55 protein-coding genes, 7 pseudogenes and 1 other annotated feature (2 of these 63 running past the window's edge) are annotated in these 55,089 nt (G+C 65.9%); of the genes and pseudogenes, 34 read left to right on the top strand and 28 right to left on the bottom strand.

The features are described 5' to 3' along the window. Window positions 1–428: the 3' portion of a zinc-binding dehydrogenase gene (locus G6N13_RS00595; RefSeq protein WP_235677891.1), read on the top strand. It extends 292 nt beyond the left edge of the window; only the last 428 of its 720 coding nucleotides appear in the window; its start codon lies off the left edge, out of view; its stop codon occupies window positions 426–428. Window positions 429–816: 388 nt separating this feature from the next. Continuing rightward, window positions 817–1,083, top strand: a pseudogene (locus G6N13_RS00590) (trypsin); the annotation flags it as partial. 10 nt (window positions 1,084–1,093) lie between these two features. On the opposite strand, the gene G6N13_RS00585 reads toward G6N13_RS00590, so the two are convergent. Both G6N13_RS00585 and G6N13_RS25780 read right to left on the bottom strand, forming a co-directional pair. Then, entirely contained in the window at window positions 1,094–1,579 is a 486-nt protein-coding gene (locus tag G6N13_RS00585; protein WP_163694386.1) for a CAP domain-containing protein, read from the bottom strand. Between the two features lie 12 nt (window positions 1,580–1,591). Continuing rightward, a complete protein-coding gene (locus G6N13_RS25780) occupies window positions 1,592–1,792 on the bottom strand; it encodes a DUF732 domain-containing protein (protein ID WP_322789335.1) in 201 nt (66 codons plus the stop codon). A 263-nt stretch (window positions 1,793–2,055) separates the two neighbouring features. Between G6N13_RS25780 and G6N13_RS00575 the strand changes: the two genes are divergently transcribed. Continuing rightward, window positions 2,056–2,442 (top strand): hypothetical protein, encoded by a 387-nt coding sequence (locus G6N13_RS00575; protein WP_163694385.1) that lies wholly within the window; start codon window positions 2,056–2,058, stop codon window positions 2,440–2,442. 7 nt (window positions 2,443–2,449) lie between these two features. Beyond that, window positions 2,450–2,842, top strand: a complete 393-nt coding sequence (locus tag G6N13_RS00570; RefSeq protein ID WP_163694384.1) for a DUF4267 domain-containing protein — start codon at window positions 2,450–2,452, stop codon at window positions 2,840–2,842. 308 nt (window positions 2,843–3,150) lie between these two features. Here G6N13_RS00570 and G6N13_RS00565 read toward each other — a convergent pair whose 3' ends face one another. Further along, window positions 3,151–3,774 carry a TetR/AcrR family transcriptional regulator gene (locus G6N13_RS00565; RefSeq protein ID WP_163694383.1) on the bottom strand — a complete coding sequence of 208 codons (624 nt, stop codon included), beginning with the start codon at window positions 3,772–3,774 and terminating at the stop codon, window positions 3,151–3,153. 90 nt (window positions 3,775–3,864) lie between these two features. Here G6N13_RS00565 and G6N13_RS00560 point away from each other — a divergent pair, with 90 nt between their 5' ends. The 3 genes from G6N13_RS00560 to G6N13_RS00550 all read left to right on the top strand — a co-directional run bounded on the left by G6N13_RS00560 (window position 3,865) and on the right by G6N13_RS00550 (window position 6,756). After that, complete coding sequence (locus G6N13_RS00560) at window positions 3,865–5,391, top strand: flavin-containing monooxygenase (protein WP_163694382.1); 1,527 nt, start codon at window positions 3,865–3,867, stop codon at window positions 5,389–5,391. Beyond that, window positions 5,388–6,236 carry an alpha/beta fold hydrolase gene (locus tag G6N13_RS00555; RefSeq protein WP_163694381.1) on the top strand — a complete coding sequence of 283 codons (849 nt, stop codon included), beginning with the start codon at window positions 5,388–5,390 and terminating at the stop codon, window positions 6,234–6,236. Before G6N13_RS00560 ends, G6N13_RS00555 begins: the two co-directional genes overlap by 4 nt. A 226-nt stretch (window positions 6,237–6,462) precedes the next feature. Continuing rightward, window positions 6,463–6,756 carry a hypothetical protein gene (locus G6N13_RS00550; RefSeq protein ID WP_163694380.1) on the top strand — a complete coding sequence of 98 codons (294 nt, stop codon included), beginning with the start codon at window positions 6,463–6,465 and terminating at the stop codon, window positions 6,754–6,756. Here G6N13_RS00550 and G6N13_RS00545 read toward each other — a convergent pair. After that, the gene (locus G6N13_RS00545; RefSeq protein ID WP_235677890.1) at window positions 6,746–7,420 is read right to left on the bottom strand and encodes a M15 family metallopeptidase; all 675 of its coding nucleotides are present in this window, start codon (window positions 7,418–7,420) and stop codon (window positions 6,746–6,748) included. The two genes, G6N13_RS00550 and G6N13_RS00545, sit on opposite strands and share 11 nt — an antisense overlap. Then, window positions 7,401–8,087 carry a PAS and ANTAR domain-containing protein gene (locus G6N13_RS00540; RefSeq protein WP_163694379.1) on the bottom strand — a complete coding sequence of 229 codons (687 nt, stop codon included), beginning with the start codon at window positions 8,085–8,087 and terminating at the stop codon, window positions 7,401–7,403. Before G6N13_RS00540 ends, G6N13_RS00545 begins: the two co-directional genes overlap by 20 nt. Before the next feature lie 328 nt (window positions 8,088–8,415). Here G6N13_RS00540 and G6N13_RS00535 point away from each other — a divergent pair, with 328 nt between their 5' ends. Next, window positions 8,416–8,862, top strand: a complete 447-nt coding sequence (locus G6N13_RS00535; RefSeq protein ID WP_235677889.1) for a dopamine receptor D4 — start codon at window positions 8,416–8,418, stop codon at window positions 8,860–8,862. 214 nt (window positions 8,863–9,076) lie between these two features. Here the strand turns inward: G6N13_RS00535 and G6N13_RS00530 are convergent, their stop codons facing one another. Then, window positions 9,077–9,730, bottom strand: a complete 654-nt coding sequence (locus G6N13_RS00530; RefSeq protein WP_163694378.1) for an SOUL family heme-binding protein — start codon at window positions 9,728–9,730, stop codon at window positions 9,077–9,079. 119 nt (window positions 9,731–9,849) lie between these two features. Here G6N13_RS00530 and G6N13_RS00525 point away from each other — a divergent pair, with 119 nt between their 5' ends. After that, window positions 9,850–10,686, top strand: a complete 837-nt coding sequence (locus G6N13_RS00525; protein ID WP_163694377.1) for an SDR family oxidoreductase — start codon at window positions 9,850–9,852, stop codon at window positions 10,684–10,686. On the opposite strand, the gene G6N13_RS00520 is transcribed toward G6N13_RS00525, so the two are convergent. From G6N13_RS00520 to G6N13_RS00510, 3 genes are all read right to left on the bottom strand, one after another. Next, on the bottom strand, window positions 10,683–11,801 hold the full coding sequence (locus G6N13_RS00520; protein ID WP_163694376.1) for an acyl-CoA dehydrogenase family protein: 1,119 nt from the start codon (window positions 11,799–11,801) through the stop codon (window positions 10,683–10,685). The two genes, G6N13_RS00525 and G6N13_RS00520, sit on opposite strands and share 4 nt — an antisense overlap. Beyond that, entirely contained in the window at window positions 11,801–13,033 is a 1,233-nt protein-coding gene (locus G6N13_RS00515) for an acyl-CoA dehydrogenase family protein (RefSeq protein WP_163694375.1), read from the bottom strand. The genes G6N13_RS00520 and G6N13_RS00515 overlap by 1 nt, the downstream gene beginning before the upstream one ends. Before the next feature lie 95 nt (window positions 13,034–13,128). Next, window positions 13,129–13,287: a hypothetical protein gene (locus tag G6N13_RS00510; RefSeq protein ID WP_179965050.1), complete on the bottom strand. Its 159-nt coding sequence runs from the start codon at window positions 13,285–13,287 to the stop codon at window positions 13,129–13,131. A gap of 190 nt (window positions 13,288–13,477) precedes the next feature. On the opposite strand from G6N13_RS00510, the gene G6N13_RS00505 reads away from it, so the two are divergent. After that, window positions 13,478–13,621 (top strand): hypothetical protein, encoded by a 144-nt coding sequence (locus G6N13_RS00505; RefSeq protein ID WP_163694374.1) that lies wholly within the window; start codon window positions 13,478–13,480, stop codon window positions 13,619–13,621. Here G6N13_RS00505 and G6N13_RS00500 read toward each other — a convergent pair. Beyond that, the gene (locus tag G6N13_RS00500; RefSeq protein WP_407663852.1) at window positions 13,618–13,755 is read right to left on the bottom strand and encodes a YbdD/YjiX family protein; all 138 of its coding nucleotides are present in this window, start codon (window positions 13,753–13,755) and stop codon (window positions 13,618–13,620) included. The genes G6N13_RS00505 and G6N13_RS00500 overlap by 4 nt on opposite strands. Continuing rightward, window positions 13,755–16,049 (bottom strand): carbon starvation CstA family protein, encoded by a 2,295-nt coding sequence (locus G6N13_RS00495; protein ID WP_163694372.1) that lies wholly within the window; start codon window positions 16,047–16,049, stop codon window positions 13,755–13,757. The genes G6N13_RS00500 and G6N13_RS00495 overlap by 1 nt, the downstream gene beginning before the upstream one ends. Window positions 16,050–16,238: 189 nt before the next feature. On the opposite strand from G6N13_RS00495, the gene G6N13_RS24645 reads away from it, so the two are divergent. Genes G6N13_RS24645 through G6N13_RS00485 form a run of 3 tightly spaced genes read left to right on the top strand, consistent with a single transcriptional unit; the run spans window position 16,239 to window position 18,439 of the window. Continuing rightward, window positions 16,239–16,589: a hypothetical protein gene (locus G6N13_RS24645; protein WP_235677888.1), complete on the top strand. Its 351-nt coding sequence runs from the start codon at window positions 16,239–16,241 to the stop codon at window positions 16,587–16,589. Continuing rightward, complete coding sequence (locus G6N13_RS00490) at window positions 16,532–17,749, top strand: nuclear transport factor 2 family protein (RefSeq protein ID WP_235677887.1); 1,218 nt, start codon at window positions 16,532–16,534, stop codon at window positions 17,747–17,749. Before G6N13_RS24645 ends, G6N13_RS00490 begins: the two co-directional genes overlap by 58 nt. Window positions 17,750–17,764: 15 nt before the next feature. Next, window positions 17,765–18,439: a maleylpyruvate isomerase family mycothiol-dependent enzyme gene (locus G6N13_RS00485; RefSeq protein WP_163694371.1), complete on the top strand. Its 675-nt coding sequence runs from the start codon at window positions 17,765–17,767 to the stop codon at window positions 18,437–18,439. Here G6N13_RS00485 and G6N13_RS00480 read toward each other — a convergent pair. Together G6N13_RS00480 and G6N13_RS00475 are read right to left on the bottom strand one after the other, a co-directional pair. Continuing rightward, on the bottom strand, window positions 18,436–19,971 hold the full coding sequence (locus G6N13_RS00480) for an ATP-dependent DNA ligase (RefSeq protein ID WP_163694370.1): 1,536 nt from the start codon (window positions 19,969–19,971) through the stop codon (window positions 18,436–18,438). The two genes, G6N13_RS00485 and G6N13_RS00480, sit on opposite strands and share 4 nt — an antisense overlap. A 39-nt stretch (window positions 19,972–20,010) precedes the next feature. Beyond that, complete coding sequence (locus tag G6N13_RS00475; RefSeq protein ID WP_163694369.1) at window positions 20,011–21,552, bottom strand: molybdopterin-dependent oxidoreductase; 1,542 nt, start codon at window positions 21,550–21,552, stop codon at window positions 20,011–20,013. Between the two features lie 160 nt (window positions 21,553–21,712). Between G6N13_RS00475 and G6N13_RS00470 the strand changes: the two genes are divergently transcribed. After that, entirely contained in the window at window positions 21,713–22,471 is a 759-nt protein-coding gene (locus G6N13_RS00470; protein ID WP_163694368.1) for an SDR family NAD(P)-dependent oxidoreductase, read from the top strand. Between the two features lie 55 nt (window positions 22,472–22,526). Next, a complete protein-coding gene (locus tag G6N13_RS00465; RefSeq protein ID WP_163694367.1) occupies window positions 22,527–24,692 on the top strand; it encodes an acyl-CoA dehydrogenase family protein in 2,166 nt (721 codons plus the stop codon). Between the two features lies 1 nt (window position 24,693). Here the strand turns inward: G6N13_RS00465 and G6N13_RS24640 are convergent, their stop codons facing one another. Next, the gene (locus tag G6N13_RS24640) at window positions 24,694–25,104 is read right to left on the bottom strand and encodes a hypothetical protein (protein ID WP_235677886.1); all 411 of its coding nucleotides are present in this window, start codon (window positions 25,102–25,104) and stop codon (window positions 24,694–24,696) included. Between the two features lie 10 nt (window positions 25,105–25,114). On the opposite strand from G6N13_RS24640, the gene G6N13_RS00460 reads away from it, so the two are divergent. Beyond that, window positions 25,115–25,843: a neutral zinc metallopeptidase gene (locus G6N13_RS00460; RefSeq protein ID WP_235677885.1), complete on the top strand. Its 729-nt coding sequence runs from the start codon at window positions 25,115–25,117 to the stop codon at window positions 25,841–25,843. A gap of 23 nt (window positions 25,844–25,866) precedes the next feature. Here the strand turns inward: G6N13_RS00460 and G6N13_RS00455 are convergent, their stop codons facing one another. Beyond that, window positions 25,867–26,283: a hypothetical protein gene (locus G6N13_RS00455; RefSeq protein ID WP_163694366.1), complete on the bottom strand. Its 417-nt coding sequence runs from the start codon at window positions 26,281–26,283 to the stop codon at window positions 25,867–25,869. A gap of 71 nt (window positions 26,284–26,354) precedes the next feature. Here G6N13_RS00455 and G6N13_RS00450 point away from each other — a divergent pair, with 71 nt between their 5' ends. The 4 genes from G6N13_RS00450 (at window position 26,355) to G6N13_RS00435 (ending at window position 31,473) form a co-directional block, all read left to right on the top strand. After that, window positions 26,355–27,353, top strand: coding sequence for an NAD-dependent epimerase/dehydratase family protein (locus tag G6N13_RS00450; RefSeq protein WP_235677884.1), 999 nt, complete (start codon window positions 26,355–26,357; stop codon window positions 27,351–27,353). A 102-nt stretch (window positions 27,354–27,455) separates the two neighbouring features. After that, on the top strand, window positions 27,456–29,612 hold the full coding sequence (locus tag G6N13_RS00445) for a PP2C family protein-serine/threonine phosphatase (protein ID WP_163694364.1): 2,157 nt from the start codon (window positions 27,456–27,458) through the stop codon (window positions 29,610–29,612). Further along, a complete protein-coding gene (locus G6N13_RS00440; RefSeq protein WP_163694363.1) occupies window positions 29,609–30,652 on the top strand; it encodes a phosphotransferase family protein in 1,044 nt (347 codons plus the stop codon). The genes G6N13_RS00445 and G6N13_RS00440 overlap by 4 nt, the downstream gene beginning before the upstream one ends. Before the next feature lie 353 nt (window positions 30,653–31,005). Continuing rightward, window positions 31,006–31,473 carry a 2-isopropylmalate synthase gene (locus G6N13_RS00435; RefSeq protein WP_163694362.1) on the top strand — a complete coding sequence of 156 codons (468 nt, stop codon included), beginning with the start codon at window positions 31,006–31,008 and terminating at the stop codon, window positions 31,471–31,473. A gap of 5 nt (window positions 31,474–31,478) precedes the next feature. On the opposite strand, the gene G6N13_RS00430 is transcribed toward G6N13_RS00435, so the two are convergent. Continuing rightward, the gene (locus G6N13_RS00430) at window positions 31,479–32,963 is read right to left on the bottom strand and encodes a cytochrome P450 (protein WP_163694361.1); all 1,485 of its coding nucleotides are present in this window, start codon (window positions 32,961–32,963) and stop codon (window positions 31,479–31,481) included. Window positions 32,964–33,094: 131 nt separating this feature from the next. Between G6N13_RS00430 and G6N13_RS00425 the strand changes: the two genes are divergently transcribed. Continuing rightward, entirely contained in the window at window positions 33,095–33,733 is a 639-nt protein-coding gene (locus G6N13_RS00425) for a TetR/AcrR family transcriptional regulator (protein WP_163694360.1), read from the top strand. 3 nt (window positions 33,734–33,736) lie between these two features. Further along, window positions 33,737–34,606 (top strand): SDR family oxidoreductase, encoded by an 870-nt coding sequence (locus tag G6N13_RS00420; RefSeq protein ID WP_163694359.1) that lies wholly within the window; start codon window positions 33,737–33,739, stop codon window positions 34,604–34,606. A gap of 4 nt (window positions 34,607–34,610) precedes the next feature. Here the strand turns inward: G6N13_RS00420 and G6N13_RS00415 are convergent. Continuing rightward, a pseudogene (locus G6N13_RS00415) lies at window positions 34,611–35,052 on the bottom strand (Y-family DNA polymerase). Next, window positions 35,049–35,648 carry a TetR/AcrR family transcriptional regulator gene (locus tag G6N13_RS00410; RefSeq protein ID WP_163694358.1) on the bottom strand — a complete coding sequence of 200 codons (600 nt, stop codon included), beginning with the start codon at window positions 35,646–35,648 and terminating at the stop codon, window positions 35,049–35,051. The pseudogene G6N13_RS00415 and the gene G6N13_RS00410 overlap by 4 nt, the downstream one beginning before the upstream one ends. A gap of 87 nt (window positions 35,649–35,735) precedes the next feature. Between G6N13_RS00410 and G6N13_RS00405 the strand changes: the two genes are divergently transcribed. From G6N13_RS00405 to G6N13_RS24635, 5 genes are all read left to right on the top strand, one after another. Further along, the gene (locus G6N13_RS00405) at window positions 35,736–36,278 is read left to right on the top strand and encodes an NAD(P)H-dependent oxidoreductase (protein WP_163694357.1); all 543 of its coding nucleotides are present in this window, start codon (window positions 35,736–35,738) and stop codon (window positions 36,276–36,278) included. 455 nt (window positions 36,279–36,733) lie between these two features. Then, the gene (locus G6N13_RS00400; protein WP_163694356.1) at window positions 36,734–36,973 is read left to right on the top strand and encodes a redoxin NrdH; all 240 of its coding nucleotides are present in this window, start codon (window positions 36,734–36,736) and stop codon (window positions 36,971–36,973) included. Window positions 36,974–37,001: 28 nt separating this feature from the next. Beyond that, on the top strand, window positions 37,002–37,478 hold the full coding sequence (gene nrdI / locus G6N13_RS00395; protein ID WP_163694355.1) for a class Ib ribonucleoside-diphosphate reductase assembly flavoprotein NrdI: 477 nt from the start codon (window positions 37,002–37,004) through the stop codon (window positions 37,476–37,478). A 17-nt stretch (window positions 37,479–37,495) separates the two neighbouring features. Continuing rightward, window positions 37,496–39,613 carry a class 1b ribonucleoside-diphosphate reductase subunit alpha gene (gene nrdE, locus G6N13_RS00390; RefSeq protein WP_179965049.1) on the top strand — a complete coding sequence of 706 codons (2,118 nt, stop codon included), beginning with the start codon at window positions 37,496–37,498 and terminating at the stop codon, window positions 39,611–39,613. Between the two features lie 511 nt (window positions 39,614–40,124). Beyond that, window positions 40,125–40,331: a nucleotidyltransferase domain-containing protein gene (locus tag G6N13_RS24635; protein WP_235677883.1), complete on the top strand. Its 207-nt coding sequence runs from the start codon at window positions 40,125–40,127 to the stop codon at window positions 40,329–40,331. A 470-nt stretch (window positions 40,332–40,801) separates the two neighbouring features. Here the strand turns inward: G6N13_RS24635 and G6N13_RS00375 are convergent, their stop codons facing one another. Further along, the gene (locus G6N13_RS00375; protein ID WP_163694353.1) at window positions 40,802–41,188 is read right to left on the bottom strand and encodes a DUF5997 family protein; all 387 of its coding nucleotides are present in this window, start codon (window positions 41,186–41,188) and stop codon (window positions 40,802–40,804) included. A 42-nt stretch (window positions 41,189–41,230) separates the two neighbouring features. Between G6N13_RS00375 and G6N13_RS00370 the strand changes: the two genes are divergently transcribed. The 3 genes from G6N13_RS00370 to ygiD are packed head-to-tail and all read left to right on the top strand — an operon-like array spanning window position 41,231 to window position 43,598. Further along, window positions 41,231–41,944 carry a LysR family substrate-binding domain-containing protein gene (locus G6N13_RS00370; RefSeq protein ID WP_163694352.1) on the top strand — a complete coding sequence of 238 codons (714 nt, stop codon included), beginning with the start codon at window positions 41,231–41,233 and terminating at the stop codon, window positions 41,942–41,944. Window positions 41,945–42,000: 56 nt separating this feature from the next. Continuing rightward, the gene (locus G6N13_RS00365; protein WP_163694351.1) at window positions 42,001–42,789 is read left to right on the top strand and encodes a phytanoyl-CoA dioxygenase family protein; all 789 of its coding nucleotides are present in this window, start codon (window positions 42,001–42,003) and stop codon (window positions 42,787–42,789) included. A gap of 53 nt (window positions 42,790–42,842) precedes the next feature. Next, entirely contained in the window at window positions 42,843–43,598 is a 756-nt protein-coding gene (ygiD, locus tag G6N13_RS00360; RefSeq protein WP_163701463.1) for a 4,5-DOPA-extradiol-dioxygenase, read from the top strand. On the opposite strand, the gene G6N13_RS00355 is transcribed toward ygiD, so the two are convergent. Further along, on the bottom strand, window positions 43,529–44,041 hold the full coding sequence (locus G6N13_RS00355) for an SMI1/KNR4 family protein (protein WP_163694350.1): 513 nt from the start codon (window positions 44,039–44,041) through the stop codon (window positions 43,529–43,531). The genes ygiD and G6N13_RS00355 overlap by 70 nt on opposite strands. Window positions 44,042–44,050: 9 nt before the next feature. Next, window positions 44,051–45,229, bottom strand: a complete 1,179-nt coding sequence (locus G6N13_RS00350; RefSeq protein WP_163694349.1) for an NAD(P)/FAD-dependent oxidoreductase — start codon at window positions 45,227–45,229, stop codon at window positions 44,051–44,053. A 130-nt stretch (window positions 45,230–45,359) separates the two neighbouring features. Here G6N13_RS00350 and G6N13_RS00345 point away from each other — a divergent pair, with 130 nt between their 5' ends. Continuing rightward, window positions 45,360–46,097 carry a TetR/AcrR family transcriptional regulator gene (locus G6N13_RS00345; RefSeq protein WP_163694348.1) on the top strand — a complete coding sequence of 246 codons (738 nt, stop codon included), beginning with the start codon at window positions 45,360–45,362 and terminating at the stop codon, window positions 46,095–46,097. A gap of 57 nt (window positions 46,098–46,154) precedes the next feature. Here G6N13_RS00345 and G6N13_RS00340 read toward each other — a convergent pair whose 3' ends face one another. Beyond that, a complete protein-coding gene (locus tag G6N13_RS00340; protein ID WP_163694347.1) occupies window positions 46,155–46,433 on the bottom strand; it encodes a hypothetical protein in 279 nt (92 codons plus the stop codon). Between the two features lie 165 nt (window positions 46,434–46,598). On the opposite strand from G6N13_RS00340, the gene G6N13_RS00335 reads away from it, so the two are divergent. The 3 genes and pseudogenes from G6N13_RS00335 to G6N13_RS24520 all read left to right on the top strand — a co-directional run. Continuing rightward, complete coding sequence (locus tag G6N13_RS00335; RefSeq protein WP_163694346.1) at window positions 46,599–48,110, top strand: flavin-containing monooxygenase; 1,512 nt, start codon at window positions 46,599–46,601, stop codon at window positions 48,108–48,110. Between the two features lie 163 nt (window positions 48,111–48,273). After that, the gene (gene nrdF / locus G6N13_RS00330; RefSeq protein ID WP_163694345.1) at window positions 48,274–49,248 is read left to right on the top strand and encodes a class 1b ribonucleoside-diphosphate reductase subunit beta; all 975 of its coding nucleotides are present in this window, start codon (window positions 48,274–48,276) and stop codon (window positions 49,246–49,248) included. Window positions 49,249–49,373: 125 nt separating this feature from the next. Beyond that, window positions 49,374–49,520, top strand: a pseudogene (locus G6N13_RS24520) (Arm DNA-binding domain-containing protein); the annotation flags it as partial. Here G6N13_RS24520 and G6N13_RS00325 read toward each other — a convergent pair. The 6 genes and pseudogenes from G6N13_RS00325 to G6N13_RS00300 form a co-directional block, all read right to left on the bottom strand. Beyond that, window positions 49,498–49,842, bottom strand: a pseudogene (locus G6N13_RS00325) (HsdM family class I SAM-dependent methyltransferase); the annotation flags it as partial. The pseudogenes G6N13_RS24520 and G6N13_RS00325 sit on opposite strands and share 23 nt — an antisense overlap. Window positions 49,843–49,886: 44 nt before the next feature. Then, window positions 49,887–51,353: pseudogene (locus G6N13_RS00320) on the bottom strand (IS1634 family transposase); the annotation flags it as partial. Between the two features lie 74 nt (window positions 51,354–51,427). Beyond that, window positions 51,428–52,200, bottom strand: a pseudogene (locus G6N13_RS00315) (ExeA family protein). A gap of 38 nt (window positions 52,201–52,238) precedes the next feature. Then, a pseudogene (locus tag G6N13_RS26315) lies at window positions 52,239–53,761 on the bottom strand (DDE-type integrase/transposase/recombinase). A gap of 34 nt (window positions 53,762–53,795) precedes the next feature. Next, window positions 53,796–53,960, bottom strand: coding sequence for a hypothetical protein (locus G6N13_RS00305; protein ID WP_163694344.1), 165 nt, complete (start codon window positions 53,958–53,960; stop codon window positions 53,796–53,798). A 52-nt stretch (window positions 53,961–54,012) separates the two neighbouring features. Then, a protein-coding gene (locus G6N13_RS00300; protein ID WP_163694343.1) for an IS3 family transposase occupies window positions 54,013–55,089 on the bottom strand; the annotation gives its coding sequence in 2 pieces (ribosomal slippage) (window positions 54,013–54,498 and window positions 54,500–55,089; 1,263 coding nt in all); it runs 187 nt beyond the window's last position. Then, window positions 54,845–54,973: a sequence feature (AL1L pseudoknot), on the bottom strand. It overlaps the preceding gene by 129 nt.

The raw sequence follows: 55,089 nt of genomic DNA, 5'->3' as shown, positions 1-55,089 counted from the left end.
GGGCGGCCAGCATGGGCGCGGACGTGGTGATCAATCACCACAATCTGCGCGCCGAGGCCGTTGCCGTCGCACCCGACGGTGTTGACTGGCTGTCCTCCCCACACCCGGCTGGCAATGTCGTGAACTGCGCGGAGATACTCAACCCGTTCGGCCACGTCGCCGTGGTCGACGACCCGGAGAACCTGAATCTGATGCCGTTGAAAGACAAGAGCATCGCCTGGCACTGGGAGCTCATGTTCACCAAACCGCTGTACGGGCTTGCGGGCCAACAGGATCTGATCGCGAGGGCCGCCCGGCTGGTTGACGACGGCCTCATCCGCAGCACCGTCAGCCAAACGATCCAGGACTTCAGTGCAAGTGGTCTACGGGAGGCCCATCGAGCGGTCGAATCGGGCCATATGGTGGGCAAGATAGTCGTCCACCGATGACGTCCGCGGTGACGACCCTGCTTAGTGCACGTCGGCCGTCGTCGCGGGTAGCGGACTTACTTGTGCGCGGGGCGCTTCAGCAGGAACTGAAGCCAGCGAACGTCGATCAACATGTGTTTCAAGGTAGGACTCAAAAATAAGGTGGTGCGGTCCTAGCGGTAATACGTCGCTAAGAATATTTGCCAGAACGCCATTATTTTCTGGGCGTATGGCAGCCCGGAGGCCAGGTCCGTGGGTGGCCGTTTCCCTGCGATAAGGCTGCTCGGCCGTTACTTCCCTGGCACCTGGTTGTGCTCATTCGTTGACGCGTTCTTCGACGCTCGACCAGTAGCTGAGCTCTCGGTCGGATTGGACATACGGTAGCGATGACGCCCTGCTGGGCGCCAACCAACTTGCCGTCGGCATGCCGTTCTGTAAGGTCGGCGCCGTCACCGCAGAGACGTGCGGTGAGATCAAGCGCATCGAGGGTGATGTCGTCGAGGCCAGCGTCTACAGCATGGAAGGCGACAGCGGCAGCCCGGGCTTCGTCAAGAGTCCCGACGGCACGGTGAGCGCGGTCGGCATCCTGATGTCCGCACCAGACGGTGACGACTACACGACGTACTTCACCTTGATCCAGCCCTTGCTGGGGCAGTGGGGATTTCGGATTCTGCCCCGACGCACTGTCAGGCCGGCTGGCCGTAGACCGCCACCAGGACCGAGCGGTCCAGGCTGTTGACCGACCACACGCCGATCGCGGTGTTGGCGCAGTCCGACATGATCGCGAAATCAGCTGGGTCGTAGTACCACTGGTTGATGACGTCGAGATTGTTGATGGCCAGGGCGGGGTTGATGGCCACCGTCTGGGCGACCTTCCCCGTGAAACCAGCTGCGGCGGCGCGGCTCTGGGGCGTGGAGCCGTCGGATCCGAGATCCCCGTCCAGGGCCCGGTCATTGAGGACGTCGTTGGCGTGCCACTCGGCGGCTTGGGTCAGGGCCGGGTTTTTCTTGATGTTCGTCGCGCAGCCCGCCTGGTGCTGAACGGTGTAGACGTTGGCGACGACTCCGTTGTTGAGGCGGGTGTTGTCGGCATGCGCGGCAGGCGCACCGGCGACAGCGAGCAGAGTCGCCGCGCCAGCGCCAGCAGCGGCATGAATAGCTTTGGTTACCAACGTCTTTCCTTACTAGGTGGCCGGGACGTAGCCGGCTGCGGAGTGGCGGAGTCGCCAGATCGCGCCTGGGCACAGTTCTTGCGCGGACTGGCTGATCAGATACGACGCCTGGAACTCGTCGCTGGTGGAGAAGTCGGCCTTGATGTTGTTGACCAGCTGGCCGTAGCTGACCCCGGAGTCGATCTGATCGCAGACGCCGTTGCCGTAGGCCAGTGCGGCGTCGGCGTTGGGGAAGTCGTAGCCCGGCCGGACGGTGACGTTGATCAGTTAACCGATGTTGTCGGCCTGGGCCGGCTGCGCGGTGGCCACCACACCCGCGCCGCCCAGGGCGACCAAGGCGGCGGCGATCAGCAGACGGGGTGCAGAGGTAGGCATCGCCATACTGTGTCCCATCGTTGATCGGCGCAGGTCGCGAGACTGTGGGGGATCCGCGCAATATACATCGACGCATTCCGGCGTGATCTAGTATTCCGGCCATGATTCGGCCGATCCGTGCGGTGTCGATGGCGTTCCTGTTGGCCCTCAGCGGCGTCGCTGCGAGTGCCGTCGCACACGCCGGGCCCCTCCCGCCGTGCACCTACACGCTCTCGCCGCCCGCGGTTGGCCCCGGCGGCGTCACCGCCACCGCGGAGCTGGCGGGATGCGGGCCGGCCGGCGGTCCGTATTTGGCAGTGGCATGCCTGCTGGGGGCCGATGGCGTCACGCACTGTGCCCAGGCGCACGGTTCGGATCCGGCGGTGATCTCGGTGCCGTTCCGGCCCGGCACGACGTACATCGCGACCGGCCGGGGCTGTCCGGTCTGGCTCGGGCAGAACGTTGCGCCGGACTGCCAGATCCTCGGCCCGCTCACCGCAGCTCTCTAGTAACGACATGTCGGTCGACAAAGCCGCGGTCATCGCGGGCAGTATCCGGCTGGCCTCAGGCGTCCACTTCCTGGTGGATCCGATGGGCGCCAACAAGCTGTGGGGCGAGCCGAACGATCCCGGCCCGTCGGCGCGGCTGTTGCTGCGGTCGATGGGCTACCGCGACGCGCTGATCGGTGGGTTGTTGCTGTCGGCGGGGCTGCGCGGCCGCAACACCCGGGGCTGGTTCCTGGCCTCCGGCGGCGCAGATGCCGCCGATCTGCTCGGGGGGTCGAGCGTGCACAGCGAGCTGACCCGCGGGCAGCAGATCATCGGGCTCGGCGGTGGGGTCGTGGGCATCGGCGTCGGCCTGTGGGGTGCCACCCGGCGTCGCACGCCCGCCGAAGGGGTATCGGCCTAATCCGGCGGACGCTGGCCTTCGGCGCTGCCGTTGTTGTGGTCGGCTGCGCTGCGCTAGCTCCGCCACCGGGTCGGGCGATGCCGGTCGCATCGAGGATCTGATCCAATCTTTCTGTCCCGACGGCGAACTCGAGGTCCGCGGCGCGGCCACGGCGGCGGGTCGGGCCGCGATTGCGGAGTTCTTGGGCCGTGTCGCTGCGCCACTTGCTCAGAGCGGGGTCAGTTCTGGGATCGAGCGGGTCGTCCGGCACACCCTGACCAACGTCCGCTTCACGGAACTGACTGCCGAGCGCGCGCAGGTGTCGTAGCTCAGGCTGGAAGGCCAGCGGCCATCGCGTTGCCGAACGCGATCAGCGCGACCCGGCCGAGGCCAAGGATCGCCTCGTCGAAGTCATTGTTGTCCCGGTAGGACAGCTCGAGCATGCGGTCGGCCATCTCGACGCCCACCAACATGGCTCGCGGGTCGGTGTCGACGGGAATCAGCCCGCCGGTCAGCAGGATGTCGTGCAACCGGCCGGCCAGGGCCTGCATCCGGGCGTGGACATGTTTGGTGACGGTGGGTGAGGTGCGCCCGCCCATCCACAGACCGGCCGCGCCGGGATGCTTGCGGTAGTAGTCGACGTGCAGGTCGAGCTCATTGTTGAGCAGCTCGGCGATCGAGCTGATCGGCCAGGTCTGCTCGGCGGCGATGCAGCGCGCGTCGATCTCGGCGCAGTGCTGCTCCATGAGCTCGTCCAGGATGGCATCGCGATCGGCGAAGAACCGGTAGAGCGAGGGATAGGAGACCCCGGCGCGGTCGGCGATCGCGCGGGTGGTGACCGCATCGACGCCGTCCTCGTCGGCGATGGCTGCGGCGGCGTCGAGGATGCGGGCCACGGTCTGCCGGCTGCGCGCCTGAACGGGGGCCCGCCGGGGGACTGATGCCGTGGTCATCGCCTACCTCCTGGAGACCCTTGACAGCTGCTCGCAAAACTATAACACTATTCGCGTTACAGTTCGTACGCCCGAACCGGAGAATGCCCGATGACCGTGAACTCGCTCAACCAGGCCCGCCCGACACAGCCGCTCCGTGGCCATGTCGACGTGCTGATCGTCGGCGCCGGAATCTCCGGCCTCGGGATGGGTCACTATCTGGCGGCCGGCCAGCCCGGCAAGACCTTCGCGATCGTCGACAGCCGCGAGGCCATCGGCGGCACGTGGGATCTGTTCCGCTACCCCGGCATTCGGTCGGATTCCGACCTGCATACCTTCGGGTACGAGTTCAAGCCGTGGACCAGTGACAACGCGATCGCCGATGCCCAAGAGATCCTTGACTACCTGCATGAGGTCGTCGACGAGGACGACTTGGCCAGGCGGATCTATCTGCAGCACAAAGTGATACGAGCTGATTTCAGCTCAGAAACCGCGCAGTGGACGGTCACGCTGGACCGCGCCGGTGAGCAGTTCGAGGTGACCTGCGACTGGTTGTTCGGGGCGACCGGCTATTACGACTACGCCGGTGGTCACCGTCCCGACTTCGAGGGCGAAGAGGACTTCTCCGGGGTGATCGTGCACCCGCAGTCCTGGCCCGAGGACCTCGACTACCAGGGCAAGAAGGTCGTGGTCATCGGTAGCGGCGCCACCGCGGTGACGTTGATTCCCGCGATGGCCGATGATGTCGAACACATCACCATGCTGCAGCGCTCGCCGTCTTATGTGATGCCACAGCCGCGCAAGGACCCGATTGCGAACGGGTTGCGAAAGCTGCTGCCGGCCAAGGCCGCCTATGCGGTGACACGGCGCTTCAACATCGGCAAGGGTCGGTTCATCTACAACCTGTGCCAGCGCCATCCCAAGCTTGCGCGGCGCATCATCCACACCGTCAACGTCAAGGCGCTGCCCGAGGGCTTCGACGTCGACACCCACTTCAAGCCGACCTACAACCCGTGGGACCAGCGACTGTGTGCGGTTCCTGACGCAGATCTGTTCCGTTCCATCAAGCGCGGCAAGGCCTCGGTGGTCACCGACCGTATCGCCCGCTTCACGAAGGACGGAATCCTCCTAGAGTCCGGCAAGACGCTCGAAGCCGATATCATCGTCACTGCAACGGGTTTGAAACTCCTTCCGCTCGGCGGCATCCAGGTTACCGTCGACGGCGAGGTCAAGGATCCGAGTAAATCGCTTGTCTACAAGAGCTTCATGATCTCCGACATCCCCAACCTGGCGTTCGCCTTCGGCTACACCAACTCGTCGTGGACTCTGAAGGTCGGGCTGGTATGCGAACACCTGTGCCGCCTGCTGGGGTACATGGATCGGCACGGTTACAGCACAGTCGTTCCCGTCGTCGACAACCCGATGATCGAGACGCGTCCGATGCTGGACTTCGCGGCCGGTTACGTCCAGCGCGCCGTCGACCTGTTCCCGCAACAGGGCGCGACCGGACCGTGGACGGTCGAGATGGACTACTGGGCCGACCATGCTCGGCTGCGCAAGGGCCGAGTGGACGATCCCGCGCTGCGGTTCGGCACGACCGTTGCGGTAGAGGCGGTTTCGGGGCAGTCCAGGGCATGAGTCGGGTATCCTTTGTCGACGTAGACGGTCGCCGCACCCGGGTCCGCGTCGACGGCGATTCGGGCAACCCGCCACTGCTGCTCGTGCACGGGATCGGCCGCAGCATGGAGGACTGGGCGCCACAGTACGAACGGCTGGGGCAGTCTTACCGGACCATCTGCCTGGACGTGCCCGGCTTCGGTTACTCCGAACGCACCAGGCAGGCAATCACATTGCCGGCGCTGGCGGGTGGCGTCGCGGACACTCTCGACACGCTCGGGGAGACCAGACCAGTCCACGTGGTGGGCAACTCGCTCGGCGGGGCGATCGCCCAGCAACTGCTGGCCGACCAACCGGAGCGGATCGCCAGCCTGGCGCTGATCAACAGCGCCGGTTTCGGCAGTGATGTCACGCTGCTGCTGCGGATGCTCACGATGCCGGTGCTCGGCGCTCTGAGCACCCGACGGCCCACCCGGATGAGCGCGGTGCTGTTCGAACGTTCGATCCACGCCAACAAGGCAGTGGCTACCAAGGAACGCATCGACCATGCTCTCGCCGTCGGTTCGCAGCCCGGAACCGGTGCCGCCCTGCGGGAGACGGCCCTGGATCTCGGCACACCGCGCGGGGTGAAACCGCAGTGGCGGCGTGACCTCGCCGCCGCTGTCGCACGATCACCCCGGCCGACGTTCATCATGTGGGGATCCGAGGACCGAATCCTGCCCGCTCACCACATCGACGAGGCAATGCGGGTGTATCCGCATGCTGAGGTGCATCTACTGAACGGGGTCGGCCACATGCCGCAGATTGAATGCCCACGGCGGTTCGCTGATCTGCTGCTGCCGTTCCTGGCTCGCGCCAGCGCGTGACCAGAGGTCACGGATCAATCCGGTCGATCCGCCAGTCGATGTCCCGCAAGGTATCTCACGCCCGTCGTCAACGCCGATCTCGGCCCTGATCACCTCTTCCAGCTTGCTGCTGGCGGCAAGCACCAGCTCGGCGTTGTCGCCCCGGGTGGTGACCAGGTTCGTCATCTCGGCAGGTCGGTCGGCACGTTCCGCTGCGCCGGCGCGAAGTAGCGGGGCGAATTTGTAGGTGAACAGCACAGACTCGCGCACCGAGTGCAGGCCCGCCTTGCCGGGATCGGAAAGCGCACTGCCGAAGTCCTTGCCGAGTAGCGGGGTGATATCGGGCGGGCTCGCCTACCGCTATTCACCGGTCGCGGTGACGGGCCTCGGAGTCGGGGTAGCGGTCGCCCGCACCGCGCTGGAAGCGTTTCCGGGCAACGGTTCAGTGCTGGATCGGGTATCGGCGCGATTCTGGCGGCCATCGCTGCGCCGCTGCTGGTGGCGGGTCGATTGTGCTGCGAGCGCGGGAATCAGTCGATAGGGACGTCGAGGATCGGCCGCTGGACACCGGCGCCGGGTCCGTCGAAGTGCCACCATTCCCCGGAATAGACTGTCAACCCGCCGTCGGCCATCGCGGTGCGCAGCCTGGCGCGGTTGGCTTGGGCGGCCGCGGTGACTCCGTCGGTGGCGTACGCCTGGGCGCTGCCCGAGAAGTCATCGAAATCGGTTCCCATATCGACCAATTGACCACGCTCGGCGACGGTCACATCGACCGAACGCCCTGCTTCGTGGCTGCGCGCGTAGGGCCCGGGCTTGGCCACCCACGCCGGATTGGGCACCGCCTGAAACATTCGTACCTGGACATCGTGCGGGCGATAGCAATCCCAGAACACCAGCGCGTCGCCCTGAGCCCGCAGTTCGTCGGCAGCCTTCGCCAGTCCCGGTGCCATCGACTCGTGTACCAGGCAGCGGGCATCGGCGGGATACAGCGGCACTCCGACGAAATTGTGTGGTGTCGCGTAGCGCAGGTCGATGACCGCGTCGGGAACCACGGTGCGCACATCGACGAAGCCGGCTGCGGCGGCGCGCGGGCTGACCGGCGGAACATCGCCGGGCGCGGCCGCGGCAGGCGCCGCCACCGCTACCGCGGCGCAGAGTGTCGCCGCGGCAAGCAGAACTCTCAGATCACTGCGGCTCGGACTCATGCTGGCTAACGATGCGCTGGTCGGCGGTCAGCAGCAAGTTGTCATAGGCCGACCGCGATGGCGATGTCTGGACCTGAGACAGGCCCAGGAAGTCGGCGACTACCCGCTCAGCCAGCAGCCGGAGCTTGATGTTGGTCTCCTGGGAACGCCACCGCAACAGGTCGAAGGCCGCCGACGAATCGATGCCGTAGACCACCATCAACATGCCTTTGGCCTGTTCGATCGTCGCCCGGTTCTCGGTGATCTCGGCGATCGCCGCGCTGAGCTGTTTCTGCTGATCGTGTTCGGCGGGGCTGACATCGACGTAGAAGCCGTGAGTGCCGATCACTACGCCGGACTCATCCTGCAAATTGTCCGCCACCACGATCACGTGATGAATTCGGCCGGCAGTGTCAATGATGCGATGCCTCGTACTGAACGACTGACGGTGACGGCGCGCATCGTGCAGCGTGGTCGCGACCTGCTGGTAGTCGTCAGAATGTTTGTGCGACAGCACCAACTCGGTGGTGGGTGAAACCGTGCCGGGTTCATAGCCGTGCATGGCCTGGACCTCAGGCGACCATTCCCAGCGTTCGTCGTCGAAGAAGAACCGAAACCACCCCACCTGTTCTGGACGGACGGTCACCTGCTCACCGTCACTTCCCACCGAATCCTCTTCCGGACTCATCGACACCCCTCGCCCCGACAACTCGTCACATGCAGTTAAACGAAATGCCGCGTGGTTGGGAGGGCGAAGAGTGCCATGAAGGCAGAACCCATCGCCATCACAGGTTCTGCGGGCAAAAGTGTTCTTACCGCGTCAGCCGCCGCGCGATCAAGCCACCTCGCCGGGATGGACGAGTGCTGCCAATGTGCTGAAACTGCGGTGACGCGAGTGACAGGTGTAACAAACTGAGTTCGGCATCGAAAAGACCTGTACAGGGTGTCCGCGGGCCAGCAGGGCCAAGGGACGCCGTCCTGCAGGACCTGCGGAGGACACGACGGTGAAGACCACGATGAGCCCACCCGTCCCTACCAGCACGTGGGCGCGACGCGCCTGCCTAGGACTCGGCGCATTGGGCGTCGCAACGGCAGTTCTGTCGGCACCCGCGGCGTGGGCCGATCCCGCCGATCCGGCGGTGCCGATCCCGGCGCCCACCGACACCACCTCGACGGCTGTCGCGCCGGCGCCGGTCCAGCACTTGTCCAGCCCGGACAACCTGCCCCCTGGCACCTCGGCGGACTCTCCGGCGCCGCAGAGCCGGCTGAACTACTGGCGCGACCTGCTGCACGCCATGCGCACCCAGGATGTGTCGGGCAGCGACGCGCTGCTGTTGCTGACCCAGCGACCGCTTGACGCGAATGCCGTACCACCCCCGGGTATGGCGGCGGGCCCGTCGGGACCGATTGGCACGTCCGCGGTTGCCCCCGGGGTCGATGCGAGCGCGCCGGCGCCGGGTTAAGTCGGGCCGACCGCTTCGATAGCGGCATCGAGGTCGGGGTGGTAGCGACCGCTGGCGTCGAATTCCTGCCACCATTGACCTCCGACGATCAAGGCGTAGGTGACCTCCGACGATCAAGGCGTAGGCCATCGCCAGCGGGATGACGACCGCGCGGGTGCTCAGTCCGGCTCGGACATCTGCCCGCAGCCAGCCAGGTGGCTGGCACGGTTGTGGGCTATGAGCCCTTGCCGAGGGTGAATTGGTCGTCGTCGAGGCCTATCACGACTTCGTTGCGGCGCCGGCACGGCAGCGTCCACGGCGGGTCATAGAACCAGGCGAGCGGATCGCCCTTGGTCTCGATGTCGTTGCGATACAAGGTTTTCACGAGTTGATCGGTGTGTGTCGCGACCGAGTCGGGCCCGATGTTGCCGGTGAATCGCAACACCGCAACGGTTTCTGAGGGAACCGTCACAAGACGGACGCGGTCGTCGTTCGGGGTGGGCAGGGTTTCCAGCGTGTACTTCGACGGCATGAAGAACCGGATGACCCATTCACCTGAGGATGTCCGTCGGGTTGCGACCGGCGCGGTCATCGCGATCTTCTCGCTCGGCTGTTGGGCCACCGGCGCGGTCATCGCGATCGTGTCCTTTCTGGAGTTCGCGCCGAATATGTAGCCAGCGAGCACTCTGAACCCTTGATTGCGCGCCGACTCCTCGTCGGCGCCGATAGTCGTCTCGGCGGCGACGCGCGGCCCATAGCGGCGAATCTGAACCCCGTCGACCTCACGCTCCACCGTGAACGCGGGCTCCTCGGTACCAGCCCGGATGCCCACGATGGCGCCCAGGCCCTCCGCGATCTGCACCACCGCAGTGGTGATCGTCTTCAGCATGTCTGGCCTTCCTCTCAACGCATCACATACCCAATTATCAGGTGACAGTCGGTGACGAGTTTCTGACGCACTTTCGGGACCCCGTCCTCCTGCCCCCGCTGCCCGTATATCGTCCGGGAATGAGTCGCGTTTCGATAATCACCGGTGGAGCTGGTGGCATGGGGCGGGCCACCGCGAAGATCGTCGGCCAAGACCGCACGGTGGTGCTCTGCGACGTCAGGCAGGACCGTTTGGATGCGGCGACCGCTGCGCTGAGCGATCTGGGGATCGCCGCCACCGCGGTCAACTGCGATGTCACCGACCGTGATGCCGTCACCCGGCTGTTTGAGACGGCTGCCGGCCTCGGGCCGATCGCCTCGGTGATACACACCGCTGGAGTCAGCCCGAGTATGGGTGATGCCGAGTACGTCAACACCACCAATGCGCTCGGCACCCTCAATGTCAACGAGGTGTTCTTCGCTTCGGCCGCAGACGGCGCCGTGATCGTCAACGTGGCATCGATGGCGTCGCACATGCTGCCCGAAGAGCTGATCCCGACAGCGTCTTTCGATCTCGCTTTCACCGACGAGAAGCAATTCCTCGCCGACTTGCTGACAGCATGCGATATCGCGGGGGAGGAGATGCGCTCCGGGCTGGCCTACAGCATCAGCAAAACCTTCGTCCGGTGGTACAGCTCGTCACAGGCTGAACGCTTCAATGGCAAAGGCCTGCGCATCGTCTCGGTCTCACCAGGATCGGTCGACACCGCGATGGGTCTGTTGGAAGCCGACGCCGGCGCCGGTGCGATGGTCGCCAACGCGGCGGTACCGCGCTGGGGTAAGGCCGAGGAAATGGCCGAGCTGTTCGCCTTCTGCGCCAGTGACCGCGCCGGCTATCTCACCGGAACCGACATCCTCAACGACGGCGGCGTGATCGCCTCGATGCGCGAACGTGCCCGCCAAGCCGAAAATGCCTAGGGGCGAGTCAGTGTCGCGTACCGGGTGCGGTGCTGGTCGGTGGAACCGAACTCGTACTGCAGCGCGGTGAGCCGCTTGAAGTAGTGGCCGATGGCCAGTTCCTCGGTCATGCCCATGCCGCCGTGCAATTGGACCGCGTTCTGGCCCAGGAACCGGGCGGCTCGTCCGATGGTCGCCTTGGCCGCCGAGACCGCTCGGGCCCGGGCGTGCGGCTCGGCGCCGAGGTTGAGCACCGCGAGATAGACCGCGGCGACCGCCTGCTCGACCTCCATGTACATGTCGACCATACGATGCTGCAGCACCTGGAAGTTGCCGATCGGCTGACCGAATTGCTGGCGCTGTTTGCAGTATTCGACGGTGTCGGACAGCACCTTTCGCATCGCGCCCACCGCTTCGGCACACACCGCGGCTGCGCCCTCGTCGCGGGCCTGCGCCAGTGACGACGTCGCGTCCTCGACGAGCAGCGCCTCGGCGGGCAGGCGCAGCTGACTGATCGTGAGGTCGGCCGCGCGGCGATCGTCGATGGTGCGGTAGCTGTGCGCCTCGATGCCCGCCGGTGGTGCCGCCGGGTCGAACTCGGCGAGGAACAGCGAAACCCCCCGGTCCTCATCGGATGTCCGCGCGGTGATGAGCAGGTGGGTGGCCAACGGCGCGGCGGCGACGACGATCTTCTCACCGGTAATCAGCCACTGGGAGCCGTCGCGGACCGCTCGTGTCGAGACGCCGCTGTCAGCTTCGGTGCTCGCCAAGACGACGATGGCGCTGCCCTCGGCGATAGCCTCCAGCAGCGCGGCGGCGGCCGGGTGGTCGGCCCGCTGGAGCAGGCCGCCGGCCACCACGACGGTGTCGATGAACGGTTCGATCGCCAGTGCGCGGCCCAGCTCTTCGGCGATCACCATGATTTCGACAGGGCCACCGCCGATTCCGCCGACCGACTCCGGGAAGGCGGCACCGAGGATGCCGAGCTCGTCGGCCAGGCTGCGCCAGATATCGGGCTGCCATCCCGCACCGAGCTTGGCTGCCGTGCGGCTCTTCTCCAGGTCGTAGCGGGTGGCCAGAAACTTGCCGAGGCCGTCGCGCAGGAGCTTTTGTTCTTTGTTCAGGTTGAAGTCCATTACAGCCCCAATGTCGCCTTGGCCAGTATGTTGCGCTGAATCTCGTTGCTGCCGGCATAGATCGAGCCGGCCCGGTCGTTGAAGTAGCGCAGCGCAGCCACCGCTTGCCAGGGTTGCCCGCTGACATAGCCGTCCGCGGGTGCTTCGAAGTCCGAGACCGGGCCGCCGGGCCGAGTCGCATGCGGCTGATACGCGCGGGCGCGCGGACCGGCGGCCTCCATGGCGAGTTCAGTGATGGCCTGTGACAGTTCTGTAGACAGGATCTTGAGCATCGATGACGCGGCACCGGGATTGCGGCCCTCGGCAACCGTTGTCAGAAAACGATATTCGAGGATCTCGAGCACCTCGGCGCGGATGCGGGTGTCGGCGAGTTTTGCCGCGAACGCCGGATCGTCGATCAGCTTGCCGCCGGACGGGCCGGGTTGCTCGGTGGCCTCCGTGGCGATCGCGCCGGCCATCGCCTGTAGCGCGGGTGCTGTTGCGCCGCCGCCACGTTCGAATTCCAGCAGGTATTTGGCGACCGTCCAGCCGTCGTCGATCGCGCCGATCACATTCGACTTGGGCACCCGGACGGCGTCGAAGAAGATCTGGTTCTGCACCTCCTCACCGGAGGTCATCACCAGCGGTCGGATCTCGATCCCCGGTGTGGTCATGTCGATGAGCACGAACGTGATGCCCTGTTGTTTCTTGGCTGATCGTGAGGTGCGCACCAGGGCGAAGATCCAGTTGGCCTCGGTGGCGTGAGTCGTCCAGATCTTGCTGCCCGTACAGATCAGCTCGTCGCCGTCGTCGGTTGCTGCCATCGTCAGCGCGGCCAGATCCGAGCCCGCCTCCGGTTCGGAGTAGCCCTGACAGAAGAACACTTCACCGGTGAGGATGCGGGGCAGGAAGAACTCTTTCTGCGCCGGTGTGCCGTAGGCGATGATCGCGTGCGCCACCATCCGGATGCCCATCGGCGATAAGGACGGCGCCCCGGCCAGCGTGGATTCGCGGCTGAAGATGTAGTGCTGGGTCAGCGTCCAGTCGCAGCCGCCGTGTTCGACCGGCCAGGCGGGGGCGGCCCAGCCGCGTTCGTGCAGGATCGCCTGCCACGCCATGCTGGCCTCATGGTCGGCGTAGACGCTGGTCATCAGCCGGCCGGCCTGACGCAGATCCGGGGTGAGCTTGTCCTCGAGGAAGGACCGCACTTCGTCGCGGAACTCAAGATCCTTCGCCGACCACGACAGGTCCATCTGCTGCCCCTCATCTGCGCACGGCTGTTTTCAGAAGTGACCATAGCCCGTCGGTGTTCGCGAGCCTGCTCAGGGTGCCGGTCTGGGTGGCGCCGTTACCGGACGCGGGTCGATACCGGTCGGTGTAGAAGCTCGACATCGCGCCGCATCACGACGGCGACACCGGAATTGTTGAACCAGGAGAATGCGCCGGTGTTGATATCCCAGCCGCTGCGGTCGTCCTGGACGCGCAGGTACTCGACCTCGGCGGCCACCCGAACGATCCCCCGACTGCGTGTCTTCCGGCGTGGAGTCACGAGAGATCCTGTTCTACAGTCATCAGCCCCCGGACCTACCCGGCGTATCGAAGGCGGTGAGCCATCGGTTACGACCGCGACAGTGTTCTCGATTTTCTGCTCGGTGACGTGACCGCTCTGCTCGACGGCGTGGCGTACCTGCCGATGGATGGCTTTCATCTGTCGAAAGCGGCACTGGACGGGCTGGGGCGTCGCGGCCGCACAGGGGTGGGTCGACACCGTCGACGAGCCCCATGCGCGGCTGTTCGAGGCGATGCGGGAGTTCTGCGACCGGGTGGTCGACGCCTGCTAACAGCAGCGGGTGCCCGGGTTGGCGTCCTGCTGGCCGTGCCGCATGCGCCAGTACTGCGCCTCGCTGAGCACCGCTTCGCCGGGGCGCGTGCGCTCCCGGTGCTCGACGTAGCGGCGGTAGTGGCTATCGCCCATCAATGCGCCGACGTACCAACGGATTTGGCGTGCGATGACGGTAGCGCGTCCCATTGCTTCTGCACCTCCTTCTCCGCGGAGGTGGCCATCAGGCTCGACGGCCCGAAGATCTTCGACGGCACCGGGGTGTCCTCGCTCAGCTCGCGCCCGCCGCCGCGGATAGCCCGCAGCGCCACGATCACTCCGGCCAGGACCACGATGATCACCAAGACGGCGAACACGATCGACAACGTCCCCTGGATGAAGGTGTTGCGGATGACGGCGTTCAACTGATCGGCGTTCTTCGCCGAACCGAACGTCGTCTTGCCGGCCTCCACGGCGGCGCGGTACTGGAAGTGCTGGGTCCAATAGCCGAGCTTGGGATCGCCGGAGAAAATCTTCTGCCACGACGCGGTGAGGGTGACCACCAGATCCCACAGCAGCGGAATGCCGGGGATCCACGCCCACTTCAGCAGGCCCTTTTTGACCACCACGACGGTGACGACGGTCAGCGCGATCGCGGCCAACAGCTGGTTGGCGATGCCGAACAGCGGGAAAAGCGTGTTGATACCGCCGAGCGGATCGGTGACACCCATCAGCAGGATGGAGCCCCAGCCGGCCACCACGAGCAGGCTGCAGATCCACGCCCCGATCCGCCAGCTCGGGTTACGCAACCGCTTCAGCGGACCGCCCAGGTTACCCAGGCCGTCGGAGAGCATGAACCGGGCGACCCGGGTTCCGGCGTCGACGGTGGTCAGGATGAACAGCGCCTCGAACATGATCGCGAAGTGGTACCAGAACGCCCGCAGCGAGGCGCCGCCGAACACCTGATGCAGCACCTCGGACATGCCGAACGCCAATGTCGGCGCGCCGCCTGTGCGGGAGACGATCGAGTGCTCACCCACGCTCTTGGCGGCCTCGGTGATCTCGGCCCCGGTGATCGGGGAACCGGACAGGCCGAGGCTGTTGACGTACTTGGCCGCGGTCTCAGCAGTGGTTCCGGTCTGGGCCGAGGGCGCGTTGATCGCGAAGTAGAGATGCTGGTTGAGGATCGCGGCGGTGATCAGCGCCATGATCGCCACGAACGACTCGGTGAGCATGCCGCCGTAGCCGATCAGCCGCATCTGGCTTTCCTTCTCCAGCAGCTTGGGCGTGGTGCCCGAGGAGATCAGAGAGTGAAAGCCCGACAGCGCCCCGCACGCGATGGTGATGAACAGGAACGGGAACAGCGAGCCGGCGAACACCGGACCCGAGCTGTTCGAGGCGAACTGCGAGATCGCCGGCGCGTTCATGACCGGGCGGCTCACCAGGATGCCCACCGCCAGCAGCGCGATCGTGCCGACCTTCATGAACGTCGACAGGTAATCACGCGGCGCCAACAGGAACCACACGGGCAGCACCGAGGCGGCCAGCCCGTAGACGATGATGCACCACGACAGGGTGACCTTCGACAGTGTGAACCAGTCTGCGCCCCAATCGGTTCCGGCGACCCAGCCGCCACCGGCCACGGCCAGCAGCAGCAGAACGACGCCGATCAGCGAGACTTCGGAGACCCGGCCTGGCCGCAGGAACCGCAGATACAAACCCATGAAGATGGCGATCGGAATCGTCATCGCGATGGAGAACACGCCCCATGGGCTTTCGGCCAGCGCGCCGACCACGACCAGGGCCAGCACGGCCAGCAGGATCACCATGATGACCAGCACGGCGATGATCGCCGCGGCGCCGCCGACGGCGCCGAGTTCGTCGCGGGCCATCTGCCCCAATGAGCGACCGCGCCGGCGCGTGGAGATCGCGAGCACCAGGTAGTCCTGGACGCAGCCGGCGAACACAGCGCCGACGATGATCCAGATCGTGCCGGGCAGATAGCCCATCTGCATAGCCAGCACAGGACCGACCAGTGGGCCGGCGCCCGCGATGGCGGCGAAGTGGTGACCGAACAGAACCCGCCGGTCGGTCGGCATGTAGTCGGTGCCGTCCTCGAAAATCTCTGCCGGCGTGGCATTCTCGTCGCGAGGGCGGACGATCTTCATCTCGATGAGCCGGGCATAGAACCGATAGCCGATGATGTAGGTGCAGATCGCGGCGATCACGAACCACACGGCGTTGACGGTCTCGCCGCGCAGGAACGCGATCAGCGTCCACGCGATCGCCCCGAGGACGGCGATGGCACCGAAGATCAGCTTGTGCCTGGTCGTGATCGGCGAGCGGTCGACGATGGCGACCGGTGGCAGATCTTTCTCGGTGCGGATGTAGGTGATGTCGCCCTTGATGTCCTCGATGTGTTCCGACGGCTGGGCGGTCGGTGCAGCCACAGTGTTTCTCCCTCGACGTGCAGTGTCAGGTTCGTCTGCTGATCTTTCCATTCACAGGTTCACCAGTCGGGGGAACCCGGAAACGCTGCTCCCCGGTTCGGGGCCGCAGGTGGAAGCCTCGCCCAACGCACTTCTTAGTGTTACCACAAGTTTATCTTAATTTTCTTAGAATTGGGGTACGGTCACCGGATGGCTGAACTGGGTTCGCAGGCGGTGGTCTTGGGTGCTGGTATCGCGGGGCTACTCGCAGCGCGGGTGCTCTCGGACTTCTATGGGTCGGTCACCGTTGTCGACCGCGACGGACTGCCCGATCGCGCCGAGCAGCGCACCGGAGTGCCGCAGGGACGGCATCTGCATAGTCTCCTCAGTCGTGGCACGCAGGCGATCGGCGAACTGTTTCCAGGGCTTCTGAGGGAACTCGGAGCGGCCGGGGCGGTTGTCGACCCAGCCGTCCGTTCCTGGAGTTCCATCTACGCCGGCGCGTGGACGCGCTGGCGAACGTCACGATCCTGGACCGGCGCAACATCGTGGCACCAATGATGACCGGGGATTGCGTCACAGGTGTGCGAATCATCAACCGCGACAGCGGTATCGCCGAGATGCTGGCCGCCGAACTGGTGGTCGACGGAACGGGGCGCGCGGGGCGCACGTCGCACTTCTTGGCGACCCAGGGCCTCGGTGTTGTGCCGGAAGAGAGGATCCCGTCAACCGGGGGATACTCCAGCCAGCTGCTGAGCATCCCACCGGGACGCATCGGGCAGCGCGTAGTGTTCGTGAACCAGGGCAGCCGGGCGCCGGGGGCGTTGATGGTCGCCTACGAAAACGACACGTGGATGTTGGCGATCTCCAGCCCGGCCGAATGTGGCGGCCCGCCAGAGAATTTCGCGGAGATGCTGGAATCGGCGCAGCGCTTGCTGCCGGCGACGATCATGGCTGGTGTGCGCGATGCGACATGCGTGGGGGAGATCTCGGTCTCCCGCAACACCGGCGCCGTGTGGCGGCGTTACGACCGCATGCCGCATCCGCCGTCGGGTCTGGTGGTTCTCGGTGACGCGTTGTGCAGCCTCAATCCGCTGCACGGGCAGGGCATGACGATGGCCGCCCTGGAGGCGTTGTCGCTGCGTGACTGCCTGCGGGCGGGCACCGGTGATCTGCCGCGACGGTTCTATTCCGCTGCTGCCGGACACATCGGAGCCGTCTGGGCCGCCAACCGGGCTCTTGACCGGCCAGCGCCCAGCGTCCAAGAATCGGTCTGGGCGCGGCGAGTGAATTCCTGGATTCAGCGGGCGGCACTGCGGGCGGCGAGCACGGATATTGCTGTGGCCGAACGGATCCTGCGGGTCCGCGGCCTCATCGATTCACCGGCGCGGTTGAAGGACCCAGCCCTGCTGGCGCGAATCGTGCTCGCCAACCTCCGGCACCCGCGGCCCGCGATGTACCGGCCGGCGTCCTCGGTGCATTCGTCGGTGAGCCAACCCGACGAACGTCAGATCCGCGCGCTAGTCGACGGTCAGGCCAAGCGCCGCCGGGGGCGAACCGAGATCACCCGCCTGCGGTATCTGACGCCCGACGTGGCGCTGATCCAAGCCCGTGCCGTGCTCACCGGCCGGCTGCGCAGGGTGAAGCGACGCAACACCACTGTCGCCGTGCGCACCGATAGCGGCTGGCTGCTTGCCTTTTCGCAGAACACCGCCTACTGAGACGGAGCCGTTGACATGCTCGAGATTGCGTATCGCGCGGCCCGCGGTCGGGTGAACGAACTCGCTTGCGCCCTCAGCGACCACCAGCTTCAACTGCAGGTGCCCGCGACGCCGCGATGGACAGTCCACGAGCTGCTGGCACACCTCGTCGGCTGTGCATCTGACGCCATCAGCGGGCGGTTGGACGGGGTGACAAGCGATGAGTGGACGGCACGTCAGGTGCGGGAACGCCGGCGCAACTCGGTCGGCCAACTGATGGACGAATGGGATCGCATCAGCGCGGCCGCCGACGCCAGCCTGACAGACGAGCAGCTCTACGGGCCCAACCTCGCCATTGACACCATCTGCCATGAGGCTGATCTGCGTGAGGCACTGGGACTTCCGCGGGTGGATCGGCAGCACTGGCAGCCGTTCCTGGACGTGACGATGCTCTATCTCGGTAGACAACTGCGGCGCAGCACGACACTGCTCGTCGTGGATGACCAAGACCAGCAGTGGAGCTGCGGCTCAGGGGAACCGATGACGCTGCTGCGGGCCGACGGCTATGAACTGCTGCGCGCCAACCTGAGCCGGCGCTCGCTGCGCCAGATCGCCGCATGGGAGTGGACGCCAACACCGACCGAAGAGATGCTGCACGGTTTCGGTGTGTTCGGCACCCGGGTCGACGATCAGCCGATCCCGGTGTCCTAGCCACGCTCGTAGAACGCCCGCACGGTGTCAATGGTGTCGGCTTCGGCCGGGCTCTTGTCGTCGCGGTAGCGCAGCACGCGGGCGAACCGCAATGCCATGCCGGCGGGATAGCGGCTCGAGCCTTGCACACCATCGAACGCGATCTCGACGACCTGCTCGGGGCGCACCTGGACCACGTATTGATCGAGCGGGCTCGTGGCCAGTTCGGTGAACCGCGCCGTCTGCCAATCCAGCATCGCGTCGGTCATGCCCTTGAAGGTCTTGCCCAGCATGAGGAACGCCCCGGTCTGCAGGTCCAGCGCGCCCAGATGGATAGTGGAGAGCTTGCCGGTGCGTCGTCCCGAGCCCCACTCCACGGCCAGCACCACCAGGTCCAGGGTGTGCACCGGTTTGACCTTGAGCCAGCCCGCACCCCGGCGGCCTGCCTCGTACGGGGAGGTGGGTGATTTGGCCATCACGCCTTCGTGGCCGGCGGCCAACGTGACGTCCAGAAAGTCTTGCGCCGCAAGCGCATCAGTAGTGGCGAGCCGGTCGACCCGCTGCTCAGCAGGAACGATCGCGTCCAGCGCCGCAAGTCGCGCCTGGGTCGGCTCGTCGAGCAGGTCCACGCCGTCGAGATGCAAAATGTCGAAGAAAAACACCGAAAGGGGTTGTGCCGCCCGGGCTGCGGCCACATCGGTGCTCTTGCCGAATCGGGACGCAGTGACCTGGAATCGGTGCGGACGCTTGTCGGGTCGTAGCGCGATGGCCTCACCGTCGGCGATTAGTTTGGTGACCGGCAGCGCCAGCGCTGCGTCCACCACTTCCGGCAGCCGGGCGGTGACATCGTCGAGGCTGCGGGTGTAGACGGTGACCTCGTCGCCGCTGCGGTGGATCTGCACGCGGGCGCCGTCGAGCTTGGCCTCGAAAATGGTGTCGCCGCCGAGGCGCTCGAGCGCGTCGGCCACCCCGGTCGCGGTCTGGGCCAGCATCGGGCCGACCGGCCGGCCGACGGTCAAGGTGAATCCGCTCAGCGCATCGGTCCCGCCGGTCAGCGCCGATGCAGCGACGGCTGGCAGAGCGCCGCCGAGCATCGCGGCCCGGCGCACGGCCGCGGCCGGCACGCCCGCTGCCTTGGCGACCGCATCGGCCATCACCCCGGCTAGGGCGCCCTGGCGTAGTTCGCCGCCGAGCAGCCGTCGCAGAAAGACCTGCTCGGTGGGAGTGGCTGCGCTGAACAAGCCGGTGAGCAGCTCAGCGCGCCGGGCCTGGGAGCCCTTGCCCGCCACGGCCCCGATCTCGCTGAAGATCGTGTCGACGCCCGCCACCGTCAGCGTCGGTTCTACCGCGGCGTCGGGGAGCGAGCGCAACGCCGCCCAGCCGACCCCGATCTGGCGCTGCGGCAATTCTCCGGACAGCCACGACACCACGACCGCCACCAGCTGCGGGTCGCCGACGCCGGTGAGCAGTTCGGCGATCCGCGCGACCTTGGCCAGCCGCGACGAGGTCGCCGCCACATCGTCGGACGCGGCCGCGACATCGCCAAGCAACATGGGTCCAGAGTGGCACGGACGGCCGACAACAAGCTGGCGTCAGGCCACCTCGAACGACACCGCGGGCCAGCCCGTCGCACCGTCGGGGGCGGGCGGCGCCTGATCTTCGGTTTGAACCGCACCGGTGTTATCGGTCGCGCGAGCGGTGACGGTATGGAAGCCGCCCTGGGTGGCGGTCCACGGGAAGCTCCACAACCGCCAGGTGTCATTGGAGTAAGTCGCGCCGAGCCGAGCCGGCTGCCAAGGCCCGTCGTCGATACGCACCTCGACGCCCTTCACACCGCGGTTCTGGGCCCACGCCACCCCGCCGAACGTCACCGGACCCTTGGCCACCTTCTGGCCGTCGCGGGGCACGTCGATGCGCGATTCGGTCTTGATCGGACCGCGCTCCGACCAGCCGAGCTTGGTCCAGTAGGCCTGCGCCCGATCGAAGCGGGTCAGCTCCAGGTCCACCACCCATTTGGTGGCCGACACATAGCCGTACAGTCCGGGCACCACCAGCCGGGCGGGATAGCCGTGTTCGACCGGCAGCGGCACGCCGTTCATCCCGATCGCGAGCATCGACTCGCGCGCGTCGGTGAGTGCTTCCACCGGGGTGCCTGCGGTGAACCCGTCGATCGACGTCGAGAGCACCATATCGGCGTCCGGGTGGATTCCGCTGTCGCGCAACAGGTCGGCAACCCGATAGCCGGTCCAGGTGGCGTTTGAGATCAGATTGCCGCCGACCGGGTTGGACACACAGGTCAGTGTCACGGTCTTGGTGATCGGTTCGAACTTCGCAAGGTCGGCGAAGGTATAGGTGATTTCGCGGTCGACCATGCCGTGGATGCGCAGCCGGAAGTCGGCGCGCGCGAGCTGCGGGACGCTCAGCGCGGTGTCGATACGGTAGAAGTCGCCGTTGGGAGTGATGAAGCTGGGCAGCTGCACGCCCTGCGGCGTGACATCGGCGGGAACGGGTGACGCCGGCGGGGCCGAGGGCAGCGCGAAGCTCTCCCGGTCGCCGGACACCGAGTGCAGCCGGCGGTTGATGACCACACCGGCGATGCCGCTGAGCAATCCGAGGCCGCCGATGCCGAATGTCAACAGGGACAGCCGGCGGCCGGAGTCGACTTGCGCGTCTTCAGTGTCTTGGGGCGGCGGCGTCTCATTGGCGTCGATCCGGCCGGTGAGCACCCGCAGCACCGCGACACCAGACGCCATACCGAGCAGCGTCGGGATGATGTCCACGATCCCGGCACCGGGGCGGGTCAGCACCGCCGCGCAGCCGGCCACCGCGGCGGCCAGGAATGCCAGCGTGCCCACCGGAACGCGAGAGCGCTCCCAGATCGCGGCAGTGGCGGCCAGCACCCCGATGACCGCGATCACGGCCACCGACAGGAACAGCTTGTCCGCGGTCCCGAACGTCTGGATCGCCCATTCCTTCACCGGTCCGGGGGTCAGGTTGATGACTGCGGTGCCCACCGCGGTGCGGGCGTCGGCGGCCGGTGAGAAGAACGCAGCCGTCAGCTGCACTACGCCGAGGGCGACGGCGGCGGCCGCCACCCCGGCGCCCATCCGCGGACCGGTTGTGGATTGGGCCATGGAGCCAACCTACCGCTGGGTAGACACCCTTGTTCATGACCTTTTTGTGACGGCCGGTAACGTGCGTACCGGCTCGGGCGCCGTCGTGGCTCCCGCGAATGGGATAGCGAACGCCTAACCGCACGGTTAGCGTGCCGGCGTCAACCGACAGGAGTATCGGATGGAGATCTCGGGCAAGAAGGTAGTCGTCATCGGCGGCGCATCGGGCTTCGGGCGGGCGAGCGCCGAGCGGCTGGCGTCGCAGGGCGCCAGCGTGGCGATCCTCGACCGCGAGGGCACCGACGGTCCCGAGGTCGCGTCCGGTGTCGGCGGCCCGTTCCTTCCGATCGACGTCACCGATTTCGCAGGCACCGAGAAGGTGCTGGCCGAGGCGGTCGAAGCCCTCGGCGGCCTGCACGTCGTGCTGACCACCGCTGGCGGCGGTGTCGCGGAGAAGACGTTCGGTAAGAACGGCCCGCACGCCTTGGAGACTTTCCAGGGCACGATCAATCTCAACCTGATTGCCAGCTTCAACATCAGCCGGCTCGCGGCCGCGCACATGGCCAACAACGAGCCGGAGGACGAGGAGCGCGGTGTCATCATCAACACCGCCTCGATCGCCGCGTTCGAGGGTCAGATCGGCCAGGTCGCCTACACCGCCGCCAAGGCCGGTATCGCCGGCATGTGCCTGACCATGGCCCGCGACCTGGGCCCGGTGGGTATCCGCGCGCTGGCCATCGCGCCCAGCCTGTTCGCCACCGGCCTGACCAAGGGCATCCCCGAGGAGTTCGCCAAGGCGTTGACCAAGGATGCCGCGTTCCCGAAGCGTCTTGGCAAGCCCGAGGAGTTCGCCAAGCTGGTCTCCGCGATCGTTGAGAACCCGATGCTCAACGGCCAGTGCATCCGTCTCGACGCCGGACAGCGCTTCGCCCCTAAGTGATCCGCCTGTGGTAGGGCATTAGGGGACCAGGCACCGCCGCCTCGAGGAGGACCCGATGGGTATCGCACTGACCGACGACCACCGTGAACTCAGCGAGATTGCGCGCTCGTTCCTCGCCGCGCAGAAGGCCAGGGCGCTGACACGCGATCTGCTGGCCGACGATGCCGAGGAGGCCCGTCCACCGTTCTGGTCGGAGCTGGCCGAGCTGGGTTGGCTCGGGCTCCATGTCGGCGAGCAGTACGGCGGTTCGGGTTTCGGCTTGCCGGAGCTGGTGGTCGTCATCGATGAGCTCGGCCGCGCGATCGCGCCTGGCTTGTTCGTACCGACGGTCCTGGCCTCGGCGGTGGTGTCGGCAGCCGGTAGCGGCGAACAGAAGGCTCGGCTGCTGCCCGGGCTGGTCGACGGATCGGTCACGGCGGCAGTCGGATTCGGCGGAGATATCGCTGTGGCCGGGGAGGCCGCCAGCGGCGATGCCGGTGTAGTGCTCGGTGCCGCGTTGGCAGACCTGCTGGTGTTGATCGCCGGTGACGATGTGCTGCTGGTGGAGCGCAATGCTGACGGGGTCTCGGTCGAGGTGCCGGGCAGCCTGGACCGGTCTCGGCGTTCGGGGCGGGTGTCGCTGCGCGATGTCGCGGTGGCGGACAATGTATTCAGTGGCGCCCGTTCGGTGGCCGTTGCGTTGGCCCGCACGCTATTTGGCGCCGAGGCTGCCGGCGGCGCGTCCGACTGTGTGGACACCGCTGTCGAATATGCCAAGGTGCGTGAGCAATTCGGCCGGACGATCGCGACTTTCCAGGCCGTCAAGCATCACTGCGCCAACATGATCGTGGCCTCGGAGTCGGCGGTCGCCGTCGTGTGGGACGCAGCCCGTGCCTTCGCAGAGGATGACAAGCAGTTTGAACTGGTCGCCGCTGCCGCTGCCGCACTGGCATTCCCCGCCTATGTTGGCAACGCGGAATTGAACATTCAGGTACACGGTGGCATCGGGTTCACCTGGGAGCACGACGCGCATCTACACCTGCGGCGAGCACTGACTGTTCAGGCGCTGCTCGGCGGCGACGGCCCGGTCACCGATGTCTTCACCCTCACCGAAGTGGGACACAGCCGGGCCAACAGCCTGGACCTGCCGGCCGAGGCCGACGAGCTGCGTACCCAGATCCGTTCCGACGCCGTCGAACTCGCCAAGCTTGATGAAAAGCCGCAACTCGACCAGCTGATCGCGACCGGCTACATCATGCCGCACTGGCCCAAGCCGTGGGGCCGTGGCGCGGGCGCCGTCGAGCAGTTGCTGATCGAGGAGGAGTTCGCCGCCGCCGGGGTCAAGCGACCCGATTACGGCATCACCGGCTGGGTGATCCTGACCTTGATCCAGCACGGAACTCCCTCGCAGATCGAGAGATTCGTCGAGAAGGCCTTGCGTAAGGACGAGATCTGGAGCCAGCTGTTCTCCGAGCCGTCGGCGGGTTCGGACGCCGCGGCGGTCAAGACCCGTGCCACCCGCGTGGAGGGCGGCTGGAAGATCACCGGTCAGAAGGTGTGGACCAGCGGGGCACACTACTCCAAGCGCGGGCTGGCCACCGTCCGCACCGACTTCGATGTGCCCAAACATGCCGGCATCACGACGGTGATCCTGGATATGGAAGCGCCGGGCGTTGAGGTGCGGCCCTTGCGTCAGATCACCGGAGGCGCCGATTTCAACGAGGTCTTCTTCAACGACGTGTTCGTCCCCGACGAGGATGTCGTCGGGGAGCCGAACTCGGGATGGACCGTCGCACGGGCCACGCTGGGTAACGAGCGGGTCAGCATCGGCGGCGGCGCGGGCACCATCGCACCCGCGGCGGCCTGGCTGGTGTCGCTGGCCAAGCGATACAGCGAGCGGCATGCCGGTGCGATCCAGTGGGTCGGCAAGTTCCTGGCGCGAGACCAGGCGCTGCGGCTGCTGAACCTGCGCCGCGTGGTCCGCGCCCTTGAGGGTGCCGGCCCCGGCCCGGAAGGCAATATCACCAAACTCATTCTGGCCGAGCAGTTTCAGGAGCAGGGCACGATCGCCGCGGCCCTGGTCGGCCCCGACGTGGCGCTCGATGGCGGCGAAGGGGAAATCGCAGGCCGGACAGCGCTGGGGTCTCGCGCCCTGTCCATCGCTGGCGGCACCTCGGAGATCACACGTAATCAGATCGCCGAGCGCATCTTGGGAATGCCGCGTGATCCACTGATCAAGTAATTCACACAGGTTTGTGTCGTTGGCAAACGTTTCTGAGGTATTCATCGCGGGCGCAGCCGTTGATGGCTAATGTTCGCCCATACGAACTAAAGGTCTGGTGCTGGTCGCGCTCACCGTTGTGCTCGCGGCCTGCGGCGGGCCTAAGCCCGTTGTCCCATCTCCGACGTCTCAGGTCGCCAAGACCGACGACATCAAGATCACCGGCGATGCGTCCACCCCGGTCAACAAGCTGGCGGTTTCGGCGATCGCCGACCTGCAGAAATACTGGTCCGAGGAATACCCGAAGCTCTACGGCAGCGAGTACAAGCCGGTAGCGGGCGGCTTCTTCGCGGTGGACCCCGGCGTCGGGGAAGCTTCCGCCTTGCGCGGAGAGCAAGAGCGATATCGCGGGCAACGCCTTCGACTGCTCCACCAAGGACGTGGTGGCCTGGGATGCCTCGGGGTTGCTGCCCGACTTGCAGTCCAAGTTCGGCGATTTCGTCGTCCCGATCGTGCTGGCCCACGAGTGGGGCCACGCGATTCAGGCGCGGTCCAACTTCACCGCCCGCACGGTGACCAAGGAATTGCAGGCTGACTGCTGCGCCGGCGGCTGGGCCAAACATGCCAAGGACGCCGGGTTGTACAAGGTCAACGCCGCCGAGATGGACAACGCCCTCGCCGGCATCCTGACTCTGAAGGACTCTCCGGGTACCAGCAAGATCGACAGCTCGGCGCACGGCAGCGGCTTCGACCGGGTCAGCGCGTTCCAGGACGGCTACGACAACGGGCCCAACGCGTGCAAGGAGTACCGCGACGACACCCCGATCGTCGTCGAGCGTCCCTTCCAGAATGCCGAGGACGAGGCCGCCGGTGGCGACATGCCCCAGTTTGTACTGGCCGCGATGACCCGCGCCAACGACAAGTCCGAGGACAAGACGCAGTCGCTGCGCGGTGACTGCTTCGCCGGTGCCTACACGGCCAGCGTCCTGTTGCAGAACCGCAAGGACACCAGCAGCTTCGGCATTTCACCCGGCGACCTCGACGAAGCCATCACCGCACTCTTGGTGTTCCGTGTGGACGGTGACGTCGAGCGTCAGGGCGCCGGCTTCGAGCGAATTCGGCACTACCGCAACGGTGTTCTCAACGGCGCCGAAGCCTGCCTAAAGGACTGAGCCAGCTGGCGACGCCTAGGCGGTCAGTGTCCTGGAAACAGCTTCGGGAACATGTCGTGAAGTCGTTGCCGCACACTGGGTTCACGCTTGGGCGCGGCCGCTGAGGGTGGCGCGGCCGGTGGGGGCGCCATGGTCGAGGCGACGGCCGACACGCTCCATGATGTGGGCGGCGACGGGGATGTCGCGGTGTGGTTCACCGGCGCGGCGGACACGGCCGTCGTCGCGGCGGTTGCCGGCGGGTGCGACTGGCCGACGGGGTGCGCCGATTCGTGGGACATGCTGACGACGGCGGCGACCAGGACGCCGAGCGCCAGAATGCCGAGCCCGCCCAGGATGGCCGAGACCCAGCGCCGATCCGCGACGGCGTCGGGCCGTCTTGTCGCGTCCATAGGAATGCCTTGACCTCCGGTTTCGCCTTCGGCGACTGAGCGTAATGACATTGCCCGAAGAATTGCTGTGAACACTTCGGCAATCTTGTCTGCTCGGCTCGTCATCAGGCATGCTGCGGGGCGTGGCAGGCACCGACAAACTGGTTCTGGGCGCGAGCGGCTTCCTCGGCTCGCACGTGACGCGACAGCTGATCGAGCGCGGTGAGACGGTGCGGGTGATGCTGCGGCCCAGCAGCTCGACCCGCGGGATCGACGACCTGCCGGTGCAGCGCTTCTACGGCGATATCTTCGACGACGCCGCCTTGAAGGAGGCGATGGACGGGTGCGACGTCGTCTTCTACTGCGTCGTCGACACCCGCGCCAACCTGCGCGACCCCGCCCCGCTGTACCGCACCAACGTGGAGGGTCTGCGGCACGTTCTCGACGCCGCGGTGAACGCCGACCTGCACCGGTTCGTGTTCACCAGCACCATCGGGACCATCGGGCTCGGCACCGGCGTCGTCGACGAGGACACCCCCTTCAACTGGGGGGCCAAGGCCGGTGGTTACATCGGTTCGCGGGTGGCGGCCGAGAAGCTGGTGCTGGACTACAGCCGCGACAAGGGACTGCCTGCGGTAGCGCTGTGTGTGTCCAATACCTACGGCGCGCGTGACTGGCAGCCGACCCCGCACGGCTCGCTGGTCGCCGCCGCGGCGGCCGGCAAGCTGCCGTTCTACATGGCCGGAATGTCCACCGAGGTCGTCGGCATCGAAGACGCCGCCCGGGCACTGGTGCTGGCCGCCGAGCGCGGCCGGGTCGGGCAGCGCTACATCATCTCCGAGCGCTACCTGCCCTACCGCGAGCTCTACGAGACCGCGGCACGCGCGGCTGGCCGTCCCGCGCCCCGCTGGGGTATCCCGAAGCCGGTGATGAAAGGAATCGGTGTCGTGGGCGGAATTGCCGCCGCCGTCACCCGCCGTGACCTTCCGCTGAACCCGACCACGGTCCGGCTGATGGACATCATGGCCCCGATGGACCACGCCAAAGCGACTCGTGAACTCGGGTGGCAACCGCGAGACGTCCACGAGTCGATCGCCGAGGCGGTCGAATTCTTCGACCGCCGTCGGCGCGACCGCGGATAGTTTGCCCGCGATCGTGGAGAAGCCCGCCGGCTGACCGAGGGATGACTACGCTCGTCACGTGCACGAGGTCCGGGTCATTCACCGATCACGTGGACGGCCTTCATGACCGCGTCGAAGATGCGCGGTCGAATCGGATACGCGGCGGGCTTGTTCGGCTGGGTGGCCCTGCCTTATCTGGCCGGTTCGGTGTTGTCGTGGCAGACGTTCGGTGCCGGGATCGGGCCGGCATTCTTCCCGCCCGCCGGTGTGACGGTGGCGGCGATGCTGCTCAACCGGCGGTCGCTGTGGCCGGTGATCGTCGCAGCGATCGTGGTGGCCGAACTGGCCGTTGACCTGCGCTACGGGGCGGGACTGGGGACGTCTGCCGGATTTGCGCTGGCCAACTCGGTGGAACCGTTGGTCGGGGCCGCGCTGGTGCTCGCCTGGTGCAAGGGGCCGCCGGATCTGCGTGAGCGTGCCGACCTGGCCCGGTTCGTGGGCGGTGCGATGGTGCTGGGCCCGCTGGTCGGCGGCGTCATCGCTGGGGTGACCACCGCGATCACCACTGGCACATGGTCGGTGATCGAGATCCTGCACTGGTGGGCCGGTGACGGGGTCGGCGTTCTGCTGATCGGCGGACCGATCCTGTTGTGGCGCTTCCAATTCCGGCTTTTGCGTGCTCGCATGCTGGAGACAGTCCTGGTCCTGGTCGCCATGGCAGGGCTGACCGTCGTGTCATTCCGGCTCGGGATCCCGCCCGCGTTGTTCCTGCTGCCCGTGATGGCTTGGGCGGCACTGCGACTCGACATGATCGGGGCTGTCCTCTGTGGTGGCGCGCTGGCCTTCACCGCCAACAGCATGGCCAACGCGGGATACACGACGTTCGAGAGTCTGGATCTGCGCGCGCCGGGTCAGCTGGCGATCGCCCAGGTGTTCATCGCCGTCGTCGTGATCGTCGCGATGCTTACGGCGCAGGAAGCTGCCGGGCGGGTCACCGCCGTTCAGCAACGCCAGACCGAACGGCGGGAGCGAGCCCGCCTGGAGACCCTGGCCAACCTCGGCCAATTGCTGTCCTGCGCCCTCACCCAAAATCAGATCGGCGACGCCGTCCTCGGGCAGGTGATCAACGACGCCGGTGCACAAGCACTTGCGGTGGCACTGGTCAACGACGACGGCACCGCACTCGACTGGCTGGCGATGGGCGGTTACCCCAATTTCGCGGCGTATCAGTTCCACGAGAGTGTGGCGCTGGACGAGTCCACCGCGGCCACCGACGCGGTCCGCACGGGCGAGCCCGTGGTGATTCGCACGGTCGCCGAGTACCGCCGCCGTTACCCCGACAATGCCAAGTGGATGGTCGCCAGCGGCGGTGCGGCCGTTGTGAGCTGGCCGTTGACGGCGGGTGGCAAGGCAATCGGGGCGCTGGTGCTGGCGTGGGCTGACACCCAGCCGCTGGACACCGCGCAGCTGGCCTACACCTCGGCAGTAGGGACCATGATCGGCCAGGCACTGGTGCGTGCGCGGGTGTATGCCGACGAACACGCCCGCGCGGCGGTGCTGCAGGCGGCGGTGCTGCCGACCAGTCCCGCCGCGATTCCCGGCATGGACGTCGGGGTGAGCTACGAACCCGCCGACGTGGAGCAAGGACTCGGCGGTGACTGGTACGACGCCCTCGAATTGCCGCACGGGCAGACGTATTTGACGGTCGGCGACGTAGTGGGCCATGGGCTTCCCGCGGTGGAGGACATGGCGCAGCTGCGCAGCGCCGGGCGGGCGCTGGCATTCCAGGGTCTGGCACCGGCGCAGCTGCTTGTCGCCCTCAACACGTTCACCCGTCAGGCCAGCAACGGCAAGTTCGCGACGATGGCCGTGGCAGTGCTGGATCCGGCGACGGCCACCCTGGCCTACGCATCGGCCGGGCACCCGCCGCCAGTGCTTCGGCGCGCGGGGACCGGGACGGTCATCCGCCTCGCGGGTGCGCATGGTCCCGTGCTCGGCCCGGTCGAGCGCGCGTGGTATCGCGAGGGCCACATCGAGGTCTGCGACGGTGACATTCTCGTCATGTACACCGACGGGCTCATCGAAAGGCGCGGCCAGGACATCGAATCCGGTATGGCGCGCGTGCAGCAACTGGTGGCCCAGTGGAGCGGTGACGAGCCCCTCCCGGCGGCCTGCCGGCAGTTGACGCAGACGCTGGCACCGCCGCCCCGCGACGATGACGTCTGCGTGGTCGCGGTGCGTTTCGGGGCGATCGACGTGAACGGATCGGCTGACCGTTGACGGGAACGCTCGACGACGCTGCGGTAGGGGCGCTGAGCACCTGGGTGCGTGAGCGTGGAATCGGTTCGGCGGTAAGCGATGTCGAGCCGTTGACCGGCGGCACCCAGAACGTCGTCGTGCGGCTGCGGGTCGACGGCCGCAGCGTGGTGCTGCGCCGGCCACCGCCACATCCCCGCCCCAACAGCAACCGCACGATGCAGCGCGAGATCGCGGTGCTGCAGACGCTGGCCGGCAGCGCGGTGCCCCACCCCGAATTCATCGCCGGCTGTGAGGATCTCGACGTACTCGGCGTCGTCTTCTACCTCATGGAGGACGTCGACGGCTTCAACCCGCTGACTGAGGTGGCGCCGGCCTACGTCGCCGATCCGCGGATGCGCCATCAGGTCGGCCTGAACTATGCCGCCGACTTAGCCCGGCTGAGCGCTGCGCTGTGGCGGGGCCGCCCACTGCAGCAGCTGCACCGTCCGGGATCCTTTCTGGCGCGTCAGATTCCGAATTTCATCGGGCTGCTGGAGAGCTACCGTCACGACCACTACCGGCCGGAGTCGCTCGACGTCGGGCCGCTCGCCGACTGGCTTGACGGGAACCGGCCACCCGATGGGGAGCCCGGCATCATGCACGGCGACGCGCACCTCAGCAACGTCCTGCTGCGCCGCGAGGTCCCCGAGGTCGCGGCGTTCGTCGACTGGGAGATGTGCACCATCGGTGACCCGCTACTGGACCTGGGCTGGATCCTGGTCTGCTGGCCGGAGGATCCCGACCCGATCAACGCCGGCCGGGAACTGGCCGCACTCGGCGGTCTACCCAGTCGCTCCGAACTCATCGCCGCCTATGCCGATGCCGGCGGCCGGCGCACAGATCACCTGGACTGGTATGTCGCCATGGCCTGCTTCAAGTTGGCGATTGTCATCGAGGGCATCTACTCGCGATTCCTGGCCGGGCAGGCGCATCGTGACGCCGGTGAACGCCTGCATGATTCGGCGAGCCGGCTGATCGGCCTGGGTGTCCGTGTGACGTCGGGGTACAACCCCTTCGTGTGATCGGGTCAGCTCTGCGGCTGACCAGCCCGCTCGCAGGTGCACTGCTGTGCCGGTGGCACATCGCGCATCACCTGGTCGACGTGCTCACCACACCCTTCCCAAGTGGTCTTGTGGCAGCGCGGGCATTCAACGGGATAGCACATATCAACTCCTCTGCAGTGAAAGCTTATGCGGACGATAGGGCATGGATGTCACTCGTTTGCATCGGCCGCGCGGCGAGGTCTAGCATCGCGGACGTGCATAGTGCGCTTCTCGTAGTAGTTACCTGCAGCGGGGTCTGATCCGGACCGACCCCCCGTTGTGGGGTCGAACTACGACGTCGGTCAGCCTCCGTTCGATGAGAAGACCGATCCATGACTCCGCACAGCACCACAATCTCTGAACCGTTACCGCACTTCTGCGCGCCGCTTCCTGCCGGACTGCGCGAACACGCCGAAACCATGCCGTGGAGTGTGTTCACCGCCACCTACAGCCCGAGCGGCGGCCCAGTGCGCCTGGGCGCCTGGGAATGCGATGACCTGTCCCGGCTTGGTCTTCAACCCCGCCGGTTTCGCGCCACTCTCGCCGTCGGCGACCGCATCGAGACAGCCACCGCGGACGCCAGCGGGCCGGTTGCGGCCCTCACCGCGATGCTCTACGAGCGGGGGATCGGCGTCGAGATGACGCACTTCCACCAGTTGGTCTCCGGTGCGCACACCGCGACCTTCGTGCAGGGCTGCGACGGTCAACGCTGGGAATGGGCGATGGGCTGGTCGGACGATCCCACTCAGTCGGCGCTACGCGCCGTCGTCGCCTGCGCGAACCGCCTTCTCGCGGCCTGATTTCCTCAGTGCAGGGGCCGCAGCACGATCGGCATACCGTCCATCGGCACCGGCATGCCGCCATAGTCTTGCTTCAGCTGGTAGCCCGGGCGGGGCAGTTCGAGCCGGTAGCGGCGTAGCAGCCGGTGCATGATCGTCTTGATCTCCAGCTGGCCGAACACCATGCCGATGCACTTGTGCGCGCCGCCGCCGAACGGGGTGAACCCGTAGCGGTGCTTCTTGTGCTCGTTGCGCGGCTCGGTGAAGCGGGCCGGGTCGAACGTGTACGGGTCGGGGTAGATCTCTTCGAGCCGGTGGGTCATGCCCGGGTAGTAGATGACGTTGGTGCCCTCGGGCAGGTAGTACCCGAGCAGCTCGGTGTCGCGCACGGTGCGGCGCATCGCCCACTGCACGGGTGAGACCAGTCGGATCGACTCGTTCATCACCAAGTCCAGGGACTCGAGCTTTTCCAGCGCCTCGATATCGAGCGGGCCGTCGCCGAGCCGGTCGGACTCGTCGCGGCAGCGCTCCTGCCACTCGGGGTTGGCCGCCAGGTAGTGCGACATCGTCGTCGCGGTGGACGTCGAGGTGTCGTGTGCGGCCATCATCAGGAAGATCATGTGGTTGACGATGTCGTCGTCGGAGAACCTGTTGCCGTCCTCGTCCTCGCTCTGACACAGCACGGACAGCAGGTCGGAGCCGTCCCTGCCGCGCCGCTCCCGCACGCGTTCCTCGAAGTAGCCCTCCAGATATTCGCGGGCCTTGAGGCCGCGCCACCAGGTGAACGGCGGGATGCCGGTGCGGATGATCGCATTGCCAGCCCGGGTGGTGACGGTGAAGGCCTTGTTCACCTTGGTCACCAGTTCCTTATCGGTGCCCGGCTCATGGCCCATGAACACCATCGAGGCGATGTCGAGGGTGAGCTCCTTCATCGCCGGGTAGAGCAGGAAGCGCGGATCGTTGGCCACCCAGTCGTTGGCAACGACCTGTGAGACGACCTTGTCGACCTGTTCGGTGTAGCCGACCAGGCGGCTGCGGTGGAACGCCTCCTGCATGATCCGGCGGTGAAACAGGTGTTCTTCGAAGTCCATCAGCATCAGGCCGCGGTTGAAGAAGGCCCCGATCATCGGAGTCCAGCCCTGCTGCGAGTAGTCCTTGTTGCCGTTGGAGTAGATCGCCCGGCCGGCGTCGGGGCCCAGCGCCGCGACAGTCGGGATGATCGGTGAATCGAGCAGCATGACGGGGCCGTGCTTGCGGTAGTTCTGCAGCCAGAAATCGGGTCCGCCCCGGAACATCTCCACCATGTGGCCGATGATTGGCAGTCCGCCGTCACCCATCACGGGCTTGAGATCACTACCGGCCGGCGGCTGGGCCATCACATGCTGTGGCCAGTCGCGGGCATTGAGCCGCTTTTCCAGCAGACCCATGCCAGGCAGCGTCAGCATCGGCGATGTCGTGACGCGGCGTTTCGCCTGGTCCAGCAAATACTGCGGGTTGGTGATCGTGGGCATCAACGCTCCTCGGGCCAGGGGGCGGGCAACCGGCTTGCTGTGGCCGGGGCCACACCTGGACCCCATCCTCGCCAGTTTTCTTGACGCATGTCAAGTTTCATTTCGACCGCGGCGTGGTGCAAGGTAAACGGGTGACCGCGCAGCAGGAACCTGTCGAGGCGCCCCGTCGGCGCGGCGATAAGCAGCGGCACGCCATCGTCCAGGCTGTGCGTGAGCTGCTCGAAGAGAAACCGTTCGCCGAACTGTCGGTCAGCACGATCAGCGACCGGGCCGGTGTCGCCCGCTCCGGCTTCTACTTCTACTTCGACTCCAAGTACGCGGTGCTCGCCCACATCGTCGGCGAGGCCGCTCACGAGCTCGAGGAACTCACCCACCAGTTCGCGCCGCGCGGTGCCGAGGAGACCCCCACGGCGTTCGCCAAGCGGATGGTGCGCAGCGCGGCGGTGGTTTACGCGCACAACGATCCGGTGATGTCGGCGTGTAACGCCGCCCGTCACACCGACGCCGAGATCCGCGAGATCCTGGATGCGTACAACGACGCGGTGATCGATCAGATCGTGCCGATCGTCGAGGCCGAGATCTGGAACGGCACCGCCGACCCGATCAATGACGACATTCGGGGCCTGGTTCGCAGCCTCGCGGCGACTACGGCCTTCACACTGTCCGGCGAGTCCGCCTTCATCGGGCCCGATCGTGACCTGGACCGGGCGGTCCAGATTCTGGAAAGCCTGTGGCTGCATGCGCTTTGGGGCGGACAGGTCGGCGAATAGCGCATGGCTGACGGCTTCGCGGGTAAGAGGGTGTTCATCACCGGCGCGGCCAGCGGTATCGGGCGGGCCACCGCCCTTCGGCTGGCCCGCGACGGTGCCGAACTGTATCTGACCGACGTCAACGCCGACGGGCTCGAACTGACCGTGGCTGACGTCCGCGCGCTGGGTGCTGTCGTGCCCGCGCACCGGGCACTCGATATCGCCGACTACGACGCGGTCGCCGGTTTCGCCGCCGACATCCACACCCACCACCCGGCGATGGACATCGTGATGAACATCGCCGGCATCTCGGCCTGGGGCACCGTCGAGCAACTCACCCACCGGCACTGGCGGTCGATGATCGACGTCAACCTGATGGGCCCGATCCACGTCATCGAGACGTTCCTACCGCCGATGGTCGCCGCGGGCCGGGGTGGTCAGCTGGTCAACGTCTCCTCGGCCGCCGGCCTGGTCGCGCTGCCGTGGCATGCCGCCTACAGCGCGAGTAAGTATGGGCTGCGCGGACTTTCGGAGGTCTTGCGGTTCGATCTGGCCCGCCACGGCATCGGTGTCTCCCTGGTGGTGCCCGGCGCGGTCGACACACCGCTGGTGCGCACCGTGGAGATCGTCGGGGTCGACCGCGAGCATCCGAGGGTCAAACGGTGGGTGGGGCTGTTCAGCGGCCACGCTGTGACGCCGGAGAAGGTTGCCGAGAATATTTTGACCGGCATCAGCAGGAATCGCTACCTGATCTATACCTCGCCAGATATCCGCGCGCTCTACGCGTTCAAACGTCTTGCGTGGTGGCCCTACAGCGTGGCGATGCGGCAGGTCAACGTGATCTTCACCCGCGCGCTGCGGCCGCGCAGCGCCACCTTCACCCCGCCGCCCTGACACCTCAAGCGGGCGGCGCCAATCCCAGGCGAACGCCGAGCAGGCGTACCGGGCGGTCGAGTTCGAACAGGTCGAGCACCCGCAGTGCGGCGGCGATGATCACCTCGGGGTCGACGCTGGACTGGTCGAGCTTGCGGATCTTGGTGCGGGCGCCCCACACCCCAGAGTGCGTCGACCGGACGAGCGCCCATCACCTCCATCCAGTTGGCGTCGGTGAGGGTGTAGACCCCGTCGGGTTTGCCGAAGCCGGTGGCCACTTTGGCGCGCTGTTTGTTGTCGCTGATACCGACCGAACACGCCAGTCCGCGCGGCTCGGTGGGATCGCCACTGCCGCCGACGATTACGGGCAGGCCGACCAACTCAGGGTGGCGGCGCAGCTCGACAGAGGCCAAGAACTGATCGAGGTCCACATGCAGGACCCAGTCGCGGGGAGACAGCGCGCTCAACGCCCGCACAACTTGCGCGCGACGGTGTCCCAGGCATCGCCGAGGCCGTCCAGCGACAGGCCACGCTCGAGTTGGTGGTTGACGTAATCGGCATCCAGCAGCGCCAGCAGCGCGTCGGCCTGTGCGTCGAGATCACCTGTGGTGCCTGCGGATTCGAGCAGGACCCGGACGTGGGTGTGCATCACGGCCAACGGGGCGCTATGGCGGGTGTCGGGGTCCCGGTTGGCTTCCGACAGCAGCGCGCCGTGGGTCTGGGCGAAGCGCAGCCGCTCGCGACCGAACGCGAGCAGTCGCTGCAGGGGAGGGGCGTCGGGACCCAGGGGCGGCGGCCCGAACAGGAAAGCCTGCTGGATGGCGCGCTCGTCCTCGTCGAGCAGGACCATCATCAGGCCGGCGCGACTGCCGAATCGACGGAACACCGTGCCCTTGCCGACGCCGGCCGCCGCGGCGATATCGTCCATGGAGACGTTGTCGGCACCGCGCTGCGCGATCAGGGTGCGGGCGGCGTCGAGCAGAAGGAGCCGGTTGCGGGCGGCGTCCCCGCGTTCTTGTGGCGTCGAAACCGGCAGCTCACTGGCTCGCTCGATCGCGCTCACTCCCAGAGTTTAGCTCAGCGGAAATAAAACGGACCGTAGTCCGGTTGTTGCGTGCAAGGATCTCGGAGGATTGAGAGGATTGCGGACATGGCGGATATCAAGGTTCTGACGCTGGTAGGCAGCCTTCGGGCGGCATCGGTCAATCGACAGCTCGCGGAACTGGCGGCGGAGGCCGCGCCCGAGGGCGTCACGCTGACGATCTATGAAGGGCTGGGCGACCTGCCGTTCTATAACGAAGACATCGATACCGAGGATGCACCCGCCGAGGTGGTGGCGTTGCGCGCGGCGGCCGCGGAGGCTGCCGCGACCCTGGTGGTGACGCCGGAATACAACGCGAGCATCCCGGGCGTGCTGAAGAATGCCATCGACTGGCTGTCGCGGCCGTATGGCGATGGCGCGCTGAAGGACAAGCCGCTGGCGGTGATCGGGGCCTCGTTCGGCCAGTACGGCGGGGTGTGGGCGCAGGACGAAACCCGCAAGTCGTTCGGTGTCGCCGGGCCGCGGGTGGTGGAGTCGGTCAAGTTGTCGGTGCCGGCCAAGACCCTGGATGGTAAGCACCCCCGCGAGAACGCCGAAGTTGCCGCCGCGGTGCGCGATGTGGTCGAAAAGCTGGTCGCCGAAGTCGGCTGACCCCCGTTCCCCAAAGCTCGCGAAGCCGCCGGTGCCGACGCGCCGGCGGTTTTGCTATCTGGCGGGTCTGGGAGTCCTGGACGGCCGACCTTGTCGGTGCTCACTGGTAGATCTAGGCGTGGACGGTCACGCTCGGCGTGTTGTGACATGCGACACGCCGACACGGGTGGCGCCGGAGCGCTTACGACCAGGGAATTTCACAATTGTTATTCAGAACATGTTGTATCTCTTCTCGCTGTCGGACACTAGGTGTAGTGTTCAGCAAGCCGACAGACCCGAGAGGCACAGGGCCGCCGGAGCGCCGGAACCGAAGCTGAGATGTCGGTCCGAGCGGCCCGGCAGCCAGTGAATTTCATGGTCCGAAAGCTCGCTCAAAGTACGTGAGTGCCTGCGCACAGACCATCCCGTGACCGTCTCGAGTCCATCTCTATGTTTCGCTGAGGAGCCATTCGCAGATGACCATCACCGTTTACACCAAGCCCGCCTGCGTGCAGTGCAACATGACCTACAAAGCCCTGGACAAGCAGGGGCTGGCCTATGACGTTGTCGACATCTCCGAGGACGCAGACGCCCGCGACTACGTGATGGCGATGGGGTACCTGCAGGCACCAGTCGTGGTTGCCGGCGGTGACCACTGGTCGGGCTTCCGGCCCGACCGGATCAACGCCCTCGCCGGTGCCGCACTGACCGTTTAGCGACCCGGGCACCCCGAGGAGCGATGCAATGAATCCGGATGGCAGCCTGGCAGGCCTGCAGCGGTTGGTGTACTTCTCCAGCGTTTCGGAGAACACCCACCGCTTCGTGCAGAAGCTGGGCGTGCCGGCCATCCGGATTCCGTTGCACGAGCGTATCGAGGTTGACTGGCCGTATGTCCTTCTCCTGCCCACCTACGGCAAGGGTCGGGGAGACAGCCCGACGCTCGACGCTAAAGGTTATGTGCCCAAGCAGGTCATCGCGTTTCTGAATAACCCGCACAATCGGTCCCTGATCCGCGCGGTGGTCGGGGCCGGCAACACCCAATTCGGTGCCGAGTATTGCTTTGCGGCCAGGCTGGTCTCGCATAAGTGCAACGTGCCGTTTCTGTACCGCTTCGAGTTAATGGGAACCGCAGAGGACGTAGAAGCCGTCCGTGCGGAGTTGGCAAATTTCTGGGAGGACGAGGAAACGTGGCACCTACGGTCACAGCTGCAGAGCCTGTAACGACTTCTGGGCATGCATTGCCCGGGGAGACCGATTACCACGCGCTCAACGCGATGCTCAATCTGTACGACAAGGACGGCAAGATCCAGTTCGATATGGATCGCCTGGCCGCCCGTCAGTACTTCCTCGAGCACGTGAACCAGAACACCGTGTTCTTCCACAATCAGGACGAGAAACTCGACTACCTGATTCGCGAGAACTATTACGAGCGTGACGTTCTCGACCAGTACTCGCGCAACTTCGTCAAGACGCTCACCGACCGCGCCTACGCCAAGAAGTTCCGGTTCCCGACCTTCCTCGGCGCGTTCAAGTACTACACCTCGTACACGTTGAAGACCTTCGATGGGAAGCGCTACCTGGAGCGCTTCGAGGACCGCGTGGTGATGGTGGCGCTGACGCTGGCCGCCGGTGACACCATCCTGGCCGAGAAGCTGGTCGACGAGATCATCGACGGCCGCTTCCAGCCGGCCACCCCGACGTTCCTCAACTCGGGCAAGGCGCAGCGCGGCGAGCCGGTCAGCTGCTTCCTGCTGCGCATCGAGGACAACATGGAGTCGATCGGCCGCGCGATCAACTCCGCGCTGCAGCTGTCCAAGCGCGGTGGTGGAGTTGCGTTGCTGCTGACCAACATTCGTGAGCACGGCGCCCCGATCAAGAACATCGAGAACCAGAGCTCGGGCGTCATCCCGATCATGAAGCTGCTGGAGGACTCGTTCTCCTACGCCAACCAGCTCGGTGCGCGTCAGGGTGCCGGTGCGGTCTACCTGCACGCTCACCACCCCGACATCTACCGCTTCCTGGACACCAAGCGGGAGAACGCCGACGAGAAGATCCGCATCAAGACGCTCTCGCTGGGCGTGGTGATTCCGGACATCACCTTCGAGCTGGCCAAGAAGAACGAGGACATGTATCTGTTCTCGCCGTATGACGTCGAGCGGGTGTATGGCGTTCCGTTCGCCGACATCTCGGTCACCGAGAAGTACCACGAGATGGTCAACGACGGCCGGATCCGCAAGACCAAGATCAAGGCCCGCGAGTTCTTCCAGACGCTGGCCGAGCTGCAGTTCGAGTCGGGTTACCCGTACATCATGTACGAGGACACGGTGAACCGGGCCAACCCGATCGAGGGCAAGATCACCCACTCCAACCTGTGCTCGGAGATCCTGCAGGTCTCCACACCCTCGCTGTTCAACGAGGATCTGTCGTACGCCAAGGTGGGCAAGGACATTTCGTGCAACCTGGGTTCACTGAACATTGCCAAGGCGATGGACTCGCCCGACTTCGCGCAGACCATTGAGGTGGCGATTCGCGGGTTGACCGCGGTGAGCGATCAGACGCATATCTGGTCGGTGCCCTCCATCGAGCAGGGTAACAACGACTCGCACGCCATCGGCCTCGGCCAGATGAATCTGCACGGATACCTTGCGCGCGAACGGATCTTCTACGGGTCCGAAGAGGGTATCGACTTCACTAACATGTACTTCTACACGGTGCTCTATCACGCGCTGCGGGCGTCGAACAAGATCGCCATCGAGCGCGGGTCGTCGTTCAAGGGCTTCGAGAAATCGAAGTACGCCAGCGGTGAGTTCTTCGACAAGTACACCGATCAGCCGTGGGAGCCGGCGACCGAGCGGGTGCGGGAGCTGTTCTCCGAAGCTGGCATTCGCATTCCCACGCAAGAGGATTGGGTGCGGCTCAAGGAGTCGGTGCAGGCCAACGGTATCTACAACCAGAACCTGCAGGCGGTGCCGCCGACCGGATCGATCTCCTACATCAACCACTCGACCAGCTCGATCCACCCGGTCGCGAGCAAGATCGAGATCCGCAAGGAAGGCAAGATCGGTCGGGCCTACTACCCGGCGCCGTATCTGACCAACGACAACCTGGAGTACTTCCAGGATGCCTACGAGATCGGCTACGAGAAGATCATCGACACCTACGCCGCGGCCACGCAGCATGTCGATCAGGGGCTGAGTCTGACGCTGTTCTTCAAGGACACCGCCGACACCCGCGAGGTCAACAAGGCGCAGATCTACGCCTGGCGCAAGGGGATCAAGACGCTGTACTACATCCGCCTTCGCCAGATGGCCTTGGAGGGCACCGAGGTGGAAAATTGCGTCAGCTGCATGTTGTGACAGCTGGTCGCTGACGACGCCGTGGCCGCGTGACAAACGAACTTCCGACCGGAGGCGTGATCTACGGGATCACGCTCCGGTCGGAGTTCGTTTATCGCTACATAGGAGGGTCGGAGAACCCGAACTTCGGAAAGTTTGGCGCCGACCACCCAAGCTTCGGTCATGTGATATCCGAAGAGGCTCGCAGAAAGCTGGCGGAACAGCGACGCGGCGCTGGCAATCCGAATTATGGATGTCGAGCAAGCGATGAAACCCGCGCGAAGATGTCGGCCGTGCGTAAGGGTCGCCCGATGCCGTCCAGTAAACGCAGTGCGCACACCCGGCACCACACGAATCGGGGAATCAAGAAGGACGATTGTCGATACTGCATCGAAGACTCGGACTGAGATATTGCTTTGGGCGGGACTTCCTTATCCTGCAGAGTGGCCACAGCGTCTTCGTGGACACACTGCAGTGATACAGATTCTTGCTCGGTGACGGTGGGGACTCACTTTCAGGTTCAGTGGATACCATGACCGGCGTCGGGGGAGAAGTGCTATCTGCGAGTGTGATCGAAGAACGCTGGGACGCCTGGACTCCAGCCCAAGTAGCGCGACGACTTTCGGCTGTGGTGGCGCCGTGGTGTGTGACCGCCGGGTGGGCGATTGACCTAGTCGTGGGCGAGGTGACTCGTGAGCACAGCGATGTCGAAATCTCGATTCCCGCAGCGATCCGATGAGGTGTTCTCGGCGTTACCGGACCATGAGTGGGATGTCGTCGGGGATGGCCGGGTTTGGCCGTATCCACAACATTTCGCTGCCACCTTCAGACGTGGCTGCCGGAACCGGGGACGGGAACGTATCGGCTGGATGTCTTCCGCGAACCGCACGTCGACGACCGATGGGTGTGTCGTCGCGACCACTCGATCACGCTGCCCTACCGCGAGCTGATACTTCGAACGACCGACGTTGTCCCGTATGTCATCCCGGAAGTCGCCTTGCTGTTCAAGGCGAAGCACCTCCGTGACAAAGGCGACGCTGACTTCGTTCGTGCGCTGCCGGATCTAGGGCCGGCGCGGAGATCCCGCCTACGGCGGTGGTTGGAGTTGGTGCACCCCGGACATCGGTGGATCGACTCACTCTGACGCCTCGAGTGTGCGGTCTCATACGGCAGGTACGGCGAGTTGCGGATGAAACCGCACAGTCGGCCTCAGCTCTTGCGCGCCTTTTCCGCGTGCAGCGCCTTCACCCGTCGCTCCTCAGCCAGCACCGCCTGGTAGCTCTCGCGTTCGGCGATCAGCCAGTCCGGCTTCTCTGCGACCATCGCTTCGATCTGCTCGGTGGTGAGCGCTTCCACCACACCTCCGCGCGCGAGGCCGGCGATCGAGACGCCGAGCTTGGCGGCCACGAGGTTCTTCGGGTGCGGCCCGTTCTTGCGGAGGTCCTTGAGCCACTGCGGCGGGTCGGCGAGGAGGGCGGCCACCTCATCTCGGGTGATCGCGTTCTCCTGGAACTCCGCAGGCGTCGCCGGCAGGTAGACGTCCAACTTCTTCGCCGCCGTGGCGGGTTTCATGGACTGTGCGTTTGGCCTGCTCATGGCTTGAGCTTATCGGTGGAGCCCTATCGGTAGCCTGATGCGGTGACCCCGCCCTCGCTCACCCTCGGGTACGTCCCCGGGGCGACGCCGGCGAAGTGGGCGCGGACCTGGGCAGAGCGCCACTGCGATGTTCGGCTGACGTTGCGGGCCGTCGCCGCCGCGGATGCGGCCGATGACGTACGGGCCGGCACCGTCGACGTGGCTTTGCTTCGGCTGCCGACCGATACCTCTGGGTTATCCCTCATCCCGCTCTACGAGGAGACGACAGTCGCGGTAGTGCCCACCGACCACCTTCTCAGTGCGGCCGACGAGATCACCGCCGCGGACCTCGACGGTGAGCGGATTCTGCTGCCACTCGACGACGTTGTCGCCTGGGCAGACGCTCCCGGCGCCCCGATCGAGCACCGGCCCGAAACCACCGCGGACGCAATAGAACTCGTGGCCGCGGGGCTCGGCGCGCTTATCGTGCCGCAATCACTGGCTCGGCTGTATCACCGCAAAGACCTCACGTATCGCCCAATCGCCGACGCGTCGACGTGTGCGGTGGCGCTGGCCTTTCCGCACGGGCCACCGTCGGCGCTGGTCGAGGAATTCACCGGGATCGTGCGTGGCCGCAAACCTGGTTCGTCACGGGGGACGGCCCAGCCGGCCCCGAAACGCACGGCACGAGAGAAAACGCTCGCCAAACAAGCCGCGCGAGCCGCCGCCGGCAAGGTGGCCCGCAAGCCGGGGCCGACCAAGCGGCGGCGACCGTAACGGGTGCGTGACGCTGTTTTACCTGGTCAACACACACGTTCCGAGACAATTGGGTGATGACCGCGTCGACGCACGTTCCGGCCACCACGTCCCTGGCTGAGCTTGCCGACCACCCGCGCCGCGATGGCTACGTCATTGTCGACAACCTGGTACCAGGGTCGTTGATGGACATCATCGCCGACGAATCGGCTCCGTACCTCGACGCGACGCCCATGGGCTACAACGCGATGATCGGCCGCAAGTCACGGCGTACCGGAGCGCTCGTCGCGCGTTCGCCGGGCTGCCGCACCCTGATTGGTAATCCGACGATTCTCGGTGTGTGCAAGGACTTTCTCGGCCACGCCATTGCTTTCCAGGTGATGCTCACCCAGGTCATCTCGATCGAGCCGGGCGAGTCCGACCAGGCCCTGCACCGCGACCAGAACGCCTTCGACTTCTACCCGTTTCCCGACGACTACCACGTGCAGTGCAACACGCTGTGGGCGATGACCGACTACACCGCGGATTCGGTGCTGCTCTACTCCGGAAAAATCGTGCACAGCGGTGCCGCCAACCGAAGTCAGCAGGTCCGCCGTGCCATCAACGTCAACTACTGCGTCGGCTGGGTCCGACAGGAGGAGAACCAATTCCTCTCGTTACCAACAGAAGTCGCACGCACACTCGATGACGACCTGCTCAAGCTGATCGGCTATCAGGAGGGTGCCTGGGCGATGGGTTACTTCCGCGACTTGGAGGACCCGCTGCGTGCGATCCGCGGAGGCAACGTCGCCTACGGCTTCGACGCGACCAAGCTCAACGGCCACGCCGGCACCGCGTTCGCCGACCAGCTCACCCATAGCGAGTAACCAGCGGAACAGAACACGCCATCGGGCGGTTAACTAGAGCCATGACCGCACCCATGCCGGCGGCGTTCATCGGGCACGGCAGCCCGATGAACGCCCTGGAGCGCAACCGCTACACCGAGGCGTGGCGTGCGTTCGGCCAATCAGTCCCGCGCCCGCGGGCCATCCTCGTCGTCAGCGCGCACTGGTACATCAACGCCACTGCCGTCACCGCCATGGCGGTACCGCGAACCATCCACGACTTCTACGGATTTCCCGCTGAGCTCTTCGCGATGCAGTACCCGGCACCGGGCCTTCCGGAGCTGGCCGCCGAGATCGCCGACGTGGTCGAGCCGACCTGGGTCGGTGCCGATATCGACAGCTGGGGGATCGACCACGGCACCTGGTCGGTACTGGTGCACGCGTTCCCGGACGCGTCGGTGCCGGTGGTGCAGTTGGCCATCAACGCCGACAAGCCGCTGGAGTACCACCTCGAACTGGGAGCCAAGCTCGCGGCCTTGGGCGAACGTGGCGTGCTGATTCTGGGTAGCGGCAATATCGTCCACAACCTCGCGGCGATGGATCCAGCATTGGGCGACAAGGGATTCGACTGGGCCCAACGCTTCGATGACCACGCCCGCGCGCAACTGCTCACTGACCCCGCCGAGGCTGCCCGGCTGCGCGAGCATGGCGACTACGCTGCAGCCGTGCCCACCCCGGACCACTTCCTGCCGATGCTGTACTTCGCTGGGCTGGCACTGACTCACCCGATCAGATCGGACCAGAACTCCACCGTCGACGTCCGGGACTGCGGCGGACCCGCCTCGGCATAAGTGAAAAGATCAGCGCCACAGCAGGTTACGTCGGTCTGATACACCGACAGTACAGGGTGGCCGGAGCTGCCGCGGCCGGCGGGGAGGTAGTGATTCGACTGCACCGGCACTAACTGCGGCACCCGCGCGAGGTGATAATTGGCGCTGCGCAGCGCGTCCTTCATCCGGGCCGGACGAGCACCCCACCCGGAACCCCAGAAGCCCCGCCACTCGACGGCGAACAGGATTCCGTCGGCGGGCAACCGCAATCGCTGTTGCAAGCTCCGGCGCGGCGCACCCCGCCAGTCCGGCCACGATTCGCCGGTCGGCAAGCCCGACGCCAGAAACGCCCGATGGTCATCGGCGAATTCGAAGCCGAACTCAGCCTCGATGCGGGCCAGCTCGTCGTCGCTGAGACCGGGCGTCATCGTCGCTGTGGCAAGCGGGGCGCCGTCGTCGACCATGCGGGCAGCCTAGGTATGCGAGGGGCTCTGCGCCTTCTTGTACAGCGACTTGAGCAGGAAGTCGCGGAAGGTGTGGTTGTCGAGCAGTTTTAGCCCGGTTTCTGACACCTTCGGAATTCCGGCGAGCTTGTTGAAGAAGCGTCCACGCTTGTATTCGCGGCCCCACGCGGCTTCCATGCGCTGTTGGTAATTCGTGAAGTCGTCGGGTCCGCCGTTTTCCAGTGCAGCGATCGCGCATTCGCCGGCGGCCAAGCCGGATTCGAGTGCCTTGGAGATGCCGGCACCCGACACCGGCTTACCCGCACCCAGCGAGTCGCCGGCAAACAGCACTCCGGGACGCCACGGCGGCCAGGCGGTGAAGCCCATCGGCAGGCGCCAGGCCCGGACGGACTTGTTCTTCTTCAGTTCCTCGACCGAGGGCAGCTCCCACTCGGCGGGCAGCGTGCGCAAGAAGTCGCCGAAGAAGTGCGTGGCGTTGATCGATTGCCAGTTCTTGTAGCTGTTGACGTAGCCGAGGCCGATGTTGAACCGGCCGCCGCCCATCGGGAAGATCCACCCGTAGCCGGGCAGCTGGTCGCCCTGGAAGAGCAGCTTGAGATAGATCTCGAAGCGGTCGGAATCGGGCCGGTTGGCATGCATCTCCGAGCGGATCGCGATGGCGGAGTAGCCGTTGTAGTCCGAGTCGATCTTGAGGCCGCGCTTGAGGGGGGAGTAGGCGCCGTCGGCGGCGATGACGGCGTCGCCGAGGACCTTCTCCCCGTTCTTGAGGATGACGCCGACCACCCGGCCGCGCGCGTCGAGCTCGGGGCCGGCAACTTCAGCGCCCTGACGCACCACGGCACCGGCCGACTCGGCGTGCTTGAGCAGCATCGTGTCCAGCTCGGCACGGCTGGCGGTGCGGCCGTAGTCGGGCATGCCGGGACGTTGCGGGAACGACAGCTCCCACTGCGACGGGCTGTAGACGGTCACTCCGCTGATCTTGTGGAACTGCGTGATCTCGTGGGCCAGGCCCATCTTTTGCAGATAGCTGACCGCACGCGCGGTCAGGCCATCACCACAGGGCTTGTCCCGGGGGAATTCCGCCTTGTCGAGGACCACTACTTTCGCGCCGGTTTGCGCGGCCTGCCATGCCGCGGCCGCCCCCGATGGGCCTCCACCGGCTATCACCAGGTCGAATCGCTCGGTCACAACGTCTCGTCTCACTTCGCTGATCGGGTTGCCTCGATGTTATCTGAGAACGTGGTTTTGCTCCGAGCAGAAGGCGCCGGTGTGATCGTCATCGCCGAAGGTCGGCCCCGGCCCGGGTACAGTGCTTGACGTGCGCAGAGTGTCCAGATCGCGATCCGGCGCAGAGCCGGGCAAGGTCGACGCCCGCAGTGAACGCTGGCGCGAGCACCGCAAGAAGGTGCGTGCCGAGATCGTCGACGCCGCCTTCCGGTCCATCGACCAGCATGGGCCCGACGTCTCCCTGCGCGAGATCGCCGAAGAGGCCGGCACCGCCAAGCCGAAGATCTACCGGCACTTCACCGACAAATCGGACCTGTTCCAGGCCATCGGCAAGCGGCTGCGCGACATGCTGTGGGCGGCCATCTTCTCCAATATCGACGCCGCGACCGACCCCATGCGGGAGGTCATCCGCCGTGGGGTGGCCGAGTACGTGAACCTGGTCGAACAGCACCCCAACGTGCTGCGGTTCATCCTGCAGGGCCGCTTCCCCGAACAATCGGAATCCACCCAGCGCGCACTCAACGAGGGTCACGAGATCACGATGGCATTCGCTGAGACCTTCAACAACGAGCTGAGCGGTATGCAGCTCGACCCCGCGGCACTGGAGCTGGCCGCCGCGGCGGCGTTCGGGGCATGCTCGGCAGCCACCGACTGGTGGCTGGGCCCCGACCCGGACAGCCCCCGTCGGATGCCGACCGACGAGTTCATCAACCACCTGACCACGATCATGTTGGGGACGGTCAACGGCACCGCCGACCTTCTCGGCGTCAGCCTCGATCCCGACCGCCCGATTCACAACGCGATGCAGCGGCGCGCAGCCGCGGGTTAAGGGATCGGCCCCGGCGTTACCTACAGACGTATCGCGCGGCCAGGTGTCCGGGCGATCTCAGGAAGACGCTAGATAGCAGAACCAAATCACCGCCGGCGCAAGCGGTACCGACAGCAGCCCGATGAGCATTCCGCGGCCCGCTTGCGCCATCAGGCCCGAACGCATGGCAAGCACCACCGCCACGATTAGGTCGGCGACAATGAGCGGTACGAAGTAGATGTACAGCAAGAAATAGCGGAATGAAACCGACGCCGCGAGTGTGCCGACCAGCACGCTGATGGTGGCCCCAGCGAACCCGATGGCGCCGTGACGCGGGACCGGATGGCCCGTCGACATCTCAACTACCTGCTGAATCACGAGTACAACACGAACGCGACGATGATCCCCATGGGCACAAGAATCGCCGTGGAGCCACCGTCCCCCGAGGTCTGAAGTGGCACGCTCGACTGAAGGGAAAACAACCCCTTACCCGATACCGTCGGTATTGGGTACTTTGGTGGCATGACCGTTGCCGAACCGACCGTCGCCGACACCGCTACCGAACCCGTCCTGACCCGGGCGCTGGTCATCGGCACCGGGTTTTCTGGGCTGGGGATGGGGATCGAGTTGCAGCGCCGCGGCGTCGACTTCCTGATCCTGGAGAAGGCCGACGACGTCGGCGGAACCTGGCGCGATAACAGCTACCCGGGTTGCGCCTGCGACATCCCGGCGCACCTCTACTCGTTCTCCTTCGAGCCCAAACCCGACTGGACCTACATGTGGTCCCTGCAGCCGGAGATCCTCGACTACCTCAGGGGCGTGACCGACAAGCACGGTCTGCGCCGCCACATCCGCTTCGGCGCCCATGTGGACCGCGCCCACTGGGACGACGCCGAGTTCCGCTGGCACGTCTTCACCAAGGACGGCCGCGAGTACATCGCCCAGTTCCTGATCTCTGGCGCGGGCGCGCTGCACATCCCCGCCGTGCCCGAGATCGAGGGACTGGCCGACTTCGAGGGCGCGGCGTTCCACTCCGCGCAGTGGGACCACAACGTTGACCTCACCGGCAAGCGCGTCGCCGTCATCGGCACCGGTGCCAGCGCCATTCAACTGGTCCCGGAGATCGTGGACACGGTCGGCGAACTCCAGCTCTACCAGCGCACCCCGGCCTGGGTGCTGCCGCGCTCCAACAATCCCATCCCGGCCCGGATGCGCGAGGCGTTCGGGACGGTCCCCGGGGCTCGTGCGGCGCTGCGCACCGGCATCTACTGGTTCCAGGAGGCCCTCGGCTTCGCGATGACCGGCAGGCCCGAGCTGCTCACGCTGGGGGAGAAGGCCGGCAAGTGGAACATCCGCCACCAGGTCCGCGACCGTGAGCTACGACGCAGGCTAACCCCGAAGTACCGGCTCGGGTGCAAGCGAGTCCTGTTCTCCGACAGATACTTTCGTGCCATCGACAAGCCGCATTCCGAGCTGGTCACCGATTCGATCGCCCGGATCACCCCGCACGGCATCGTCACCGCCGACGAGCACGGTCGTGAGACCGAAAGGCAGACCGACGTCATCGTGTTCGCGACCGGTTTCCACGTCACCGACTCCTACACCTATGTCGCCATCTTGGGCCCCGGCGGCGAGGATCTGGTGGACCGCTGGAACCGGGAAGGTGTGCAGGCCCACCGTGGGATCGCTGTCGCGGATATGCCGAATCTGTTCTTCCTGCTCGGGCCCAACACCGGACTTGGCCACAACTCGGTGGTGTTCATGATCGAGTCGCAGATCCGCTACGTCGGCCAGGCGATCGATGCCGTCGAGAAGGCCGGGGCGCAGGCATTGGCACCCAGTCGGTGGGCGCAGGATTCGTTCAATGCCGAGTTGCAGCAGCGACTCGGCGGCGCGGTCTGGAGTACCGGCGGCTGCAGCAGCTGGTATCTCGACGAGCACGGCAAGAACCGCACCTTGTGGAGCGGGATGACGTGGCAGTACTGGTTGGCGACGCGATCCTTGAAGCGCACGGAGTACTGGTTCTCCGGCTGAGTTCGCCCGACACGCCGGGGTGAATTTCTGCGCGCGTTGGACCTGTGTGTTCGGGGTCTAAGAAACACAACTTGTTGTGTTGCGGCGTGTCGTCGGACCCCAGGGGTAGTGTTTTGGTGGTCAGCCCGAAACGGGGCAAACAGCGTGGTGAAGTGGGGTTTCGGTGAGCGATGGAGCGAAGCTGATCGACCGGGCAACGGCGATCAACTGGAACCGTGTCATTGACGAAAAGGACGCGGAAGTCTGGGATCGCTTGACCGGTAACTTCTGGCTACCGGAGAAGGTTCCGGTATCCAACGACATCCCATCGTGGGGCACGCTGACCGCCGACGAGAAACAGCTGACCATGCGGGTGTTCACCGGGCTGACGCTGCTGGACACCATCCAGAGCACGGTCGGCTCGGTCAGCATGATTCCCGACGCGCTGACCCCGCACGAAGAAGCGGTGCTGACCAACATCACGTTCATGGAGTCGGTGCACGCCAAGAGCTACAGCTCCATCTTCTCCACCCTGTGCTCGACCACCGAGATCGACGAAGCCTTCCGCTGGTCGGAAGAGAACGTCAACCTGCAGCGCAAGGCGCAGATCATCCTCGACTACTACCGCGGCGACGATGCACTCAAGCGCAAGATCGCCTCGGTCTTCCTCGAAGCGTTCCTGTTCTACTCCGGCTTCTACCTGCCGATGTACTGGTCGAGCCGGGCCAAGCTGACGAACACCGCCGACCTGATCCGGTTGATCATCCGTGACGAGGCTGTGCACGCCTACTACATCGGCTACAAGTTCCAGAAGGGTTACGCGCTGGCAAGCGACGAGCGCAAACAGGACCTCAAGGACTACGCCTACGAACTGCTGTACACGTTGTACGAGAACGAGATTGAGTACACGCAGGATCTGTACGACTCGGTCGGCCTGACCGAGGACGTCAAGAAGTACCTGCGCTACAACGCCAACAAGGCGTTGATGAACATGGGCTTCGAGGCGCTGTTCCCGCGCGACGAGACCGACGTGAATCCGGCGATCTTGTCCGCGCTGTCGCCGAACGCCGATGAGAACCACGACTTCTTCTCCGGGTCGGGCTCCAGCTACGTCATCGGCAAGGCCGTCGTCACCAAAGACGAGGACTGGGACTTCTAGGTTCCCTGCTCAGGGCGATATTTGGACCTAAAGGCGGACTGGAAACGGTCCGCCTTTAGTGTTCTCCGAGGTGGATGGGGAGCGGTTATTGCCCACATTTTGCCCACATTCTCTGCGCTGTGGGCATGGCAGTCGTCGCGGCTTACGAGACCAAGAAGGGCAAGCGGTACCGGGTTCGCTATCGCACACCGGACAACCGCCAGACCGACAAGCGCGGATTCAAGACGAAGCGGGATGCCGAGCGGTTCGCCAACACCGTCGAGGTGGCCAAGTGTTGTAGAACATGTCCGTCGGAAGCGCGACGATCGCGTCGAGCAGGTCGTTTTCGATGATCCACTGGCGGATGTTCGACTCACCCGAACCAGCTCCGCCAGTGAAGAGCGGTGAGCCGTTCAAAACGATGGCCAGCCGACTGCCCCCCTCGCCACTCTTGACAGGCTGCATCTTGGAGATCAGGTGTAGCAGGAACAGCAGCGACCCGTCGGAAACGCGAGGCAAGCCGGGGCCGAAGCGTCCGGCGAAGCCACGTTGTTCGTACTCGTCGGTGACTGACTTCTGCTGGGTATTCCAGGCGACGCCGAATGGGGGTTCTGTAGACCGTTGGGGCGTGTTGCAGGGGCGTCCTGACTCGGCTCAAATTAGTGCACACCGCCGGCACGAATTTTGATGAGTGCTTCGCGGAGGTCGTCGGGTAGCGGGTCGGCTGCAGTCAGTGTTTGTTCGCCGGCCTTGATGCGGACGGTGCGGTAGCGGCGGGCGGTACGCACGAATTTCTTTATGCTCCAGCCCGTTTGGGCTTCGATCCAGTGGCTGACAGCCATCGCGGCGACGACGATGCTCAGGTGCGCGTCGATCGATTCGCGGACGTGATGGTAGATCGGCCTGGCCTGCAGGTCGTGCTCGGACATCCGGAAGGACTTCTCGATACGCCAGAGTTGGTGGTAGGCGTCGATGACGAACTCCGGGGTCTGGCCGGTGAGGTTGGTGGTGTAGCCCTTCCAGCCGGCCAAGGCCCGGTTCTTGGCCTCCAATTCGCGGTTGACGGTCTTGGTGGCGCCGGCGAGCTTGATGAACCGGTTGCGCTTGACCGGGGCCTTGCCATCAACGGCGCGTGGGGCTTTGGCGATCTGTTCATCGATGCCACGCAGGGTGCGCCGGGCCCGATCGTGGCGGTACTGGTAGTAGATGACCCGGTCGGGGATACCGCGGGCCTTCTCGCTGCTGGTCGCCGACCACGGCTGGGTCAGCATCAGCAGATCGGGAACAGCTTCGTCGGGGTGCTTGGCGCACCATTCGCGGACCACGTCGGGCAGGAACGGAATGCGGGTGCCCAGGACGTAGGACAACCCCGCAGCCTGCAGGGCGATCTGGTTGGCCTCGGAAATCATCCCGGCATCGGCGACCACGGTGACGTCGGTCAGCCGGTGGGCAGCCTTGAACGCGTTGATGACTGGCAGCATGGTGGCGGTCTCGGCCTTGTTGCCCTCGAACGCTTCCACGGTCAGCGGGAACCCGGCCGCATCGGTGAGCAGCCCGAGGGTGATCTGAGGTTCCAGGCGGCGTTCCTTGGAAAACCCGGGCTCGCGGAATCCGTCACCGGCATCGGTTTCGAAGTACAGCGTCGAGACGTCGTAGAGCACCAGCGATGCCGGTCCGAGTCTGGCGTGCCGTGCCGATGCCCCGGCCAGCGCTTGCCGCCACGACGGCTTCGCGTAGCTGGGCAGCCGGCGTTTGAGGGTGGCATAGGAGGCCGCCGGCACGCCGACTTCATTCAGGACCCGCTCGGCGTCGATCTTGCTGGTCGGTTCGATGATCCGCGCGAGTACCAGGTCACGAAACACGTTGTCGCCCTTGGCTGCCACCTCAAATCCCACTATCCGGTAAGCCGCACACAACCCATCCCACAGATGGGTCATCTGGGAGGAGGTTATCGGCAACGGCTCCGATCCGGGCGGCCCGGCCACTCCAAGGTCCAGCACCGCTTGTCCGGCAGACAACCGCTCGGCAGCTGCGGCCTTCAGTGCCGCCAGTTGTTGACCGTCGCTGTGGATGCAGTTGATGGCGTCATCGTGGATGCCGATGGTGTTGATGTAGCGAAGGCCCTGTCCGCGTAGCGGGCAGGGCCTTCGTCTGCATGGTGACGGCGTCCTCGGTGCGGTGACGTCGCACGGTCGGTGATTCAGTCGTGGCCTGTTTCAGTGACCGCGATCCGGGCGGCTTTCTCATCGACGATCGCGGCTTTCGCGGCGAACGCCGCGGTCAGTGGGTGCACGGCGAGGTTGTTGACCGCCCGGGGGTAGCCCCGGGCGGCGTTGTGGATCAGGGTGATCGCGTCGTCGGAGAACAGGGTGTCGGTGCGGCCGGCGATCGTGGCGTGGTGGCCGATGTAGTCGGCGGTATCGGCGGGGGGCCATGCCGGCGATCGCGTAGCGCATCGCGATGCGCTGATCGAGTGCGGCCAGCACGCCCAGACGCAGGCGATGCCGCAGGGTGGGTTGCCCGACGAGCAGGGCGGCGAAGGGTGACCCGGAGTCCATGTCGTGGTTGGTGAGCATGCGGATCGCTTCCATTTGGGTGTTGTCGAGCAGGTGGGCTTCGTCGATGACCACGACGGGGTTCGGCCGCGTTCGGCGTGTTCAGCGGCCAGGGCCTCGGCGGCCTGGGGGGCCAGGGTGGCGGTGTAGAAACTGGGCACCCGCCCCAACGCGGTGACGATGTGGTGCAGCATGCCGCGGACCCCGACCGAGGGGTTGGGCAGGTAGATGATGACGTGGCGGGCCGGATCGAGCGCGGCGGTCGCGGCCCGGATCGCGACGGTCTTACCGGCGCCGACCTCCCGGTGATGACCCCGATCGCATGCTGGTCCACACACCAGGAGATCCGGGCGACGGCTTCGCTGTGGCCGGGGTGGCGGTGCAGCATCCCGGGGGCCAGAGCGCGGCCGAAGGGCATCCGGGTGAAGCCGTAATACTGTTGCAGCCGTTCGATACTCACGCCGACACCCCATCCTGGTCGTCAAGGCTGGCGATGTCGTCGATGCTGAGTTGTCCGGGGATCTGGCCGTCGGTACGCGCGGTGGTGGGGTGGCGAACAGGGCGTTGTATCCGATGCGGTGATCGGCGCGGATCTGCTCGTGGTGGGTCTGGGCGGTCAGCGCCAGGTAGTCGATCCCGGTCGCCGCCGGGGCTGGTTCGGGTGTTTCGGGTCGGGCTTTGGGGTGGGTATGGCGGGTGATGATGTGCGGCACGGCCCGGCCGTAGCGGACCTCGCGGTAGCGGACTTCGATGGTTTCCAGGTCGAAGGGTGAGAACACCAACTCCACCCGCCGCCCGATCAGGGCCGTATCGACTTGAAAGGTGTTGCCGTGCAACGACACCGTGGCCGTTTTGGTGACGGTGCGGTGCTCCGACCACAGGAACGCCTCGGTCAGATCCGCGGATGTCGGTACCGCCGGGCCGCGGCCGAGCCGGGTCCAGCCTTGCTCCCAGCGGTCCAGCGGGGCGTGGCCGGTCTCGGTGTGGGTGCGGCGGTGGTACTCGGTTTCGACCCACGCGGTGAACAGCCGGTTCAGTTCCAGCAGCGCGGTGCGGTGATCAACCCGGTAGCGGCGAGCTGTTCGGCGGTGGTATCGACGATCTCGACCAGGAACTGCTCACGCACGGTGCGGAAGAACCGTTCGATCTTGCCTCTGCCCTGGGGGCGGTGCGGGTGGAATGGACCAGGCGCACGCCGAGTTTCGCGCACGCCCGCAGCAGCCAGGCATCGACGAAGGCCGACCCGTTATCGACATAGACGCTGGCCGGGACCCGCGGGCGGCCAGTGCGGGTTGCAGCGCGGCACCCAACCGGACGGCGTCCTCGGCGAAGCCGAAACGGTAGCCGCAGACCAGCCGGGAATGATCATCGAGGAAGGCGAACAGATAGGTTTTCCTCCCGCCGATCCGCGGGCCGTGCAGGGCGTCCCCGGTCCACCGGTCGTTGGGGTTGGCGGCTTCGAACCGGCCGAACACCACCGGGGCATCCCCGGCGGCCGGGCCGATCAGCTCCAGGCGGTGGAACAGCCGCAGCAGGGTCGATTCCGAGGGCGCGCCCACCCGGTCGCGGTGCGCAGGATCCTGCCCACCTGCGCGGCGGTCCGGGCCGGGTTCTCCCGCTTGAGGGCCGCGGCCATCTCCAACACTGCGGTATCGGTGCGCGGCACACACGTCCGGGGGCTGGGCACCAACTCGACGAACCCGCCGGCCCGATACCGGCGGATCCACCGATCCAGGGTGTCCCGGGAATACCGCACCGGGGTCCCGAACGGGTCGGTGTGCTCACCGGAGGCGATCTGGCGGACCAGCCGGCCCCGGGCCTTCGTCGACAGGCCCTGATCCAACGCCGGGCAGATCAACTGGTAGCGGAACAACCCCCACCGCCTGGGCCCGCGCCCGGCGCTTCTCATCCTCACCCAACACCGCACTGACTCCTTCACCGCTGGCGATGCCGCCCAAACCCGTTGCCAGGGCAGTCATCCCCGCGACGATGGCCCATCGACCCCACCGCGCATCAGAGGGCAACTGGTGTTGCACCCACCCACCCCGACACCGGCGGCCACTCCGGCGCGAGCAGCCGGGCACCGCTGCACGCCACCGCCACTGAAACCGCCGTCACCGCGCCGACCAGCCGTCCCGGCCCGAACCGGGACACCATCGCCGCCCTCGCCGCGCCCACCGCAGCCAGAACATCCCCGACTGAAACGCCCTGGTTCTGCCGGAGGCTCGGGCTATTGGATTTCGACCAGGTGTTGGTCGCTCCGTTGGGCATCGTAGAACGTGGCTTCGAACTCAGCGGGCGGGACGTCGTTGAGGTAGCCGTGTAAGCGGTTGGTGTTGTGCCAGAAGACCCAACTGAGGGTGGCCAGCTCGACGTCCTCGACGGTCTTCCACGGCCCGCTGCGGGCGGGACCGTAGATCAGCTCGGCCTTGTAGTAGCCGTTCACCGTCTCCGCCAAGGCGTTATCGAAGCTGTCCCCGATCGAACCTATAGAGGGGACCGCGCCGATCTCGGCGAGCCGTTCGCCGTAGCGAATGGAGGTGAACTGCGACCCAGCATCGGAGTGACATCTCAAGCCCGCCAACAGGTTTCCGCGCGACCAGCGCGCCATCTCCAACGCGTCGAGGACCATCGAGGTCCGCATATGGCCGGCCACCCGCCAGCCCACGATCATCCGGGAGTACGCATCGACGATGAAACACGCGTACGCGACGCCGGGCCCAAGTCGGCACGAATGTCAGATCCGTCACCCAAAGCTGGTTCGGCGCGGTCGCGGTGAACTTGCGCTTCACCAGATCGGGGTGCCGCGCAGCGCTGGCATCTGGCTTCGTGGTCTTGACCCGTTTACCGCGCCGTGCCCCGCAGATACCGGCAGCCCGCATCAACCGGCCCACCTGATCGCGGCCCACGTCGTGGCCATTTCGGCGGGCGGTCTTCCACAGTTTGCGGGCCCCGTAGACGCGGTAGTTGTCCTCCCAGAGGGCCACCAGGGCCGGCCCCAGTTCGGCGTCACGTTGCGCGCGCGCCGACGGACCGCGGGACTTGGCGTCGTAGTAAGTGCTCGGGGCCATCACCACGCCTGCCGATCGCAGGACGGTGATGATGGGCTCGACCCCGAACTCCTCGCGCTGGGCGTCGATGAAATCGACTATTTCTTGTGTTGGCGGTCGAGCTCCGCCCCGAAAAAAACTGGCCGCACGTTTCAGTATTTCGTTGGCACGCTTGAGTTCTCGGATCTCCTGCTCGAGCTCTTTGATCCGTGACGACTCCGCGCTGGACACTCCCGGAGCGCATCCCTCGTCAATAT

The sequence above is a fragment of the Mycolicibacterium sarraceniae genome (assembly GCF_010731875.1).
GTDB classification, from domain to species: domain Bacteria; phylum Actinomycetota; class Actinomycetes; order Mycobacteriales; family Mycobacteriaceae; genus Mycobacterium; species Mycobacterium sarraceniae.
This window is presented reverse-complemented; position numbering and strand designations above follow the sequence as displayed.

Excerpts from the sequence above, each read along its gene's own strand:
- G6N13_RS00575 (WP_163694385.1), top strand. The coding sequence starts at position 2,056 with ATGATTCGGCCGATCCGTGCGGTGTCGATGGCGTTCCTGTTGGCCCTC.
- G6N13_RS00570 (WP_163694384.1), top strand. The coding sequence starts at position 2,450 with ATGTCGGTCGACAAAGCCGCGGTCATCGCGGGCAGTATCCGGCTGGCC.
- G6N13_RS00565 (WP_163694383.1), bottom strand. The coding sequence starts at position 3,774 with ATGACCACGGCATCAGTCCCCCGGCGGGCCCCCGTTCAGGCGCGCAGC.
- G6N13_RS00560 (WP_163694382.1), top strand. The coding sequence starts at position 3,865 with ATGACCGTGAACTCGCTCAACCAGGCCCGCCCGACACAGCCGCTCCGT.
- G6N13_RS00555 (WP_163694381.1), top strand. The coding sequence starts at position 5,388 with ATGAGTCGGGTATCCTTTGTCGACGTAGACGGTCGCCGCACCCGGGTC.
- G6N13_RS00545 (WP_235677890.1), bottom strand. The coding sequence starts at position 7,420 with ATGAGTCCGAGCCGCAGTGATCTGAGAGTTCTGCTTGCCGCGGCGACA.
- G6N13_RS00540 (WP_163694379.1), bottom strand. The coding sequence starts at position 8,087 with ATGAGTCCGGAAGAGGATTCGGTGGGAAGTGACGGTGAGCAGGTGACC.
- G6N13_RS00535 (WP_235677889.1), top strand. The coding sequence starts at position 8,416 with ATGAGCCCACCCGTCCCTACCAGCACGTGGGCGCGACGCGCCTGCCTA.
- G6N13_RS00530 (WP_163694378.1), bottom strand. The coding sequence starts at position 9,730 with ATGCTGAAGACGATCACCACTGCGGTGGTGCAGATCGCGGAGGGCCTG.
- G6N13_RS00525 (WP_163694377.1), top strand. The coding sequence starts at position 9,850 with ATGAGTCGCGTTTCGATAATCACCGGTGGAGCTGGTGGCATGGGGCGG.
- G6N13_RS00520 (WP_163694376.1), bottom strand. The coding sequence starts at position 11,801 with ATGGACTTCAACCTGAACAAAGAACAAAAGCTCCTGCGCGACGGCCTC.
- G6N13_RS00515 (WP_163694375.1), bottom strand. The coding sequence starts at position 13,033 with ATGGACCTGTCGTGGTCGGCGAAGGATCTTGAGTTCCGCGACGAAGTG.
- G6N13_RS00505 (WP_163694374.1), top strand. The coding sequence starts at position 13,478 with ATGGCTTTCATCTGTCGAAAGCGGCACTGGACGGGCTGGGGCGTCGCG.
- G6N13_RS00500 (WP_407663852.1), bottom strand. The coding sequence starts at position 13,755 with ATGGGCGATAGCCACTACCGCCGCTACGTCGAGCACCGGGAGCGCACG.
- G6N13_RS24645 (WP_235677888.1), top strand. The coding sequence starts at position 16,239 with ATGGCTGAACTGGGTTCGCAGGCGGTGGTCTTGGGTGCTGGTATCGCG.
- G6N13_RS00485 (WP_163694371.1), top strand. The coding sequence starts at position 17,765 with ATGCTCGAGATTGCGTATCGCGCGGCCCGCGGTCGGGTGAACGAACTC.
- G6N13_RS00480 (WP_163694370.1), bottom strand. The coding sequence starts at position 19,971 with ATGTTGCTTGGCGATGTCGCGGCCGCGTCCGACGATGTGGCGGCGACC.
- G6N13_RS00475 (WP_163694369.1), bottom strand. The coding sequence starts at position 21,552 with ATGGCCCAATCCACAACCGGTCCGCGGATGGGCGCCGGGGTGGCGGCC.
- G6N13_RS00470 (WP_163694368.1), top strand. The coding sequence starts at position 21,713 with ATGGAGATCTCGGGCAAGAAGGTAGTCGTCATCGGCGGCGCATCGGGC.
- G6N13_RS00465 (WP_163694367.1), top strand. The coding sequence starts at position 22,527 with ATGGGTATCGCACTGACCGACGACCACCGTGAACTCAGCGAGATTGCG.
- G6N13_RS00455 (WP_163694366.1), bottom strand. The coding sequence starts at position 26,283 with ATGTCATTACGCTCAGTCGCCGAAGGCGAAACCGGAGGTCAAGGCATT.
- G6N13_RS00445 (WP_163694364.1), top strand. The coding sequence starts at position 27,456 with ATGACCGCGTCGAAGATGCGCGGTCGAATCGGATACGCGGCGGGCTTG.
- G6N13_RS00435 (WP_163694362.1), top strand. The coding sequence starts at position 31,006 with ATGACTCCGCACAGCACCACAATCTCTGAACCGTTACCGCACTTCTGC.
- G6N13_RS00430 (WP_163694361.1), bottom strand. The coding sequence starts at position 32,963 with ATGCCCACGATCACCAACCCGCAGTATTTGCTGGACCAGGCGAAACGC.
- G6N13_RS00420 (WP_163694359.1), top strand. The coding sequence starts at position 33,737 with ATGGCTGACGGCTTCGCGGGTAAGAGGGTGTTCATCACCGGCGCGGCC.
- G6N13_RS00405 (WP_163694357.1), top strand. The coding sequence starts at position 35,736 with ATGGCGGATATCAAGGTTCTGACGCTGGTAGGCAGCCTTCGGGCGGCA.
- G6N13_RS00400 (WP_163694356.1), top strand. The coding sequence starts at position 36,734 with ATGACCATCACCGTTTACACCAAGCCCGCCTGCGTGCAGTGCAACATG.
- nrdI (WP_163694355.1), top strand. The coding sequence starts at position 37,002 with ATGAATCCGGATGGCAGCCTGGCAGGCCTGCAGCGGTTGGTGTACTTC.
- G6N13_RS24635 (WP_235677883.1), top strand. The coding sequence starts at position 40,125 with ATGACCGGCGTCGGGGGAGAAGTGCTATCTGCGAGTGTGATCGAAGAA.
- G6N13_RS00375 (WP_163694353.1), bottom strand. The coding sequence starts at position 41,188 with ATGAGCAGGCCAAACGCACAGTCCATGAAACCCGCCACGGCGGCGAAG.
- G6N13_RS00365 (WP_163694351.1), top strand. The coding sequence starts at position 42,001 with ATGACCGCGTCGACGCACGTTCCGGCCACCACGTCCCTGGCTGAGCTT.
- ygiD (WP_163701463.1), top strand. The coding sequence starts at position 42,843 with ATGCCGGCGGCGTTCATCGGGCACGGCAGCCCGATGAACGCCCTGGAG.
- G6N13_RS00355 (WP_163694350.1), bottom strand. The coding sequence starts at position 44,041 with ATGGTCGACGACGGCGCCCCGCTTGCCACAGCGACGATGACGCCCGGT.
- G6N13_RS00340 (WP_163694347.1), bottom strand. The coding sequence starts at position 46,433 with ATGTCGACGGGCCATCCGGTCCCGCGTCACGGCGCCATCGGGTTCGCT.
- G6N13_RS00335 (WP_163694346.1), top strand. The coding sequence starts at position 46,599 with ATGACCGTTGCCGAACCGACCGTCGCCGACACCGCTACCGAACCCGTC.